The sequence below is a fragment of the Mycobacterium sp. NGS51 genome (genome assembly GCF_059812525.1).
This window is the reverse complement of record NZ_JCALCV010000009.1, coordinates 115344-170837: the sequence shown is the minus strand read 5'-3', so window position 1 is coordinate 170837 and position 55494 is coordinate 115344. Positions and strand designations below refer to the sequence as shown.

The following is a 55494-nucleotide window of genomic DNA, read 5'->3' as shown; positions in this document are numbered from 1 at the left end:
GCCGATAACGGCCCGCCACTCTCGCAGTATCGACGTCTGCACCGTTTCGGGATCAGCGTCTCGCGCAGGCAGTGTCAGCAGTTGGGCTACCGTCAGCACGGCGGACAACGCCGCCGCGGAAAGTGCGCTGATCCGGAAATCGATGGCCACCAGTGCGACCCCGACCAGCGGACCGACCAGAATCCCTGCCTGGTAGAAGATGTTGAACATCGCAAATGCTTCCACGCGGCGATCACTAGCGTCGACGGCGAGGTAGGCGCGGATCGCGGGGTTGAACAATGCAGCCGTCAAACCGATTGTCGCTGAAGCGATCAGCACAGCGCTAAAAGATTGTGCAATAGCCAGCGTGGCAAATCCGCCGGTGCGCAACAGGCAGCCGGCAACGATTAACGCTTTGTACCCGACTCGGTCGGCGAGCGTGCCGCCGATGATGAACATGCCTTGCTCGGAAAAGTTCCGGACACCCATAATCAGCCCGATAGCCCACGCCGCGAGCCCGAGCGGGCCGGCGAGGTACCCCGCGAAGTACGGCATCAGCATGTAGAAGCCGACGTCAATGACCAACTGGTTGACCATCAGTATCCGGCTAGCTCTGGGGAAACTGCGGAACCGCGCGATGAACGCCATTACCGCATCACCTCAGTGGAGTTGACGATGGTGGTGCCCTGCCTGTTGACGTGTCTGGCCACGGCGATCAAGCCGGGTGACCTACCCACCGATACCATAGGCTCCTGCGTGTTCGCGGTTGTGGAGCGCTCGAGTCGGTCATCATGGACCGGGTCTGGAACCGCAGCGCAATGACCACGGTGCGCGAGGTCTTCGACGATCTAGCGCACGATCGGCAGATCGCTTACGCCACCGTGATGTCGACGATGGACAACCTGCACCGCAAGGGCTGGTTGCAGCGCGACCGGGTCGGGGCAAGGCCTTCCGCTACTAGCCGACCATGACGCGTCAACATTCGGCTGCCATCATGCGCGATGCCTTCGATGCCGGTCGCGATTCTGACCTCGTGCTGGCCTCCTTCCTCAACCAGATGGATAAGCAATCTGTCCCGGCCGAACATCCTCCTCCGCCTCCATGACCTCCAGCGCTGCCTTCAGCAGGCCCGACAGTCGTGCAGCGTCATCGAAAGTCGCCGGCCGCCGACGACAACGTCTCGGGCTGCACATTGTCACGAATAACGTTTGCCTCCATGACCAGCATCGGAGATGGCCGCATCGGTGGAGCCTTCGACTAATGCGACCCCGCCGAGGGCGGCCACCTCGTCATGGTCGAGTAACGCCAGCAGAGCGGGTATACCACTGAGTTCGGTGACGGCCGCCCGGCAGGAAGGGCAACCTTCCAGGTGCGTTTCGAATTCGCGTCGGTCCTTCGCCGACAGTGAACCGAGCACGTACGCGGCGTCCCAGGTCGCGTACTCGTGGCGGTTGGGTTCCCGCGGCTCACCATCAGGGACCGTCTCGCGGCCCGGAAAGGGCGTGACCGCATTACGCCCGTTTCGCTGGTCGGCGCCGTGTCGAGCAGGTGGTGTTGGATCCTCGGCGGAAAAGCCGAAGACGAGAGACCGGAGATTGTTCATTATGATCGTCGCTTCTATATCGGTGCCGCGCATAAGGGCGGCAGTGGATGTGGTTCAGCAGTCACCGGCCGTCGTCGCAGCGCACAACGACCTGACGCTGACCAATCAGCGACGAGACCGACAGAACCGCGCCAAGAGCTCTTGACCGGTCTGAACAGTGGCCAGCCCACGAGGCGGACTCCGCCCGGCCGACAGCACCACAAGGCCGGCGAGCACGCCGGTGACGGCGATCACTGCCGCCACTAACGCAGTCAACGCGGCGGCCGACCGCGGCAACACCGCGGAGGCGAACTGCTCAGGATGATGCGACGGCCCCGACCCGTCCACAACATGCGTGTGATCGACATCGACCGCGAACTCGGCACCCACCGACGTCAACAACGGATGCGCCACGTGGGCCGCGCGATGATGCTCCGCCGACAACAACCCACCATGAGCGGCCACAGCCGTAAGCCCCCACACCACAGCCGCCACCACAAACACCGTCCACAACCATGGCCGCCGTGCATTGGTGGCCGGTCCCCTGGCGGGGCCAGTCATGCCGCCCGCTGCAGGTATGGGCCCGACCCGAGGAACAGCTTCGCTGTCGGTCACGCCGGCGAGCGTCCGGCCAACCAGCGCCAACCCGCTCACCCCGTGCGCTGGCGGTGGCACCACATGCCGGACATCCACCCCATCGATCCTATACCCCCCAATGGTATAGTGTAAAGAACACCTCCGCTGTTCACCGACCTGCGCCGAAGTCGACGAAACTCGGGACCTCCTCTGGCCACCACACAGTGGGCTTTCGGCAAGACTATTGGATACCCTCCCCGGGGGTTCTTGCGGGCGGAACCGTGCCGAGGGTGCTCCTTTGCCGGGAAATCCTTAGCCGGCGATCACGAGGAAGGCAATAATGACGACCATGCCAACCAAATCGGTAGCAGCGGGCTTGAACTCAGAGCCGCACGGCTACATCTCCAGCAAGGACCGCTACCTGGACCGGCTCAGGCGCATCGAGGGGCAGGTCCGCGGAGTCCAGCGGATGGTGGAGAATGATCAGTACTGCATCGACATTCTGACGCAGGTCAGCGCACTCACTCGCGCTGCGCAGGCCGTGGCCCTGGGCTTGCTCAACGATCACCTCAAGCACTGCGTCCTCGACGCCGCCCAGCTCGGCGATGAAGAAGCAGACCTCAGAATCAAAGAAGCCACCGACGCCATCGCGCGGCTCGTACGGTCGTGATCATTGACCGACCGCCCTCGCCGCGCCGGGGACCTGGCTGGATCGCGATCCGTTAATCCACGACCATTTCTGCGGGCTTTGACGTCGGTGGCGGCGAGGGTGAGTCGCCTGTTGGGAGGTGGTTACCGCCCGCTCTACCGATAACGGTTATCGTTTCCGTTATGGCCGCGTCTCGGGTCGGCAAACTGGGCCTTGCCGTCGCTCTGACGTTCGGGGTCGGGCTGGCGCTCGCCGGCTGCTCATCGGGCTCGGAAAATAGACCATCGACCAGGACCGGGGCGTCGGCCGCGGGACCATGCCCGACCGCTCCAGTCGATGTAGTGGTTAGCGTGGCCCAGTGGGGTGATATCGTCTCCACGCTTGCCGGAGGCTGCGGGACGGTGACCACCGTCCTGACCAGTTCCTCGGTGAACCCGCACGACTACGAGCCCGGTCCCGCGGAGGCCGCGTCCTTTGCGGCTGCACGCCTCGTCGTCTTCAACGGCGCCGGTTACGATCCGTGGGCGTCCAAGCTAGCGGCTACTTCTGCCCCGACAGCCGCAGCGGTCAGCGCGGCCCAGGTGACCAACACCCCAGACGGCGCCAACCCGCATCTGTGGTATAGCCCGTCAGCTGTCACCACACTCGCCGACGCGGTGATGGGCGAGCTGACCAAGTTGTCTCCCTCGGCTAGCGACTACTTCGCCAAACAGCGCTCGGCATTTACCGACGATTTCAAGCCCTACAGCGACGCCATCGCCACGATCAAAGCCGGCGCGCCCGGCAAGTCGTATGCCGCCACCGAGCCCATCTTCGACCGCATGGCACAGGCACTGGGCCTGGTCAACAAGACACCGGAGGGCTATCGGCGGGCCGCGGCAAACCAGAGCGATCCGTCGCCCGCTGATATCCAGGCATTCCGCACCGCGCTCGCCGAGCGTCAGATCGATGTGCTGATCTATAACACCCAAACCTAAGGGTCGATGCCCGAGCAGATCCGTACGGCCGCCGACCAGACCGGTGTGCCGGTCGTCAACGTCACCGAGACGGTTGAACCCGGGGCGAGAACGTTCCAGAGCTGGCAGACCGACCAGCTCAACTGGCTGGCTAAGGCGTTGCGTGTCCCCGCCTGACGTCGATTCAGGTGGCATCGCATTGATGTTCGACGACGTCAGCGTGGTGCGTGCGGGCCGGCTGATCTGGTCAGAGAGCACGTTTAAGGTGCCGGCCGGTGGCATCGTGGCCGTCATCGGATCCAGCGGAGCAGGAAAGACCACACTTCTACAGGTCATCCTGGGATTGATTCTAGTCGCCTCAGGTCAGGTACGGGAATTCGGCAAACGCCCGGGCGAGGACAATGACTCCATCGGCTACGTCCCGCAGAATTGCGCTTCGGGCGCAGACGAGGCGATCCGCGTCGCCGACGCGGTGATGCTCGGGTTGACGGGTGGCAAATGGGCCTTCGGACGCGCCACTGCCACCCAACGGCGTCGCGTCCAGGAGGCGCTGCAGACAGTACACGCAAGCGAATTCGCCCGCACGCGTCTCTCCCGGCTTATCCGGCGGCCAACGCCAACGGGTGGCGATCGCCGAAGCGTTGGTCGCGCGACCGAGGCTGCTCATTTCGGACGAGCCGCTGGCATCACTGGATCTGCGTAGCCAGCGCGACATCGTCAGACTGCTCAAAGACTTGCACCACGACCTGGCCGTCACGATTCTCGTTGTGGCACATGACCTTAACCCCCTACTGAACGCGCTGGACGGCGCGATCTATCTCCTCGGCGGGCACGCGCACTATGCCGCCGTGGACGGGGTGGTCGATGAAGCACTGCTTACTCACCTCTACGGAACACCGATCGAAGTTGCTCACACGCCCCAAGGCGAGCTCTATATGAGGCGCATTGTATGACAACACAATTGGCTGCCTTGGGCTACCAGGCCGACTGGTGGCCACTCTTGACCTCACACTTTATGCGTCATGCCCTGCCGAGCGGGTCGATCGTCGCGCTCGCCGCGGGCCTCATCGGCTATTTCATCGTTGTCCGCAACACCGCGTTCGCGGCGCACGCCCTGGCGCACGTCGGGCTGCCCGGCGCGACGGGTGCGGTGTTAAGTCGGTGCGCCCGTCGCTTTGGGCCTCGAGGTCTTCTGTGTCGGCGGTGCGCTCGTCATCGGCGCGCTGGGCAAGCGGGCCGCCGACCGCGAGGTCGCCACCGGCACGGTCTTGGCGATGGCCATCGGCCTGCGACTGTTCTTCAACTCACTGGCGACCAAGAGCTCGAGCACTATGACCAGCATCTTGTTCGGAAACCTGCTGGCCGCTTCGCATCAACAGCTGATCACCTTCGCGGCCCTGCTGACACTTCTGGCTGCAAGCATCGGCATCATCTACCGTCCACTGTTGTTCGCCTCGATCAACGCCCAGGTCGCCGAGGCCAAGGGCGTGCCGGTGCGGGCATTGTCGATCATCTTCATGGCACTGCTCGGAGTCGCGGTGACCTTGGCCGTTCAAGCCGTCGGGACCTTGCTGCTCTTTGCCCTTGTCGTAACGCCTGCTGCGACAGCGATCATGTTGACGGCGCGGCCGGGTACCGCAATGCTCATCTCGACAGTCATCAGTGTGGTGTCGGTCTGGGTTGGGCTCGCGGTGTCCGCCATGTTCAATGTGCCACCGAGCTTTGTCATCGTGTCGGTCGCTTGCATCACGTGGTTCGTCGTGCGGGTGGCACATCACCGCGTTCGGCCGCGCGCCAAAAAATTATCATTTTTGGGCCGGCACGCAGCAGACGCGCTGTGGGAGGAGGGCAATCCGCCGTCGGAGTTGGCCCCACCTATGTCAGCGCAACCAACCGGCGGCAAATCCGCCAGCGACGTGTGACCCCAAAACCGCACTGTCGCGATGCCCTATCCGAGTCACCCGGCGAGGCGCGCCCGACCGTGTGCTTATACGGTTACCCGGTGACGGTAGGTGGCTACATGGCGCGCGCGCGGTTACCGCGCAGTATGATGGCCCCACCGTTAACTCCTGTGTGACTACAGGATATCGGCCTGATCACGGCCGCACGCCCACCGCTTTAACGCCGGATTTTTGGTATACCCCCGGGGTGCATGCTGCTACGATCGAGGCATTATGCGATTGAGCGACGCACGCACACGGCCACGGTGGCGATCGGTCGTCGCCCTGGCGGCTGTGGCGTTGCTGCTCACCCTCGTCAGCCACCACTGCGCCCTGCAGCCAATCCAGCAGGTGCTTCATCCTTCGCAGCCGTCGCTTTCATCGCTGGGCGGTCAGCTCGTTGTCAACGCCAAAAAAGCAACCATTGGAGGCCGCTCATCGTCCGCGTGCCACCATGTGTTTGCGATTGCATCGCCGCCGCTGCCTACCACTGACTTGGTTGCGCTTGGCGCCGCAGCGGCAGTAATAGCTATCACCGGTTTGCTTGCTTTGTTTGTGGTGCCAGCCGGGCGGGGCCCACCTCGTCGGCTGGCCACCGTATTGACCGGTCAAGACCTCTTGACGCGGTTCTGTCTGTCTCGTCGCTGATCGGTCAGCGCCAGGCCGTTGGCTCTGCGGCGGCGGCCGGTGACTGTTGAACCACGTCCTCTGCGGCCAACACGGTCTGCTCGACAGCGTCCGGCGGGCGAGCCTGGCCGTCGTCAATCACCCGGCCCAACATGCCTATACGGCAGCATTGACCGGCACAGCCGCTCGTCCGCACTAAAAGCCCTATCCGCAGCCGCAGCCCACCCGAACGAACCACCGGGGTCACATGGAAAAGAGCCCGGCAAATAGGCACAAGTAAAGACCGCGTGAAACACCGTCATCTGTACTCGGTGACGCTATAGCTAAAGGAGACAACATATGTCATTCGTCACCGCACAGCCGGAAATGCTCGCATCCGCGGCCGGCACGTTGCAGGCCGTCGGCTCAGCAATCAGCTCCGGCAATGCTGCCGCGACAGCCCCGACCACTGAAGTGGTTCCGGCGGCCATCGACGAGGTGTCGGCGCTGACCGCTACCCAGTTCGCCGCGCACGCTCAGATGTATCAGACAGTGGCCGCCCAGGCCACAGCTATTCATGACCAGTTTGTGGCCACCTTGACGGGCGGCGCTGGTTCGTACGCGGTCACCGAGGCCGCCAACGCGACCGCGACCGGATAGGCGAAACGGAGGAAAAGAAATGGAGTTCGGGGCGCTGCCACCGGAGATCAACTCCGCGAGAATATATTTCGGTCCTGGCTCAGGACCCATGATGGCCGCCGCCGCCGGCTGGGACGGGTTGGCCGCCGAATTAAACTCGGCGGCAGCCGATTACGGATCGGTGATCTCGGGGTTGACGACCGGCCCTTGGCGAGGCCCAGCGTCGGCCTCGATGGCGGCTGCGGTCGCCCCCTATGTGGCCTGGATGAACACCACCGCTGCTCAGGCCGAGCAGGTGGCCAACCAGGCCCGGGCCGCGGCGGCCGCCTACGAGACGGCGTTTGCGGCAACGGTGCCGCCGCCGGTGATCGCCGCCAATCGGGCCCTGCTGATGTCGTTGATCGCGACGAACATCTTGGGGCAGAACACTCCGGCGATCGCGGCCACCGAAGCCCACTACGGCGAAATGTGGGCCCAGGATGCCGCGGCGATGTATGGCTACGCCGGCTCGTCGGCGGCCGCGGCCGCGTTGACGCCGTTTGCCCCGGCCCCTCAGACCGCCAGCCCGACCGCACTGGCGGCGCAGGGAGGTGCGGTCGCGCAGGCCACTGGCACCTCCGCTGCGACGAACACCCAGGCGGCACTGTCGCAGGTGACTTCGACGCTACCCGCGGCGCTGCAGGGGCTTGCCTCGCCGCTGTCGTCCACATCGTCCACGTCGTCTCTGTCCTCTTTGAGCTCGCTGTTGAGCCCCCTGACTACCGGCATGTCGATGACCAGTTCGGTCGGGTGGATATCGAGTTCGCTGCTGTCGAACGCGAACCAGCTGAAAAACCTGATGCCGGCCGTCAGCGCCGCCAGCACGGCACACGCGTTGGCGCCGGGCCTGGCCGGGGGGCTCAGTACCGGAGTGGGTGCGTTGGGATCGGCGGGCCCAGGGGGTTTAGCGGGCCTGGGCGCCACGGGTGCCGGTGGGGTGGTTTCCGCGGGAATGGGCCGGGCAGCGCCGATCGGCGCGTTGTCTGTGCCACAGAGCTGGGGCGCGGCAGTCCCAGCCGTCAGCCCTGCCGCAACAACTTTCCCGGGTACCGCCCTCGGAACTGCTCCGGACGTCCTGGCAAGCAATCCAGGAGGAATGTTGGGCGGGTTGCCATTGGCCGGCGCGGCTACCCGCGGCATACCTGGCGGCGTACCTGATGCCCGCTTCCTCGAACGTCCGCCCATGGTGCCGAGCTGGTCGAGCCTGGGATAATCGAGGGCCACCACTCAGTTTCAGCGCGGTCGCGCAGTACCGCACACCATAGTCAGCCGCTGACGTGGTCGGGTTTCAATCAAGAATGCTGCCACCGCCGCGGATTCGTTATAATAGCGAACATTGTTGCAGCAGTTGCTGATTGGTGAATCGCTACAACAATGATTGCAGGCATTTAACACTTGGGATGCGTTCGTCGAGCGGAGATTAGGAACGCATGCTGAACGCCACCAGGCAAGCAAGTTAGCCCTGCCCACTTTTTGCGGGAACCCATGTGGGTGAACGGCCGAGCTCGACAAACCTGAAGGCCGTTTGCGAACGTACCCCGCCGGGGTATAGGTTTGTGTCCGTGGGAACGGTTCGCTGGTGAAGGACAGGTGCTATGCCGGGCGGTCTCACACGTGGTCGTCATGGAGTGGGCGGCGGTCCTGCGTGATCGTCGGGCCCGGCCTGCTGACCGCCGGACCACGGCATGGGTGCGTGAACCGTTTCGGGGAAAGTCTTTGCAGCAACTGCCGCATTCGGCTCGCTGAGTTCTGGACAGGAAGAAAATCCGTGATACATACTCTGGGCCACAATCACTTCGCCCGTCTGCCAGGCGGGCGCCAACTGCACTACATGACGGCCGGCGCCGGCGGGCCCACCGTGGTGTTCGAATCCGGTTTAGGCGCCTCACGATCCGAGTGGGGACTCGTGCAGCCAATTGTGGCACAACGATTCCGGACCGTGGTCTACGATCGGGCCAATCTGGGGCGCAGTGATGATGACCCCGAACCGCGCACGCTGGAACGCATCAGCGGTGACCTCAATCAACTGCTGTCAGCGCTGGATGCGGGCCCCTACATCCTGGCCGGACACAGTTACGGCGGAACGATCGCCCTGACAGCTGCCGCCGCGAATCCGTCCAACATCGCAGGGCTGGTGCTCATCGATCACGCCGACGAACACGTCAACATTTGCTGCGGGTCGCCGCTCAAACGCCTGCGGCAGATCGTGCTGGCCGGCCGATCGGTGATCGGCGTCCTGAGGAGCCTGCGCCTGATACCGCTGGCGGTCCGGCGGGCCATGCCGGGCATGCCTGCCGACGTGGTGCACGATCTGATCACCGAGGATCTCACTCCACGCGCCGCTCAGGCGGCCGACGAGGAAGAACAATTCTTCATCGAGGGCCTGCGTAATCTGCGGCGTCATCCGCCTGTTCTCGGCGACATCCCGGTCACCGTCATCTCGGGGATGAAGTCGACGATCTTCGACAGGCCCGTCCGTGAGGCGTTCGTGGCGGCGCACCGCCAGACTGCAGCGCGTCTAAATGCGCGTCACGTCCCAGCGGCGCGGTCGAATCATCAAGTGGTCCTTACCGAACCGCAACTGGTCGCTGACGAGATCGTCCGGATTGCCGACCACCGGCGCGAGGTGGCGCCCCACGACCAGCGCGGTAGAACGTAACGAGGGGCACCAGCTGGCGTACCTCTTAGAGCTGTGACACCACCGTTAACTATGGAAGAAGGGACTCGGGTGACTAAACCAGCGTGGAATGACCTGCAACTGAATCGACGGGCGTTCGTCGCCGCGTCGGTGGCCGGCGGGGTCGGTGTGGCGTTGGCCGCCTGCGGTCGGTCGACGGATTCTGCGCCCAGCCTTGAACAGGCCATCGCTGCTGCCGAGGCGGCCCGCCCGCACACCGGCCGCACGGTCAGCGCCACGCTCACTCCGCAACCGGCGACGGTCGACCTCGGCGGTCCGCTCGCACGAACCTCCGCCTACGGCGACGCCCTGCCCGGTCCGCTGCTTCGCGCCAATGTCGGCGACGAACTCGCCGTTACCGTCAAGAACCGGCTCAACGCCCCGACCTCGGTGCACTGGCACGGCATCGCGTTGCGCAACGACATGGATGGCGTGTTCCCGGCCACCCCGAACATCGCCGCCAACAGCGACTTCACCTACCGATTCACCTCCCCGCATCCCGGCACCTACTGGGCTCATCCCCACGTCGGCCTGCAAGCCGACTACGGGCTTTACTTGCCGGTGATCATCGACGACCCCGCCGAGCCGGGCGACTACGACGCCGAATGGGTCGTCGTCCTGGATGACTGGAGCGACGGGATCGGCAAGAGTCCCCAGCAGATCTACGACGAGCTGAAGACCATGCACATGCCGGCCGAGATGCCCGGCATGACTGCGATGCCCGGGATGACCGGCGTCGGTACCAGCAGCCTGCTCGGCGGAGACTCCGGCGACGTCGACTACCCCTACTATCTGGTCAACGGTCGCGTCCCCACCGCACCAACCACCTTCAACGCCAAACCAGGGCAGCGGATCCGCATCCGGTTCATCAACGTCGGTGCCGACACCGCCTTCCGCGTTGCTCTGGCCGGGCACGCCATGACCGTCACCCACACCGACGGTTTTCCGGTCGTACCCACCGACGTGGACGCCTTATTGCTCGGGATGGCCGAACGCTACGACGTCATCGTCACCGCCGGCGACGGGGTCTTTCCCTTGGTCGCCGTGCCCGAAGGCAAGAAGGCACAGCCAGGGCGGGCCCTGCTGTCCACCGGAGCCGGCGCCACACCCGACGCGAACTTCCAGCCGCCCGAACTCAACCGCCGGGTGGGCACCGTCGACATGTTCACCGCCACACCGGCGGCCAGCCTCGGATCAACGAAATCGGACGTCGACCTGGCTCTCGAGCTGACCGGTTCGATGAACAACTACGACTGGGGCATCAACGGTAAACGCTACCCCGATAGCCCGCCGCTTTCCATCAAGCAGGGCCAGCAGGCCACCCTGACCTTCACCAACCCCACGATGATGTACCACCCCATGCATCTGCACGGCCACACCTTCCAGGTGATCAAACCCGACGGCAGCCCGGGCGCACGCAAAGACACCGTCAACGTCCTGCCCAAGCAAAAAGTCAAGACTATGCTGGTCGCCGACAACCCGGGCATCTGGATGATCCACTGCCACAACGCGTACCACCAGGAGTCCGGCATGATGACCACCCTCAACTACACCGCCTACACCAGCTGACCGTCCCACGGACATCGCTGGCGGCCACACGAAACGCCTGAGTAGGTGTGCAGCACCAAGGCTTTCCGATTCTCACGAATTCCGTTCCGACGCAGAGGCTTTCCCGCTGAGCCGGGTTTCGGGTCAGCGAGACCTCCGCTCTTAGCCGTGGAGCCGCCCGCGAGGCTCGGCGCATCGGAGGATGGCTGGTGCCCATCGACCTCGCCGACATGCCTCGCCGCCTCACCGTGCGGGTGATACTCGAGGCGCTGCGCAGTAGCTTTGCGCTGCGCTGTGCGCGGTCGTCGGTGCGTCGGGCTTCGGCGGGCGCGGCCTCGATCCGCGCCGTACCGTGTGAGCGGGACGGGGCACTAGCCGGGGACTTCGACGACAGGTTGACCAGAGTTGACTGACAAACCCGGGCCCGCCGCCGAAGGCCGACAGATCGCCGGCTTGACGCTGCCAACATTGGGGGTGCTGGCCGCAGAGCCGCTCTATGTGCTGTTCGACACCGCCGTGGTCGGGCACCTCGGAGCGCTGCCGCTGGCGGGTCTGGCCATTGGCGGGCTGGTACTTAGCGAGTCACAGTTGACGTTCCTTTCGTACGGAACCACGGTGCGCGCAGCGCGGTTCTTCGGATCCGGCGCGCGTGCCGCGGCCGTCAGGGAAGGAATCCACGCGACGTGGCTGGCGCTGGCCATCGGCGCGGTGATCACTATCGGGGTGGAAGCTGCTGCCGTGCCGCTGTTGGCGGTGATCGCGTCCCGCGGTGACATCGCGGGGGCGGCGTTGCCCTGGTTACGGATCGCGATTTTGGGCACACCGGCGATTCTGGTCTCGCTGGCCGGGAACGGGTGGATGCGCGGCGTGCAGGACACCGCGCGCCCGCTGCGCTATGTCGCCGCCGGCTTCGGGCTATCGGCACTGCTATGCCCACTCCTCGTTTACGGCTGGCTGGGATTGCCCCATTGGGGTCTGCCCGGATCGGCGGTGGCCAACCTGGCCGGTCAGTGGCTGGCGGCGTTGCTGTTCGGCAAGGCGCTGCTAGCCGAGCGGATCTCACTAAGTATCGATCGTGCGGTGCTGCGGGCGCAGTTGACGCTGGGCCGTGACCTACTTGTCCGCGTTATCGCTTTCCAAGTTTGTTTCGTCTCGGCCGCCGCGGTGGCTGCTAGGTTCGGCGCAGCAGCGATCGCCGCGCATCAGGTTGTAGTGCAGTTGTGGAATCTCCTTGCGCTGCTTTTTGATTCGCTGGCCATCGCTGCACAGGCGCTGGTCGGTGCCGCGCTGGGCGCGGGCAATGCCGTGCACGCCAAGTCGGTGGCGTGGCGCATCACGGCGATCTCGCTGCTGGCGGCGACGGCGCTGGCGCTGCTGCTCGGTGCCGGGGCAGCGGTGGTGCCCGAGCTGTTCACTCACGACCAATCGGTGCTGACAGCGATCCATGTGCCGTGGTGGTTCCTGGCCGCACAACTTCCCATCGCCGGGATTGTCTGGGGTCTCGACGGGGTGCTGCTCGGCGCCGGGGACGCGAAGTTCCTGCGCAACGCAACCGTGATCAGCGCATTAATCGGGTTCTTGCCGCTGATCTGGTTGTCGCTCATTATTGGCTGGGGACTTGTGGGCATCTGGTGCGGCCTGACCACGTTCACGGTACTGCGACTGGTCTTCGTCGGCGCTCGCACCCTCTCCGGTCGCTGGCTGTCACCGGAACCGCGCGAGCGGTCGCCTCGGCGGTGTGAGCGTTAGCGTGGTTCCCGCCCTATCTCTCAAGCTGGTGAGAGGATTTTTCGCCTACGGTGCGAGGATCCTGGCCAGACTGCGGGGCGCGCAGCTGGTGGCGCGGCCGGCGCAACTCGACTTGTGCGCGTGTTCAGCTACAGCACGGCGAGACCCCGACGCTTCGCTGGTGCACCCACAGGCCGGTTATGTGCCGCTGTGGCCGCCGAACTGAATGTGCGGGTGCACCGCGCCGACCGCCCTCTACATCGCAACTCGCTTATTGGCCCGAAACGAAGCCGCGCTACCGCTGGAAGCGGCAGCTGATCGATTCCCATTGTGGTGAACCGCGTTATGTGTTGACGGCCTTCGGCGGACGGGCGGGGTCATATGCAGGCCCGGGTGTGGGCGCCGCGCAAGCCGCACGCGTGCGACGCCTGCGGTCATGCAGCACACTGGCGCCCGCAACAGCTGCGCACGCGACGGCCGCAGGGATCAGCGCATGGTCGCCGATGCGGCCGCCGATTATCACCCCAGCAGCAGCACCGCCGACGAACAGCACCACTGTCGTCGTCAGAACCGCGGCTTTCGCCTTGTCGACTCCGTGGCGGTAGGCGCGGCCTACGAGCAGCCCGAGGTCGGTGACGGTTCCAGTGAAGTGCGTGGTACGAATCGCCATCCCTGGAAAACTAGAAGTCGTTCCGTTCTGCAACCCGCAGGCGGCGGCGGCCAGCGGCGCCCTGACCAAAGGATGTTCGAAACCGGCGGCTGCCACCAACAGCGCTGCCTCAGCGAGCAGGACCGCAGCGTGGCGCGGGCCAGTATGGCTCCGCGCGGCAGCCAGCACCATACCGGCAACGATGGCGCCGGCCAGGAATCCGATCACGATCCCGGCGATCATTCGGCCCGAATACAGCAGCGGATTGGTGCTGTGCATGCCGATTTGCGTGGTCAACGCAGTGAGGTTGCCGACCGGGAACACCCAAACCAGCAAGGCCACCGAGTTGACATAACCAGCGACCGCAGCGAGTAGCCCACTGTAGCCCAGCACGAGCTTTCGCGGATTTCGAGGGTGTGGATTGATAATCTGCGGGATGGCCCGTTCCGTCCGGTGATGGTTGCGGGCGCAAGGATAACACGGCGTTTAGCAGCTCATCGTTATCCCGTTCCGCCCGCGGGCCAATGCGGGACTCCGCCATCGCTGACGGTAGGCACGCGAGCCATCATTTGCGAAGTTGCACTCATCAGGAAATCAGAATGAATGAGCTTCGGCCCGAACCGCCGGCGCCTGTCGCGGCAAGGGTGGGCTCCGATCAGGATGCGGGCACCCCTGCGAAGTTTACCGGCGTGAGGCCTTCCGGGGCGCGCGGGTGACACTCAGTAAGTCGGCACTACAATCCCAACCGTGGCGCGCTACGAACCGCCGCACTACAGCGGTGACGATGAGACCGTGCATCTCAACCCCGGGGAGGCTGGAGACAAAGCTCCGCACCCCCTGGTATCGCAGGCCCGTGGTGCTGTTGAGCGTCGGCATCGCGATTCTGCCCTTACTGATTATTTCGGGCATCGTCGCGCTGTTCACCGGCAACCAGGGCGGGCACGCCTGCCCTACGACGCCGGCGACCACCGCGACAACAGCGCCGACGGCCACCACTACGTCGGGCGGGTTTGACCTTCCCTCCTTGCCATCAAAGATCACGCTGCCGTCACTGCGGTCAATAATCACGCTGCCGTCGCTGCCGAAACCGGGCCGCGCGCCTTTCAGTCTCCTTCGGAAAGGTTCTGCTGCTGTCGGCCAACGGACTGCCGTAACTTCCTTTAGGTGCTGCGATGGCTGCATGAGGATATCGTCGACCACGGCCAACTGGCTTTATTGTTCTGTCTGGTCGCATTCATCCTGACGTTCTTTGTGACGCGCATCATCGTGCGTTACGTCCGCCGTCACGCTGACAGCGGCCTGCCGCTCCAGTGGTGGCAACCACGAAATATCCAGATCGGCGGGGTGCACATCCACCACGCCGGATACGGCGTGATCCTGGTGATGGCATCCGGGGTAATGATGGTCAGCTGAGCCATCAAGGGCAGACGCCCGAATTCATCGCGGTAGCAACCGTTTTCGGTATCGGGGCTAGTTCTCGATGAATCCGCGTTAATCCTGCACTTGTCCGACGTGTACTGGGCGGAGGGCGGTCGGTCGTCAGTCGATGCGGTTTTCGCCTCGGTCGCGGTAGCGGGACTGCTGTTGCTGGGCTTTCACCCGCTGACGTTCGTCCTAGCTTGGTGGCGCGACTACCACTCGCTGGTGGTGCGGACTACCGTAATCGGTGGGGCGGCGGTAACGCTGGCGTTGGCCGTGGTGGTGTTGCTCAAAGGCAAGGTGTGGAGCGGCCTGCTCGGCATGTTCTTCATACCGCTGTTAGTGATGTGCGCGATCAGGTTGTCGCGCCCGCACGCCCCCTGGTCCCGCTGGCGGTACAGCAACCAACCGGAGAAGATGCGCCGTGCCCTGCAGCGGGAACGCAAGCTGCGACGGCCGGTCGTGCGAGCCAAGCTGTGGCTGCAAGACGCGATCGCCGGTAACCCGCGCCTTCCCGGCGCACGGTCGACGCCCAGTTGAACCGCCAGGTGCACGCCGCGTCGCCGCCTGAAGGCGCTCCGCGCCCCTGCCGGCCCGCCACGCCAGCTTGACCTGATTGCCCGGCGCCTCCGCTCCGTCCCAACATCAACCACTGACTGGTGCCGCCGAGGCCGACGCTCAGCGCGGGCATCGCCGTTGCGACCGGCGCTGCCCGCGCTGAGTTGGTCGGCCGTTACCTACGGCCGTGCGGGCCGAGGTTGATACCACCGCGGCTGTCGGCGCCGCCACTGACACTGTGCGGGCCGAAGTTGACACCACCGCGGGTGTCGGTGCCGGCGCCTCCACTGACGCCGTGCGGACCGAGATTGGCCCTGCCGCCGGTGTCGCTGCCAACGCCGCCGCCGATCGGACCGAGGCTGATACCGCCGCCCATGTCGTTGTCGCCGTTGACGCCGATGCCGCTGTCGTTCGGAACAGCGCTAGCGACGCCGGCGCCTATACCAAAAGTGCCGAACGCCAGTGCCGTGGCCGCGGCAATTGTCCATCTGCGAAGGTTTCGCTGTGTCTTCATCGGATTCCTCTCTAGAACAAGGCTCACCTTAACCGAAAGCGTTGACACATCCCGACTTTGGATCTATACCCCTAGGGGGTTAGGGTGTATCAGCCCTCAACAATACGTGGCTTGTCGAGTCTTCGCAACCATTAACCGTCTCGATGCCAAGCTGCGTAAGGTAATCGTCTCGAAGTGTATGGCCGGGAGGTGTGGTGACAGAACTGGCGTTGCACGGGGGTTCGCCGGTGTGGTCGGGCGGGTGGCCGGAATGGCCGCAACAGGACCAGACCACAATCGAACAGGTCACCGCGGCATTGACCAGCGGACGCTGGACGCTGACCGGCGGCTGGACCGGGGTCGAGCCCTACGAGCGCCGGTTCGCCCAGCGGTTCGCCGAGTTCCTCGGGGTGCCGTACTGCGTGAGCACCGACCACGGTTCCAGCAGCCTTGCCATCGCATTGGAGGCGGTCGGTGTGGGCGCCGGCGACGAGGTGGTGATACCCGTGTTCACCTGGGTGGCCACCGCCACCGCGGTGCTGAACGTCAACGCGGTGCCGGTCTTCGCCGACGCCGATCCGGACACCGGCTGCGTGAGCCCGGCGGCGATGGCGGCGGCGATCACCGAGCGCACCAAGGCGCTGATCGTGGTGCACCTGCATTCCCGGATGGCCGACATGGACGCCGTCGGGGCGCTCGCCGAGCGGCACGGCCTGGCCGTGGTCGAGGACTGCGCGCAAGCCCACGCCGCCCGGTGGAACGGTCGCGCGGCGGGTTCATTGGGCACCGTCGGCGCCTTCAGCATGCAGCAGGGCAAGGTGCTGACCTGTGGGGAAGGCGGCGCCGTGTGCACGTCGGACGCACGGCTTTATGATCGGTTGCAGCAGCTGCGGGCAGACTCGCGTCGCTACCCGCAGGTCGACCCGGCTATCGGCTACCCGTATCTCACCGAGGCATGCGATGTGATGGGCACCAACCACTGCCTGCCCGAGCTATCGGCGGCGCTGTTGCTCGACCAACTGGAGCGGCTGCCGGCGCAGCTGCACCAGCGCGCCCAATCCGGTGAGCTGCTCGACGCCGAACTCGCCCGGGTGCCGGGCTTGCGGTCGCTGGCGCGGCCGGCGCAACTCGACCTACCGAGTGTGTTCGCCTACGGCGTGCGGCGAGATCCCGACGCTTTCGCCGGTGCGCCCACCGACCGGGTGTGCGCCGCCGTGGCCGCCGAACTCGGTGTGCGGGTGCACCGCGCTGACCGTCCCTTACATCACAACCCCTTGTATTGCCCCGAGACCAAGCCGCGTTACCGCTGGCTGCATGAGCGGCTGCGGCCCCCGGCCGGCACCAGCTTTCCGCACGCCGAACAGCTTTACGACACCCTGATGCTGCTGCCGCACCGGGTGCTGTTGAGCACCCCGGCGGGACCGGAGGCCGTCGTGGCCGCGTTCGACAAGGTTGCCCGGCACGCAGCCACGCTGTGACGCTTCAGCCCATTAGCAGGCTGGCCGCCGTCCAGTGGGCCAGGGCCAGGGTGGTCAGCGACGGGTTGGCCGCACCCGAGCGCGGAAACGTCGCGGGCCCGACAACGTACCCGCCGGCTGCGGCCGTGAGTTCACCGGCTTCGCCGACGTCGGCCCCGCCCAGCGGCAGCGTGCCGGATTCGTGCTCGACCGTGCCCAACGGCCAGCAATACCCGACCGGAGCCCCCCGCGGTTCACTCATCACCTGAGCCAATGCCCGATCGAAGGCGAACGGTGCGCCCATGAAGTCCGGAAAGCCCAAGCGAGTCCCCGCCGATCCGCGCAGGCGTGCCCACAGCTCGCTCAGCTCACGTCGCTGCGCGGCCACCAGCTCGCGGTCGGATTCCGTCAGGCCCGGCGTCACCAGGCCGCGCCAGGGGACCCGTTCGGTGTCGGGAAACGAGACAACATTGTGTTTCGAACGCAGCTGCTCGCCCATCGCCCACACGTCGAGGAGCACCTCGTCGGGGCGTTCGGGCACCGCCCGGGTGCGGGCGAACACGTTGAACCGGCTCCCGGCGACGGGCATGTACTCGAACGCCTGCACCGGCTGCGGCCAGCCCAGTGCAGCGGCCGGCAACCGAACCACAAAGCCCTGCACCAGGTGGTCGTTGAGGCCGGTGAAGGCCGGCGGCCGGCCAGTCCCCGACAGTTGCGCCACCAGCCTGGTGTTGTCCAAAGTTCCCGCAGCAAGCACCACAGTGCGAGTGGCGATGGTCTCGGTGTCACCCGTGCGGGTATCCCGCACCCGAACCCCGGCAACCCGGCCCGCCCGGCTCACCACGCTCAGCACCTGGCACCCCGTACGCATTCGGGGCCGCCCCGCCCGCTCGCCGCGCGCCATCCAGCCACCGCACCGGTCCAGCGGCGTGTAGGCGCGCCAGCCCCCATTGCCGTCGGGCCGCACGGCCTGCGGCACCGCCCGACCGGACGGCAGCACCCCGCCCTGGTCAGCACCCTCGCGAATCAGCGCGCCCCCCGCCCAGTCCGCCAGCTCATGCTCGACCCGTTCGTAGAGACCCCCGGCACCCGCCGGCTCGCCGCACAGCGCCGAGCGGGGCGGTTCCGGCCAGGCCGGGTCGGCCAGCGCCCACTCCTCCAGTCTCAGGACCACCCCGTGCCAGTGCAGCGATCGCCCGCCAACCACTGGCTTGCGGCGCGTGTATACATAGTGCGGCGGCACCATACTGCGCCATCCGAGCGGGGCCGCAGCCGCCGTGCCGGCCGTTTCCGCGACCAGAACGTCGTCAACCCCTGCCGCTACGATCGCGCTCGCGCATTCCAGGCCGCTAAGCCCGGCTCCCACCACGACCACATCGACGGTGTCATCCATTCCCCGTTCCTCCGTCTCGGCGGCGGGTTTGGCGATTTCGGTTTAAACGTATACCCCGGCCGGGTATCTTGTCATATCTGAGGTAGGAGAGCGGTTCGGCGTCGTGATTTCGGGCAGCACGCATGATCCTTTAGTCGTCAACTGCAGGACGGCCAGGGTTGGCGGGGGAGGATACGCGGTGACGAGAAGTTCCCGCGGCGGGTCGCCAGACCCACCAGTGGTACGCGGCGGGTGGGCGGCCGAGGTCGCTGCGTGGGTGTACCCCCACGAGCCGACGGTCGGCGCCGGTGGGCGGCTGGTGCTGCATGTCTCGACCACCGAATCTCACTACCGGGCGGCGTTCTTCCGGGTCGGATTGCAGACCGTCCACCTGGGCACCAGTTCACCGCGCCGCGGGTACGACGTGCCGCCGGGACTACCGGACCAGGATTGGGGCTGGCCGCCGGAGGAATTCGACATCCCCGACAGCTGGCCGGACGGCGTGTACCTGGCGGTGATCACCGCCGCCGATGCCGCGCAGGGCCCACCCAGCCCGGATGAAGCACCCGCGATCGACGCGCGGTCGGGTCAGGCACTGTTCGTGATCCGCCGCACCGCCGGCGATACGCCACTGATTCTGTACAAGCTGTCCTGGGCCACCTACCACGCCTACAACGCGTCGGGCGGCGGCAGCATGTACCACACCGCGTCATTCGTCCCCGCGGTGACGACCACGAAGCTGACCACCCGGCGCCCCGGCGGCGGCACCGGTGGTCAGCCGTCGTTTCCCGAGGCGGTCGACGTCTACGACCCGAGCACTCCGCGCGAAGGATTCGCGCACTGGGATCTGCCGATGATCCGGTGGCTGGAACGCGAGGGCGTCGCGGTGGATTTCTGCACCGACCTCGACCTGCACCGCGACCCCGCTCTGCTGGCCGGTTACCGGCTTTTGCTCAGCGTCGGCCACGACGAGTACTGGAGCGCGCCGATGCGTCAGGCCGTGCAGGAGTTCGTCGCGAAGGGTGGCAACGTCGCCTTCTTCAGCGGCAACACCAGCTGGTGGCGTATCGATCTGGCCGACAACGGCGATATGACCTGTGTGCACCCGCCGGTCAGCCATCCACAGGGCGGGCAATGGTGGCGCCGTGCGCCGGAGAACGCCATGACCGGCGTCAGCTACCGCCAGGGCGGCGGCTGGTGGGACGGCCCCCGCGACCCGGTCGGCTACACCGTCCAGCACGCCGGGCACTGGGTGTACGAGGGCTTGGGTCTGCGCACCGGGGACACGTTCGGCGCCGAGCAGCGGTTGGTCGGCTACGAGTGCGATGGGGCGCTACTCGACCGGGGGCCAGACGGGCAGCTGCGGGCCGCCGGAACCGACGGAACACCGGCGCACCTGGCGGTACTGGGCGTCGCGCATCTGGGCGAGGGCTGGCAGGACCGCCCGGCGAGGGCGGATGCCAATGCCGTGCTGGGCGCTTACAGCGCTACCGGGACGGTGTTCACCTGTGGGACCACCGACTGGCCCAGGGTCCTCGAGCAAGGCAATGACGTGGTCGCCGGGGTGACGCGTAACGTGCTGCGCCGACTGGCCTGCCGCGGGATCCGGGTGCTTGGGCCTTTCCCCGCCCGGCATGGACACTGGCTGGCCGTGGCCGGGCAGCCCGCCGGCTTCTACGTCGCATTCGACCGGCCGGTCGACGACCGCACCCGGTTCAGGTGGACGTTATCGGTGGGCAATCGGCCCGCCGAGCCGATCAACGGCGGATTGCGTTGCGACACAACGATCCCGGACGAGCCTGGGCTGCTCACCGTCACCGTGCACATCGAAGACGACGAGGAACAGGTATTCGGCTGGACAAGCATCCCCGTGCTGTCCCGGCAGCAGGCCGCGCAGGTCGACGTGCTGTGTGGGCTGCGCGACCTGGTGCTCGCCGCGGTGCCCGCCCTGGTCCCGACCACTGAAGTGGGGATCGGTAACCGCCCATTCGGTGACCCGCGCTGGGACCCGATTCGTGATGGGCTTCGCAAGCCGATGACTGTCGATACTTTCCGGGAGGTGCTGATCGGGGCGGATCAGTTGGCTCGTATCGCCGCGGCGTTCTTGGGTGAGGGGAAGGAGGATTCCTGATGACAGTGCGACGGGAGCGCTTGGAGGCCGGGGGTGGGCTCGACCGCGTGCGGTTGGTGGATCACGTCGTTGAGCAGTTGGCGGGTCAACTGCCGGCGGGTCCGGCGGTGCCGGTGCTGATTCCCACGGTGGGGTTCGGTGGACAGAACCGGGCGGTGCTCGGCAACACCATCGCCGAGTTGGCCCGGCAACGGTGTTCGGTGCCGATCTCGGTGGTGTTGTTGGTCAACCGGCCGGCGAGCAGGCCCGCGGATGACACGCTGGCGCGAGCCCGCGCGGCAATCGCGCGGGCGGGTTCGGCGGCGGTGCGCTTCGGGGTCGCCGAGGTGGTGTTGTCGACCCGGATGGGGGTTGGCGAACTTCGACAGCTCCTGCTGGACGCGGTGGTCCAGGTGCAGCGGCTGGATCCGGCGCGTACCGGCTTCGTCGCCGCCGACGACGATCTGGTGGCGATCCCGGCGGGGCTGCTCGAGCAGCTGCACCAGGCGGTCACCGGACCAGCGCGGGCCGACCTCGCGGCCGGCCCCGTACTGTTCGACAGCCCCGAGGCGCCCGCTCCGGCCATACCGGTGTTCTTCGCTGCCGACGCGCTGCGCGCACTGCTTGCCGCCAAGTTCGTTCGCCGCCAGACGACCACCCCCGCAGACCCCGAGCAGGCCGAGCAGTTTCGGCACTACGCGGAGTCGATCGCGCTCAGCAGCAACCTCATCGTGCGCGCCTCGGCGCTTGGCGAGGCCGGCGGGTTCGTGCCCTATAACGAGATCACCGGGCTGCTGCGCGGGGTGCACAATCTGCCTTACGCGCGGCTCGTCGGCAGTTGGGATTTTCGGCCCGACGACGATGACGTCCTGACCGATCTGTATGGCAGCGCGATGCGGATCAGCGCGCGACGAGCCTTAGCCGCCTACCTATCCGCAGGTGTCCCTTCTGTCGCGCAATGGCGGGTGTGTCGCTTCCGGTCCTCGCGGGTCGACCCGGTGCGGGTGACCGACCCGGCGATACTCGGCGGCGCCGGGTCGATCTCGCGGCTAAGACCGCATGAGATCAGGACGTTGTCCGAAGAGCTGAACGGGGCGCTGTCCATTACGCTGCGTTGCTTCCCGCAGGACGGTGACGTGGTCACCGAGTGCCTGGCAGCACTCGGCCTGCCGCCCGGATCGGTGTCGATGAGGTTGGGCAGCAACGCCACCGATACGACCATTCACATCAAGCACGTTTGGGGTTTGCTCCAACGGCTACGGGCGGTGCAAGAACTATCCCCCCAGACTGACCGTCGCAGTGTGATCAGCTGAACCGCCGTTTCCGCACCGCAGGTTTCAGCCAAGGGATTCGATCAGGTCACGGCATGCGCGCTCGCAACGACGGCATACTTCCGCGCAAACACGGCAGTGATCATGGGCTTGGTGACGCTCGCACTCCTCTGCGCAAGCCTTACAGGTGTCAGCGCAGGCTTGCAACACGGCCCTGGTCACGTTGGCGTCATAGCCGGTGTGCCGGGACAGGACACGACCGGTGGCCTCGCAGACGTCTGAGCAGTCGAGGTTTGTGCGGATACATTTTGTCAACTGGTCGACCGATTCCTCACTGAGGCAGGCGTCGGCACATGCCGTACAAGCCTGCGCGCATTCGACGCAGGCGTCGATACATGTGGTCAGCTTGGCTCGGTCAACGTCACCGAGATCTTGCGGGTAGGTCTTCAGCATGCTGCTGGCGGTGCTCATAAGTGCTCCTTCAGGCGTGGGCGATCGTTCCTCCGTACCGGTACCCCTTAGGCAGGCGTCCAAACCGTATGCAGTGTCGCTGTTTTCGTACCACGGACACCCGTCGCCTTGGGTTACGGGTGCGGCTTGAATCTGCGCAGCCGCAAGCTGTTGCTGACCACGAACACCGACGAGAAGGCCATAGCGGCACCGGCCAGCATCGGGTTCAGCAGCCCGGCGGCGGCCAGCGGCAGCGCGGCAATGTTGTAGGCGAAGGCCCAAAACAGGTTGCCTTTGATGGTGGCCAGCGTCTTGCGTGAGAGTTGGATAGCCTCGGGCACCGCGCGCAGGTCACCGCGTACCAGCGTAAGGTCGCTGGCCTCGATTGCGACATCGGTGCCGGTGCCCATCGCCAGCCCGAGATCGGCCTGCGCCAGGGCGGCGGCGTCGTTGACGCCGTCGCCGACCATGGCCACCATCTTGCCCGCGGTCTGGAGCCGCTTGACGGTTTCCACCTTGTCTTTCGGCAGAACTTCGGCGATGACCTGCTCGATGCCGACCTGGCCGGCGATGGTGTGGGCCGCGGCTTCGTTGTCACCGGTGAGCATGATCGGCGTTAAGCCCAGCGCTCGCAGCCGCGCGACGGCATCGGCTGAGGTCGGCTTGACCGCATCCGCCACGACCAGCACCCCGCGGGGCTCGCCGTCCCAGCTGACTGCGACCGCTGTCTTGCCCTCCGATTCCGCCCGGCGCATCGGCTCTGTGAGATCCTCCGGCAGCTGCTGCGACCAGTCGGCCACTAGTTGGCGGCGGCCCACCACGACCGCGTGGCCCTCGACCATGCCCTGCACGCCGCGCCCCACCAGGTTGGTGAAACCCTCGACCGCCGGCAGATCGCCGACTTTGTCGCGGGCTCCCTTGGCGATCGCCTTGGCGATCGGGTGTTCGGACGAGTCCTCGAGCGCGCCCGCCAACCGCAACACCTCGGCGGGCTGTTCACCGTCGGCGGTGATCACGTCGAGCAGTGTCATTACACCGGTGGTGACGGTGCCGGTCTTGTCGAGCACGATCGTGTCGATGCGCCGGGTCGACTCCAGCACCTCGGGCCCTTTGATGAGGATCCCAAGCTGTGCGCCGCGGCCGGTGCCGACCATCAACGCGGTCGGTGTCGCCAAACCGAGGGCGCATGGGCAGGCGATGATGAGCACCGCCACTGCGGCGGTGAGCGCCGCCGAGATCGATCCGCCGAAGGCGATCCAGAACCCGAGCGTCGCCACCGACAGGGTGATCACGATCGGCACAAAGATTCCGGAGATCTTGTCGGCCAACCGCTGCGCGGACGCCTTGCCGGATTGCGCCTCCTCGACCAGCTTGGCCATTTGCGCCAATTGGGTATCCGAACCGACCCGATTAGCACGCACCACGATCCGCCCACCCACGTTGACCGTGGCACCAACCACTTGGTCACCCAGGCCAACCTCGACCGGCACTGATTCCCCGGTGAGCATGGAGGCGTCCGCCGCTGAGGAGCCCTCGATCACCACGCCGTCGGTGGCGATCTTCTCCCCCGGCCGCACCACGAACTCGTCGCCGACGGCGAGCTGCTCGATCGAGATCCGTTGCTCTGCACCGTTTCTGCGCACCGCGACATCCCTGGCGCCCAGCTCCAACAGCGCGCGCAGCGCAGCACCGGCACGCCGTTTGGCGCGGGTCTCAAAGTACCGGCCGGCAAGAACGAACGTGGTGACACCGGCGGCAGCCTCCAGATAGATGTTGTCGGTGCCGTCGGTGCGCGAGATGGTCAGCTCGAACGCGTGCCGCATGCCGACCATACCGGCGGAGCCCCAGAACAGGGCATAGACCGACCAGCCCAGAGCGGCGATCGTGCCCATCGAAATGAGCGTGTCCATGGTGGCGGTGCGATGCCGCAAGTTGGCCCACGCGGCCCTGTGGAACGGCAGCCCACCCCATACCACCACCGGCGCGGCCAGCGTGAGCGACAGCCACTGCCAGTTGGTGAACTGCAGCGGCGGCACCATGGCCATCGCGATCACCGGCACTGTGAGTGCCAGTGAGACCAACAGCCGCTGTCGCAGCAGCGCGGCCGAATCCGACTCGGCCAGTATCGCCGCGTCGCTATCAGCGACCGGCCGGCTCGGCTGGGGCAACTGCGCGGTGTATCCGGCCTGCTCAACCGTCGCTACCAGCTGATCCGGTGAAAAGCCACCGACATATTCGACGCTGGCCTTCTCGGTGGCGAAGTTGACCGAGGCGCTGACTCCGTCGAGCTTGTTGAGCTTCTTTTCGATTCGGGCCGCACACGAAGCACACGTCATTCCGCCGATCTGCAGCTCGATCTGCTGAGCAGCTTCGGCGACGGGGTCCATCTGCCGTACTCCTCTCACTAACAGCCGCGTGATACAGGGCTCCTAGCTGGCGAGTTGGTAGCCAGCCTCTTCGACCGCGCCCTCGATCGCATCGGTGTCGATTGGGCGGTCACTGTCAATGCTCACCGTGCCGCTGGCCAGGTCCACGCTCACCGCGTTGACACCGGCGATATGGCCGACCTCCTCGCGCACCGAGGATGCGCAGTGACCGCACGTCATCCCGGCAACTGTGAATGTCATCGTGCTCATGTCGTTCTCCGATCGATAGGCAACCTGGCTGACAAAGCCAGTTCTACTGTACCCCAGTGGGGTATGCAAGCCGGACTTGGTGAGCCGCGCCTCGTTCGACGCGTTGTGCCGCACCGGATGGTGGACGTCTCAGGCGGTAGGTCGCAGGCGCCGTCTCGCGGGCATAATCGCAACCGAGCGCTGCGCTGGCCGCCAGAGAAGCACACGACACGAAGTGTCGATCAAACCCGGTGATGGTTCCGTATGCCCGGCCACAGTCCAGTCGACCGGGGGAACAGGCGGTCGTCGCCGAGCGGTGAATCCTCAATGACGATGTTTCGCAATTCAGTTCACATGGCCGATATCGAACCGCGGATCATCGGGTACAGCAGTACATATAGTCCGCCCTCACGGTCCGAACCGAACCGGCGTTTCGTCGTGGGAGACAGTCGGATACCATTCCGTGACGGCCTACAGGTAGCGGCGGGCAGTGCTGGACGGCCCGGCTATAGTTCGAGGCGGTAGCCGAGGCTTTGCTCACGGCCGCGGCTGAGGTGCCGATCGAGCGAGCGCTGCCACTCGATTCGACGGTCGAGGTTTCATCGTGCCGCTGCTGGTAGGTGGTGCGGCGGCGTTGGGCGGCGTTGGAGCGCCGGGCCAGTAGGCTCCGCTCGCGCTCAGGAGCTGCTCGCGGTCGTCGGTTTGGGCGGCGATATCGTGCGCGGTGCGAGCTCGCTCGTCGTGGTTAGCGACGATGAAGCGCACCACTTGGGCGGCGCCGCGGCAGCCACATGCACACCCGGCTGTTCGTCGGCGTGATGTTCGCGTTTGGTTTCGCCGGCGCGCCGTTCGTAGAGGTGCGCGCAATTTCAATCGCGGCCGCGGGTCAACGCGACGTAGAGCAGGTTGCGGCTGGTGGGCTCCGAGCACGGTGGGTGGTTCGGCGCGCAGTCATACAAGGACAACGGCAGCAGTCCGGGGCGCCACCACCTTCGACAGGATCGCCTACGAGTTCTTCGCCTGGACCCGCTGTAGCGAGCTACCGGCCCCGGATCCTGCCGATTTCTTAATGTTCCGCTGTTGGACAATGCCTATACCGTTTCGTAACCTGTCTGAGACCTAAAGCAAATTCGACGTTTTGTCGACGGGTTTGAAGGATACGAAATTTTGGGGTCGGGGCATGACGGTAGACGCTGGGCTGGGCGCACTCACAAGCGATTTGCCGTCGCCGCGATAGCGGGCTTTATCACCATTTTCTCCGGCGCGGTTACCGGCAATGTGCTGGCCGATCCGGCCGATGACGCCATGGCAAAGCTCAATGAGCTATCTCGTCAGGCCGAACAGACGACTGAGGCGATGCACAGCGCCCAGCTCGATCTCAACGACAAACTGGTTGCGCAGCGGGCCGCGGACAAGCGGCACGCGGATGATCAAGCCGCCGCGCAAGCCACCAAAGCTCGGTTGGCAACCTTCCAGGCCGGTGTCAACAAGTTTGCTGCCGCGATGTACATGGGCGGTCGAACTGACGGCATGGACGCGATCCTGACCGCCGAGTCGCCCCAGCAGTTGATCGGCAAGCTGGCGGTGCAGCGGGTGATCGCCACCGAGATGTCTGCGCAGATGGCCAGTTACCGGACAGCCGGGGATCAGGCCGCCAAAGCCGAGCAGGCGTCGGCGAAATCGGCGGCGGACGCCAAGACCGCCGCCGAGCAGGCCGCCGCTGTGCGGGCGAGTCTGCAGTCCAAGCAGAGTCAGCTGCAGGTGCAGATCGCCGTCGTCAAGTCGCAGTACCTCTCTTTGTCGCCGGGGCAGCGCACCGCGCTGGCCGAACCAGGGCCGGCCCCGCAGCCGGCCGCGCTGGTAGCGGCGCCCGCACCTGAAGCGTTGCCGCCCAATGGTGGTGGGCCCGGCGTAGACGCGCCTGAGGCGTTTCCCGGCGGCGCGCCGGGTAGCGGCCAGGGAGCGACGGCCGTGCAGGCCGCGTTGACCCAGGTCGGTGCGCCGTATTCGTGGGGTGGCGCCGCGCCCGGGGGCTTTGATTGCTCTGGCTTGGTGATGTGGGCGTTCCAGCAGGCCGGCATCGCGCTGCCGCACTCCAGCCAGGCGTTGGCCCACGGCGGGCAGCCTGTTGCGCTGTCGGACCTGCAACCCGGTGACGTGCTCACCTTTTACTCTGACGCGTCACACGCCGGCATCTACGTCGGTGACGGTCTGATGGTCCATTCCTCCACCTACGGTCAGCCGGTCAAAGTAGTGTCGATGGCCTCGTCCGGCCCGATTCACAACGCCCGCCGGTACTAACTTTGGTCGGCGACGCCAGTGGCTGGCGGCGCTCTTGCCGTGCGCCTCCGCCACCGCACTCATGCTCGCCTTAGCCGTAGTGATGGGGTGGTGGCGCTTTAGGTCAGCCGAATCCACGACGGCGCCGGCGCTAGCCATGAGCCATCCGCATCGGATCCCGCCGTCGGTCGTATACCAAGCGTCGTCAACTCAGCCGCCTGTTGCTCGTACGAGCGGGATTGCAGCTGCTTTGGCAAGACAGTCAACTGAACAAAACTCGAGCACAACAGCGGTCCGACATGCGCAACTTCATTGTGTCCGACAAATGCCTCAAGCGAGCGAATCGTCGATTCACCGAACACGGGCGGCGGGTACACGTCCTCCACCGTCACTTGATAATGAAAATCACGTTCAGTAAGCTCTGCAGGTTGATGGAACCCGTCGACGCAGGAGTGTCTGTCATGGTGTCGTGCGCCCGTGATGTTGCGTCGTCGTATCTGGTTGTCGGCGGCTGACGATGACCGCGCCGGTGTGGATGGCCTCGCCACCGGAGGTGCATTCGGCGTTGCTGAGTGCCGGTCCGGGACCTGGACCGTTGTTGGCGGCGGCTGGGGTGTGGTCGTCGCTGAGTTCCGAATACGCTTCAGTAGCAGAGGAACTCAGCGCGTTGTTGGCGGCGGTTCAGGCTGGCGTGTGGGAGGGGCAGAGCGCAGAGTCGTATGTCGCCGCCAATGTGCCCTATGTGGCGTGGTTGATGCACGCCAGCGCAGACAGCGCGGCAGCGGCCGTCCAGCATGAGGCGGTGGCCGCCGGTTACACCGCCGCACTGGCAACGATTCCGACGCTGCCCGAGCTAGCCGCCAACCATGCTATTCACGCGACCTTGGTGGCTACGAATTTTTTTGGGATCAATACGATTCCGATTGCGCTCAACGAGGCCGATTACGTCCGGATGTGGATCCAGGCCGCCACCACGATGAGCACCTATCAGGCAGTCTCCAGCATGGCGGTGGCCTCGAGGCCGCAAACCGCAGCGGCACCGCAGATCCAGAAATCCGACAACAACGGCGACAGCAGCGGCTGCGGCACCAGAATAGATCCATGGACCGGAGAAACCGAGAACGTCCTTTGCCCCTCCGACCCAGGCTTCTATAAAGAGTGGGGCTCCGAACTTGCCGAGCAATTTCAAACGCTTGCGAACGCCCTGCTGACAGATCCGTCGCAGGTGTCGAGCATCCTTGCCCTGATGGAAGCCGATTTCATGTTCCATCTTCAGCTGGTGGCGTCCAGTGTGGCGCAATCATCCCCGCAGTTGCTATCTGTCGGCCTCGGTCTGGCGATCGCTGGCTTGGGAGCCATCACCGGCGTGGGAGCGGCGATCGGCTTGTCTGGGCTGGCCGGCCTGACCGTGGCGCCGGTGCCCTCAGGTGCCGAAACGATCCCGGTCGAGGCTTCGCCCAGGGTGGGCGTCGGGCTTGCACCGGCTGCATCGTCTGCCGTAAGCCCTGGCTCGGTTTCTGCCGCCACTCCGGCGCCCGCGGCAACCAGCGCCGCGGGCGCACCGCCGACGCCGCCCACACCGCCGGCCGCCAGCGTCACAGGCTTGTCCTTCCCTTACCTGGTGGGTGGGCCCCGCATTGGCCTCAGCTCGGGAATGAGCAGCAGCGCCAGCTCGAGCGCCAAACGCAAAGCGCCGGACCCCGATACCACCGCAGCGGCGGCAGCAGTGGCCGCCCGAGAAAAGAGGCGGGCACGGCGGCGCCGAAGGGCGGCGCTGCACGGGGGCGCCGACGAATTCATGGATATGAATGTCGAAGTCGACCCCGAGTGGGGCGCGCCCCCGGCTGAAGAGCCCGTCGCCTCGACGGCGGCCTCGGATACCGGTGCGGGGCCGTTGGGTTTTGCCGGGACCGTGCGCAAAGGCAATGCCACTCAGGTCGCGGGCTTGACCACGGTGGCGGGCGATGAGTTTGGTGGCGGTCCGACGGTGCCGATGGTGCCAGGCAGCTGGGAGCTTGATCGGTTTGCCGACAGCGACGGCGAGAGCTGACGCGCAACCTCGTTCATGCAGCAAGATCTCGCGCCAGCGCCGGGTCATCACGCTGTTGCTGAACCACTGGCGGGCCAACTCATGCACGATCAGCCGCTCGGAGCCGCGCTGGCCGTCGCAGCGATTCGCCCCGCAGCGTGAATACCCAGCGCTTCAACGTATCTCAAGGTCGTCGTCGGTGGCCGCCGCGGTGTAGCCCTGACGTATTCAACGCTGCGATCCTCCGGTTCGTGGCCAGCTTGCCCACCGACTGACGATTACTGTCGCAACAGAGTAGCCATGTCAGGTAGCCTTTTACTCTCCGTGTCTCGTAATCTATACCATGGCGGGGTACGGTACGACCGACGAGTAGCATGTATCAACCGGAGTGGAAATGACCTCAGTGGCGTTCAGAACCGTCAAACATCCTGCGGTGCGCGCTATTGCACATTGTGCGTTGATGTGCGCCCTCGGCGCGACCCAACGCCACGATCGGCGCTCGGGAGGATGCGGCCGGGAATCGCGCGGTCGAGCTGCGCGACGGTTGGGAACTCTGAGGTAGCGATGACGCAGATAGTTGGCGAGAGCGGACCAACCGATCGCGACGGGTTGCCGACGCCCCGGTATCGCTGGAACCTCACCAGCGACGAGTGGTCGTTCGGGAGCCGGCACCACTAGGCGTTGACATCGTCTTGACTGCCGACCACTGAACGGAAGTAGGAGTCGCGATGTATGCAGGCGTGGCGTGGATGCTGGTGGGCACCGTGGCTGCGGTCGTGAGCGTTTATGGCTTGCACCGGATTTCGGCCGTGAGCCAGAGTGCGCTGACTATACTGCCGTTCGAGTCTGGGTGGCCACCGGAGCAGCACGCATTGTCGCGCTATCACGTGCGGTGGTATCTGGCGACTCTCGTCTTTCTCGCCTTTGACGTCGAGATGCTGTTCATGTACCCGTGGGCGCTGGTGGTCGCGAAAATGGGTGCCACCGCGATCACCGAAATGTTCCTGTTTTTGGCGGCGCTGCTCGTGGCCGTGGTATGGGCATGGCGCGAGGGCGCACTGCGATGGGTGTGACGCGGCTGTTGGCACGATGCGGAGCGCGGCGCGCACACGTTCTCACCGTGGAGACGCCCGGGTACTGGGTGGTGCGCGCAGAGGCCGACCGCGGACTTCGTGCCCGCGGGTGGTGTGCGGCTACATCACCGGCCGACGCCGACGTGTTGGCAGTCTGCGGCGCGCCCGGGCCCGAATTGAGCGAGGCGATCGACCGACTCTGGGATCAGCTACCCGGGCCCCGTGTCCGTATCGACGCGCCCGATTCGGAACTGGTGGAGTCGGCCCTGGATCGGGCCGCCGTTCAGTTGCTCGATATCGATATGCAACGCACCGATGCTTGTGAACGCGCTCAGTCTCCAAACTTGAGCGCTGATCACGACAGCACCGATCACAGCGGCCACCACCAGGTGAGCCACGGCGGCATGGAGCATGCTGAGCACGAGCATATGGACCACAACGTCACCACCCACGGCGAGCACAGCCAACACCAACACATGAACCACGGCGACATGGACATGGCGCCTGCTGGGATCGCTCTGGCCGAAGGCGGCGACGACCGCGACGGCTTGGAAATGGATGTGTTGCATGTGCGACTCGGTCCGGTGCTCTGCTACTGGCCAGCAGGATTGGTGCTGCGGTGCTCGCTGCAGGGAGACATGCTCGCGGAGGTCGAGGCCTGGGTCATGGATAGCAAATCTCCTGATGAGAATAGGCACCCAAAAGACCACAATGACGCGGCGGTGGTCGCGGCGCGACAGTGCGATCACGTCACTGATCTGCTGGTGCTGGCTGGTTGGCCGCGTGCGGCGGCGATTGCCCGGACGGCGCGCGATTCGCTGCTGACCGAACACGACCTCGACCGCGGACGGTCACTTCTCGACAACCTGCATGGCACGCTTCGACGGAGGCGGGTGCTGCGCTGGTCGTTGCGCCACCTAGCCTCGTTGACCGTCGAGGACTGCGAGCGCTTGCGGCTGCCGGCCGCATTGGCCGGCGATTGTTACGACCGTCTGCTCACTCGGGTCGACATGGCGCGGCAGGCGCTTTCGAATCCTCTTGAAGTCAACCACTCTCACGCGATTTCAACCAGGGTTGTCGGCGCAGTGCCTCATCTGGTGGGTGGCCTCGACCTTGCGACGGCTCGACTGGTGATTGCCAGCCTTGGTATCGACACGACACCCGCGGGCGGTCGCCATGGTTGACGTTTCGATCACGACGGTGCCCGGGGTGTGGGGGCTGGCCGGGGCGGCGTTGGTGATGGGTCTCGGCCTTTATGCGGCAACTCTCGACGGTGTGCTCACTGCCCGCGGTACCGGGGTGCGTGCGGGCGGTGCGAGGACAGCGGTTGTTGAGGTCGCTCGGTTGATGCGCCAGCGTCGCCGCACCACCGTGGCCGCGGACACGTTGCTATGGCGGATCGGTGGTGCCGGACTGATCGTTGTCGCATCGCTGATGGTGACGGTGGTACCGCTGGGGCGCTGGACGCTGTTCGACTTCGATGTCGGCGTGGTGTGGTTCAACGCGATGGATGTGATGGTGTGGGCGCTGGTGTGGCTTGCCGGTTGGGGCCCCAACTCCGCACATTCGCTTGTCGGCGGTTATCGCTTCCTGGCCCACGGACTGGGCTACGAGCTGCCGCTGATGTTCGCGCTCGTCGCACCGGCCATCGCCGCCGAGAGCCTTCGGGTGGCCGATGTAGTCATCGCTCAGCACGGGTTGTGGTTCGTCGTGTGGATGCCGATCGCCTTCTTTGTGTATTGCCTTGGCGTGGTGGCGTTTGCGGTGTGGGGGCCGTTCAGTCCGGCGCTGGGCGCAGATATCGTCGGCGGCGTCACCGCCGAATTGTCCGGCGTGGACCGACTGGTGTTCCAGGCCGGCCGCTACGCCCTGCTGGCCGCCGGAGCCGCCTTCGCGGTGCCGATGTTCCTCGGCGGCGGCGCCGGACCGCTGTTACCGGGTTGGGTGTGGGTCTTGCTCAAGACCGTTGCGCTGCTATCGGTGTTCGTGTGGTTACGCGGGCGGGTTCCGGTTTTGCGGCCCGACAAATTCATGGAGATCGGCTGGCTGGTGTTGTTGCCGCTCACCCTCGTCCAAGACCTCGTCGTAGCTGTTATCGCAGTGAGGAACTGACACATGATCGTTGACATCGTGTTCTGGGTCGCCGCCGTGATGGCAGTGGTGGCCGGAGCCGCGGTCTTCATCGTCAATTCGATGGCCCGGGCCACCTACGCGCTGGCCCTCTCATTCGTTGCTGTCGGTGTCGCGGTTTTGCTGTTGCAGCAGAACTACATCGGCGTGGTGACCATCTTGATGATGGTCATGGAGATGGCGGTGATGGCCGTCTACATGGTGATGTTCATGGGTATGAACCCGGCGCTGATGCCGATGAACATGGTTCACGACAACCGACGGGCACTGGCCGCGGCGGTGGGAACCTTTATTGTGCTGGCCGCGGGGACTCTGCTGACTGACTGGCCGTCGCGTCTCGGCATACCGCCGCCGGATGTCACTGTCGCGGTCGGGGAGGAAGTGATGGGCCCAAAGATGCTGGCCATGGCGGTGATCAGCCCGGTGATGGTGGCCACCATCGTCGCCGGAATCGTTCTGGCGGCCCACCGGAGCCGCTATGACCGGTTCGGTGATGACCTCAAGCACCGACCCGCCGCCGATGCACAGCCGGGGGGTCTGGGCCGATGACGCTGCAAACGGTGCTGCTGGTGGCGGCGGCGCTCTTCAGCGTGGGGCTCTACGGGGCGCTGTCGCAGCAGGTCGTGGTCATGGTGATGATGGGCCTTGAGCTGATGATCAACGCGGTCATCCTTGCCGCGGGCGGGTTTTGGTGGTTTCTCGAGCCCGCGCCGGCCGGGCAGGTGCTGCTGCTGGTGATCATCGCGGCCATGACGGTGGAGATGGCGATGGGGTTCGCGGTGGCCACCCTGCTGCATCGTGAGCGCCGGGCCGACATGACCGACATGGCCGCCGACCTGGCCGGATGAGCGGGGTGATTGCACCGGCGCAGCTGGCCCTGTGGCTGCTCATCCTCGTTCCCGCCGTGGGCGGTGCGGCGTTATTGCTTGCCCGCCGCGCGGATCGGTGGGCGGGCGGGTTGTCAGTGGCGACGGCGGCGGTCGTCGTGGCGCTGTCGATCGCGGTGGCGGTTACCCGTCCGGCGGTCAGCGTGTCGTTTCTCGCCGGTGCGCAATTCGCGCTGACCGTGGACACCCTGGCGGCGGTGGTGGTTCCCGCCGTCGCGGTGGTGACCTTTCTGGTACTGGTATTCGCCGTCGGGGACATTCGCGAAGCCGCGAGCCGATTCCACGGGTTGATGCTGGTGTTCGCCTCCGCCGCGGTGTTGACCGCGACCGCCGCGACGCTGCCGGCACTGCTGCTGGCGTGGGAGGTAATGGGCGCGGCGTCCTATGCCTTGATCGGTTTCTGGTGGCGCGACGAATTCAGGGTGTCGGCGGGGCTTACCGCGTTTGTCACCACCCGCACCGCTGACCTCGGGCTGTATCTGGCCGCCGGCGCCGCGCTGGCCGGAGGCGCGGGACTGGCGCTGGCGGATCTGCCCGACGCAAACACCCCGTGGCGCAACGTGATTGCAGGCGGCGTGCTGGTCGCCGCCCTGGGTAAGGCCGCGCAGCTGCCGTTTTCGTTCTGGCTCTCCCGCGCGATGGAGGGCCCCAGCCCGGTCAGCGCCTTGCTGCACTCGGCGGCGATGGTCGCCATGGGCGCATATCTGCTGCTGCGGGTCGAGCCGCTGCTGGCGGCCACCGGGTGGGCCGCCGAGGCCGCGGCGTGGACCGGTGTCGCGACCGCGGTGCTGCTGGGTGCCGTCGCAGTGGCCCAGCGCGACCTCAAACAATTGCTCGCCGCCTCCACGTCGGCGCAGCTCGGGTTCGTGGTGCTGGCAGCCGGTGTGGGCACGGTCAGCGGCGGCGCCGCGCAGCTGGTCGCGCACGCGGCCACCAAGGCCGGGCTGTTTTTGGCCGCCGGAGTGTGGCTGTCGCTGCTGGGCACCAAACAGCTCGACAAATTTAGCGGTGTCGCTCGCCGGTGGCCGCTGCTCGGCTGGTCGGCCACCGTCGCAGCCGTCGCCTTGGCGGGAATCCCGCCAATGTCCTTGTGGGCGACCAAGGATGCGGTGCTGACGGTCGCGCTCGACCACTCCCCTGCCCTGTATGCGGCCGGGCTCGTCGGCGTCGCGCTCTCAGCCGCCTACGCCGCGAAGATCCTGGTTGCCATGTGGCGCAAAGCGGCACCTTCTGGAGACTCTGAGCAACGGAAGCACCTCGGGGCCAACGTTTTCCAACAACTGCCTGTCGTGGTGCTTGCGCTCGGCGCCGCGGTGACGGGGGTGCTGGCGTTGCCGCCGATCGCGCCGGCGCTGAGCCGCGTGCTCGACAACGGCCGGACGGCATCGGCGGCGGTGCCCGAACTCGCGGCGTCGGCGCTGGTGGCGCTTGCTGTCGTGGCGGCGGTACTGCGCTGGGGGGTGCCCGAACCGCGGTGGGCCGCTGGCTGGCTCGGCCTGGAACGGGCCGCCCACGTGGCGGTTGTGCGGCCGACGATGCGGCTGGCTGACCGGCTGGCCCGGTTCGACGATCGGGTGGTTGACCGGGCCGTGCACCAGATCGCGGCCGGCTCGCTGCGGGCCGCGAGGCGGGCGGCTGGCATCGATGACCGCGGTGTCGACGCCGCGGTCGAGGCGGTGGCGGCGCGCATGCGCCGGCTCGGGGAGCTGGCGCGCAAACCGCAGACCGGCCTGCTGCACCAGTACTATCTCGCGGCTGTGGTGGTTGTGGCGCTGAGTGTCCTGCTTCTCGTGGCGGTGAGGTGAATTGTGCTGAGTCTGATCGTTTTTCTGCCGCTAGCCGCGGCGCTGGTTGTGCTCGGCTTGCCGCGCAGCGGTGATGCCGCGGCCCGCTGGCTGTGGGTCCTCGTCACCGCCGTCGATCTGGCGCTGACCGTGGTGGCGTGGGCCCGCTATGACACGCCGGCGCCGAACGGTCTGGCGTTCGAGGAACGGGCACGCTGGATCCCGGGCGTCAACAGCAGCTACCACCTCGGCGTGGACGGATTATCGCTGCCGCTGGTGGTGATGACCGCGGTGGTCTTCCTGGCCTGCGCGCTCTACTCCCTGCGTAACCGCGACCGGCCCCGGCCGCAGGCCGCGCTGTTCTTGTTTCTGCAATCCGTGAGCCTGGGTCTGTTCGTCGCTGCGGATTTGATCGTGTTCTTCGTGTTCTTCGACTTGTCGATCGTCGCAATGTATTTCGTGATCGCCGGTTGGGGCCACGGCGACGCGGGCCGCTCGGCGCTGAAGTTTTTCCTGTACACGTTCCTGGGTTCGCTTTCCTTGCTGGTCGGCTTCATCGGTCTGTACATTGCTTCCGAACCGCACACCTTCGACATGGTCGAACTCACGGCCACCACACCGCTGTCCGGTAGCGCGCTGGTCGGTGGGCTGGTTTTGGCGGCGATCCTGCTCGGTCTGGCGGTCAAGACGCCCACGGTTCCGTTCCACACGTGGCTGCCCCCGGCGCACACCGATGCGCCGGCCATCGGCTCGGCGGTGCTGGCCGGGGTGCTGCTAAAGATGGGCACCTACGGATTTGTGCGGATCGCGATGCCGATGTTGCCGCAGGCCTGGCGCGCTTGGGCGTGGGTGATCATCGTCGTCGGCATCGTGTCGGTGCTCTACGGAGCGCTGGTCGCCTTGGCGCAGAACAATGTCAAACGCATGGTGGCCTACACCTCGGTCAACCACATGGGCTACATCGTGCTGGCGGTCGGCGCCGCCGGCCTTGTCTCCGCAAGCACCGCCGACGCGCGAGCGGTCGCCGTCACCGGCGCGGTCACCCAGATGGTCAGCCACGGCCTGATCACCGGCGCGCTGTTCTTGCTGGCCGGCGTGTTCTACGACCGCGCCGAAAGCTACGACATGGACGGCTACGGAGGTCTGGCCACGCCCGCGCCGAAACTGGCCGCGCTGTTCGCGGTCGGCGCGTTCGCCTCCCTTGGGCTGCCGGCATTTTCTGGATTCATCGCCGAATTCCAGATTTTCACCGGCAGCATCGCCGCCGCCCCGGTCACTGCGGTCGCACTGCCGGGCATCCTGATCAGCGCCGCGCTGTTTCTGCGGGCACTACAGCATGTCTTCACCGGCGACACCCGGGGTCACTCGCGAGCCTTCACCGACTTGCGTTCACCCGAAACCATTTCTGCCGGAATCCTTCTGGCGCTGTCGGTCGCGATCGGCGTGTTTCCGCGTCCCTTGCTGGATCTGATCGAGCCGGCCGCCCACGCGGTCATCGGGCTAGTCGGGAGATAGCCGATGGACTCCGAAACCGGGATGCGGCCGCTGCTGATGCTGCCCGAGATGCTGATCTTCGGCGGCGGGCTGGCGGTGTTGATCGGCGGATCGTTTCTGCCCCGACACAAACAGTGGTGGGCCCGCGTCGTCGCCGCCACAGTACTTATCGCCGCCGTCGCCGCCGCGGTGGTCGGCATGACCGCTTCGGATCAGGCCGCATTCGAGGGCACCTTCGCCATCGACACCGCCACCGGCCTGGCCCGGATCGCGGCCGCGATCGGAGTTCTGATGGTTCTCGCGGTGGCCGGCGACGAAATCACCGGAGCGGCCCGCGAAAGCGAAACCTATGCGCTGCTGCTCTTTTCGACCACCGGCATCTTGGTGCTGGCCGGTGCCGACGATCTGCTGGTCCTGATCACCGGATACCTGCTCGCCAGCATCCCGCTCTACGGATTGATCGGGCTGCTGCGCTCGGCGGCGGCGGCCGAGGCGGCGCTGAAGACCTACCTGATCGGCGCCCTGTTCGGCATCACGCTGATGCTCGGTGTCACCGTCCTCTACGGGATCACCGGGATCACTCGCTACGACCAACTCGTCGCCCGACTCGGCGGGGCACCGGCCGCGGTGGTGGCGGCCGGTCTGGTGGCCGTGCTGGCGGGTTTGATGTTCGAAGCCGGCGGCGTGCCCGCACACTTTTGGGTTCCCGACGCGGCCCAAGGGGCCAACGGAACAGCGGCCATCTTCTTGACCACGGTGCCCAAGATCGGTGCGCTCATCGCGCTGTATCGCCTGGCCACCGTGCTGCCCGACACCGTGGCATGGCCACTGCTGATCGCGGTATTCGCCGTGGCGAGTATGACATTGGGCAATCTGGCCGCCTACTGGCAGCATGATCCCCGGCGACTGTTGGGCTGGTCGACCGTGAGCCAAGTGGGCTATCTTCTCGTACCGATCGCCGTTGCCGGCCGCAGCGACCTCGCACTGCCGTCGTTGCTGTTTTATCTGGCCGGCTACACCCTGACCAACAGCGCGGCGTTCGCGGTCAGCACCGCACTGCCTGAATGGCGTGATCTCAACTCCTACCGCGGTTTAGCGCGTGCGCGTCCCTGGTTGGCCGGTGCGCTTGTGGTGGCGCTGCTGGGTCTGGTCGGCACCCCGCCGACCGCCGTGTTCGTCGGAAAACTCACCACCGCCTCCGCCGCCTGGGACGGTGGCCTGGCGTGGCTTGCCCTGGTGGTGTTCGTCAACAGCCTGATCAGCCTGTTCTACTACCTGCGCTGGATCATCCCGTCATTCCAGCGGACCGAAGGCGCAGCTAACGAGTTGGCACCCGAGAAATGGTCTGCACCCACCGCAATACTTGCCGCCGGACTTAGTCTCGCGCTGGGGATCGCAGCCGGCCCCGTCTGGGACGTGCTCTCGGAAGGGCCAATCAGGTAGCCCAAGTGCAACATCGGCGCCGAAGCGCCAATGCGCTGTTCAATGCTGATTGGCTCGAGGTGGCAAGGTCTCGCATCCGGAGGAGTGATCAGAATCCCGCCATGAGAGGGCACCCCAGCGTCATCCCGAAAAGCGCGGCGGTCGGAGCTATGGCGACAAGTGCCATCGCGAGGTGACGTCGGTGGCGTCGCTGCGGTGGATGCAAGAGGTGTTCGAGGCGTTCCGGTGCGCCGGTTAGTGCCGCCCCGATGGCGCTCACCGGAGCAGGGGCCAACGCCATCAGAGCGCGAGCCAGGGTGTGCGGATGATGGTGGCGGGTGGCCACAGCGTCGGCGCAGAGTTCGGTGGCGTCTGTAATGCGCTCGGCGGCGCGCCGAAAGAACGGCAGCCACCACACGACGGCGGCAATCGACTGGACGATGGCCCGCAGATGCGCATGGCGTTGACGTAAGTGCGCTTCCTCGTGGGCGAGCACGGAATCCATCTCGGTGAGTGTAAGCCGGTCGTGGGCGCCGGTGGTGGTGACAATGACGTTTGTGCGCGCGGAAAGGCAGTACACCAACGGAATTGGCGAATCAATTGTGACCACAGCGGTCTGTGCTCGAAGCCCTGGGGCGGAGCGGGCGATAAGTCGCACCGCGAGAGCATGGTCGCGGGCACGGATCATTATGCCGCTGTAACGGCGGTAAATTCGGTACGCCAACACCAACAGGGGCACGGTGACAACCGCGGCAGCGACGAAATGCCCTTTGATAGCTGTGATCAGCGGTACCGCGAACACCGCACCGACAACTGTGATCACTGTCGCTAGCCACGCGGCAAGACGCGTGACTGGACCGGTGCCGAGGGCTAGCCGGTCCAGCAGGGCCGGCACTACCGACACGCTCAGCAATACGACTGCGAGGACACACAACGCCATCAGCATGAGCCTACTTCGGGGATTTCTGGTTGCGCTGCCACACGGCTTGAAGGCTGCGCGCTTCCTCCGCCGTCATCTGAGAGACAAAGTGCGTGAAAACAGCCTCGTGGTCGCTGGCGGCCCCTAGTACGTCGCGCATCAGCCGGGCGGTGTATTCCTCCCGGCTCCACACGGGCCGGTAATGAAACGCCCTGCCCACACGTTCGCGGGTCACCAGTCTTTTCCTGTGGAGGTTCTCCATCACCGTCATGACCGTCGTGTATGCCGCGGGCCGTCCCAGCGCGGTGAGGACATGGCGGACAGTGGCGAGCTGCGCGTTGTCCCACAGAACGGCCATGATGTCGGCCTCAAGCTCGCCAAGGCGATGCGGGCCGCGCACCCCACTGGACGTCGTCATGAGCCGTAGCCTACTTCGCGGCCCGCCATTCCACTAATCTACTAAGTAGGTTAGTATGAGCTTGGTTCGCCCGTGGAAGACCCAGAAAGAAGGCAACAATGACAGAACCGACCCCGACCACTCCGGCACCTACCACACCGGCGTGGACGCGCTGGCTCTACCCGGCCCTCGCCGTCACTGGCATCGCCACCGGCATCTTCATCATCGCCGCCGGCCTGTATCTGATCTTCGCGCACCCGAGTTCTTGTCACTCCATGAAAGAAGACTGTTGCGCCAGCATGAAAGCGGACATGAAGAAAATGATGAGCGAAATGAAAGGCATGAAGATGCCGATGGAGAACATGCCCAACATGCCCAACATGCCATCCATGCCGAACAAGCCGTCCATGTCGCCGATGCCATCGATGCCGAACATGCCTTCCATGCCGAGCATGCCCATGCCCACTCCTCCTCGGTAAATGGTTCGAGGTGATGGATGACCTGACGACAACACGTCACTCTGCCGCGGGGCCACCCAGGGAATTGCCGGTCGCACCGATAAGCGGCCCGCGGCACCGGTCGTTTCTCAGCGTCGTCAAATAGGCCACGGCAGCCGCGTACCTCCATCGTGGCCCGGATCCGGGCTCGCTAAAGCTCGATTTCGTGATGAAGCTGGAGTGGCAACCGTTTTCACGCGATCACGTCCGTATGGTCATCGGCACATGCCTGTCGGCAGCACAGCCTCGAGAGCCGTCAAGGTGGGCTCGAGAACCGGTAGGTGGGGCAGGTGGCCCGCGGACGAGCCGGGATCCTTCAACCCGGTCGACGTCGACAACAGCACCACGCTCTCATCGGGATCGATCCACCTCCGCTCGGCAAGTTGCTGAGCGGCCAGCACCGCCAACACCGACGCGCCTTCTGCGTAAATGCCTTCGGCCGAGGCTAATACGAGTTGCATGCGGGCGATCGCGTCATCGCTTGGTTCGGCCACTGCCGTCCCGTTGGTGGCTCTTATCGCGTCCAATCCCTGATAAGTGGCCCTACGCGTTCCCACTGAGAACGCCATCGAAGGGCGTGTGGGAACCGTTGGCTGCTGTCCTTCTTGGGAATGGAGCCCGCGGGAGTAGGCGCCGAACGGCTCGGCCGCAACCAACCTGGGCATACGGCTGGCAAGACCCAAACCGATAAGGTCGGAAAATCCCCGGCGAATACCGGCTAACCCGTCACCATGGGCGGTTGGCACCACGACAACGTCGGGCACTTCGCCGAGTTGGCGCCACAGCTCGTAGGCGATCGTCTTGTATCCCTCGATGCCAAACGGGTTGGAGCCGATCGGGGGGATCACAAGCCCAGATATCGGTACCCAGCCGAACGCCTCGACCGCTGCCCGCAGTACCGACCACCGGTCCGGGCCTTTGTCGTAGGCGACGATGCAGGCGCCATACGCCTGCATCAGAATGCGCATCTCGCGCGGTACCGACGACACGGTGAGCACCACGCAGCCAAGCCCAGCCGCAGCGGCGTACCCGGCGACCGCCGCGCCGTGGTTTCCGGTTGAGGAAACGATGACGGTTGAAGCCCCGGATGCCTTCGCTTTGGTGACGGCGGCCGCGGCGAGCCTGTCCTTGTAAGACCAGGTCGGATTGCGGGCTTCGTCTTTGAGTATGAGTCTGTGCAAGCCCAATCGAGGCCCCAGCCGGTTCAGCGGAAGCAGGGACGTCGCACCTTCTCCCAGGCTTACCGGGGCGTCGTCGGGCGCCAGCGGCAACAACCGGCGGAAGCCGAAGATGCCCGGCTGGGACGCCTCCCATGGCAAGGAACCCGGCGTCAACGCGTATGCAGCGGTGAGATTGACTCCGATACCGCGGCGGGAGCAGTCCGGACATCCGAACGATGCTTCGCCCTCTGGGGCTTCCAATCCGCAACGGGGACAACGCAGAAATCCGAGATAGCGTGCGTTCATAACGCTACGACCGCGAGTTCGCGGTCGAGCGTGGCGAATAGCTCTAACACATCGTCGGCTATCGCCCTGCCGTCCTCGGCCATCAGTGCATCCCAACTCACTCGTAGTAGGCCTTCCACGGTAGATAACCATGCCCTCTGCAAGGGTGTTGCTCGAATTGGCCGCGAGGATGGGCCTCTGGGTGGAAATGCTGCCCAGCGGGTGAAGGCTCACATCGACCGGCCACTGCCTGCCCAGCACATCCAGCCGCGCGCCCAGCCACCGCGTCAGCTGGAGATATACCCCCGTGCGGTATGTTGGGCTAGGAGTGCCGGAGTGGCTTCTCGCGGCGAGCGGGTGCGGTCTTGACTACAACCGACATGATTGGACGCTCGCGTGGCCGATCAGATGGGAAGGGATGCTGTGTGGGCAGATCACAGTGGAATGACCTTCCGCTGAACCGGCGGACTTTTGTCACCGCTTCGCTGGCCAGCGGACTTGGCTTGGCGCTGGCCGCGTGCGGACGGTCGACGAGCCCTCCGGCGCGAACGATGGACTCCGCCATCGCCGCTGCCGAGCAGGCCCGGCCGCACACCGGACGCACGGTGACCGCAACGCTGACGCCGCAGCCAGCGACTCTGGACCTGGGCGGCCCGACGGCGCGCACCCTCGCTTATCGCGACGCCCTCCCGGGTCCCCTGATACGGGCCAATATCGGCGACGGACTGGCCGTTACCGTCAAGAACCGGCTCAACGATCCCACGTCGGTGCACTGGCACGGCATCGCATTACGCAACGACATGGACGGCGTCTTCCCAGCCACACCAAATGTTGCCGCCAACACCGACTTCACCTACCGCTTCTCGGTGCCCCATCCCGGAACTTACTGGGCTCATCCGCACGTGGGCCTGGAAACCGACTACGGGCTTTACCTGCCAGTGATCGTCGACGACCCGGCCGAACCCGGCACCTACGACGCCGAATGGATCGTGGTCCTCGACGACTGGACCGACGGCATCGGCGAGAATCCCCAACAAATCTACGACGATCTGCGGGGAGCCATGCGCGCCACAGAGCATGCGCCTGGGGTGTCAGCGATGCCGGGAATGGGTGGCGCCGCCAAAAGTGCCCCGCTAGGCGGGGACGCCGGCGATGTCGACTACCCGCACTACCTGATCAAACGGGCGCATCCCGGCGGCTCCGACCACCTTCGACACCAAACCCGGGCAGCGCATCCGCATCCGGTTCATCAATGCCGGCGCCGATACCGCCTTCCGGGTCGCGCTGGCCGGACACACCATGACGGTCACCCACACCGACGGCTACCCGGTCACACCGACCGACGTCGACGCGCTGCTGATCGGGATGGGCGAACGCTACGACGTCATCATCACCGCCGGCGATGGGGCCTTTCCCCTCGTCGCGGTGGCCCAAGGCAAAAATGCGCTGGCGCGCGCGCTGCTGTCCACGGCCGCCTGCGCTGCACCCGGGCCCGACTTCCGTCCACCCGAACTCGAACGCCGAATCGGCACCGTCGACACCTTCACCGCCACGCCGGCCGCCACGTTGGGATCGGTCAGATCAGACATCAACCTGGCACTTGAGCTGACCGGTGAAATGATGAAGTACAACTGGGGCATCAATGGAAAGCCCTACCCCGATAGCCCGCCGCTGACCATCAGCCAGGGGCAGCGGACCACCCTGACCTTCACCAACTCCACGACGATGTACCACCCCATGCATTTGCACGGCCACACTTTCCAGGTGATCAAGCCCGACGGCAGCCTAGGCGCCCGCAAAGACACCGTGATCGTGCTACCGAATCAGAAAGTCAGCACCGTATTGGACGCCGACAACCCCGGAATCTGGATGATCCACTGCCACAACACTTATCACCAAGAAGCCGGGATGATGACCAGCCTCAACTACACCACCTGAACTCATCTCGCGGCAATGCACGGTCACTTCCGTAGCCGATCACCGCAGACCAAGAGGCAGAAGTGATCCTTATGTTGCAGTCGAGAAACGCTCATGCTTTGTCTCCTCGCAGCGATTGCTGTGCTCATCCAGCGAAGCTCTCTAACCGGGCCACATACGAGCGCGGAAAACCATATGACCTGGCCGGCGTGACGATTCGCTCCACGTACCCGCGCTCGGGCGGCCGAGGCTTCATATCCGGACAGATGTAGCACAGCTCGGGGCGCCACTCCCCGTCGAGAGTTTGAGCCAAAACGGCTTCCGGTAGGTATGACTCGCCAAGAACTTCCTGAGCATGGGCATACAGACGTGTCAGCTCGTCATGGGTCGCGGTCGCCACGATGCCGTAGACCGTGTCAGCATCGGAGCGGACCAGGTTCGCGCGCGGCTCGATACAAATATCGAAGCCTTCCGCGACGGCCACGACCTGGCCGGCCTGCCCCTGCACCGCTGCCCGCAGTTGTCATCGACGCCGGCCCCGGGCCTATCGGCGAGCAGGTGGTCACCGACCGCCACACCAATGGGGCCGCGGTGCTGTTGCGCACCGGCTGGGATCGGCATTGGGGAACCGACCGATATGCGGATCACTCACACCCATACCTGACCGAGGCTGCCGCGAGGTGTCTGGTCGCGGCGGGCGCGAGGCTCGTTGGCATCGATTCGGTCAACATCGACGACACCGCTAGCGGGCACCGCCCCGCCCACACCGTGTTGCTCGCCGCCGGTATCCCGGTCGTCGAACACCTGACTAATCTCGACGACCTGCCGGCCTCCGGAGCGACATTCAGCGCGGTACCGCCCGCTGTCCGCGGCATGGCGACCTTTCCAGTGCGCAGCTTCGCCGCCATCCCATAACCATCGTTCACCAATCCGTATGGGCCCCAGATGCTTCTCGTTGTAACCCAACTTCTCGGCGCGATGGGCAATATGGGTGTCCATGCCGTCACTCCTGTGGGACCAGCACACCTGTCTGCCGTTACGCATTGACACCGGCGTCGACTTACTGACCCGTTACCGGCGCGACGGCGGCGCATTGGTATCGGTTAACGCAGGATATGCGCCGCACAGTTTTAACGACACGATGGAGTTGCTGCGACACTATCGTGCCGCCGTTGAGGCCGACCCTGAGCTAGAGTTGGCGGCCAGCATCACTGATGTTCAAGCGATTAGCTATGCCGGTGGCATAGCGGTGGTGTTTGACCTGGAAGATTGCGCTCCCCTCGATGGCGATCTGAATAACGTGGCTACTTTGGTCAACCTTGGGGTGCGCACGCTGCTGCCCACCTACAGCCATCGCAACCGCGCTGGCAGCGGATGCCTCGACGCCGCCGACGGCGGACTTACCGCCTGGGGCCGTTCACTCGTCTCAGAGATGAACAGCGTCGGAATCGTCCCGGACGGATCGCACTGCAGCATCCGCACCGGAATCGAGATATGTGAGGTATCAACGGGTCCGGTCGTTTACAGCCATTCTTGCATGCGAGCGGTGTGGGATCACCCCCGCAATATCACCGACGACCAAGTCCGGGCTTGCGCGGAAACGGGTGGCGTTATCGGTATCACCGGTGTCGGCATCTTCCTCGGGCCCAACACGCCCACTCTCGAAGCGATGACGCGACACCTCGAGTACGCCATCGACCTGGTCGGCGTCGACCACGTCGGTGTCAGCACGGACTTCTCCTTCGACTGCGCCGATGCCGTCGACGAATTCACGAGCAATGCGCACCTATTCGACGACAGCTACAGCCGTTGGGGGCCGATCCAGTGGATGCCGCCCGAAACCTTCTTGCAGCTCGACGAACACCTTCGGCGACGCGGCTGGAGCACCGCAGACATTCAAGCCGTCCTTGGCGGCAACTTCTATCGGGTGGCCCAACGCGCCTGGCGCGGCTAAATAAGCACGCGATCACGCGGTAGTCTTCGTTGCTGCCTCTTCCAATCCCCGCGCCGCTGCGCTGGCACACTTACCCCGTCGAGATCCGACGCGCACGGGCTACCGACGCGCCAACGATCGCGGCGCTGTTCGCCGAACTCCGACGAGCGCCGCCGAGGCCGAGGATCGCCTCGGTCGCCTTGACGACTCAGATTGCGTCCTTGTCACCGTCGGCGGCCTAATCGTTCTTCACCGCGTCCCGCGGCTGGCCGAGGGTAGCCCGTTGGCACGCATCACAGCGTTAGTCGTAGCGGCCGACCGGCGCGGCCAGGGCGTCGGCCGCGCTCTGCTTCGCGCCGCCGAGAACGTAGCGCGGGACTGGGATTGCCGACTGATCGAGGTCTCAAGCGCGCGCCGGCCCGAGCGAGACGCGGCCCACTCGTTCTATTCGGCGGCCGGCTTCGAGGACACGGGACATCGCTCGGTCCGGTACTGGAAGTCGCTCGGGCATCGATCGCATGCACGACGCCGCTTACGCCGCTGCCGTCGCGCATCCCAAGGTTTTTCTGCAAGTCCCGACACGAAAGAATAAGGCGACACCGATTGCGGCAGAATCCCGCGCTGAGCCAGGCGACACATGCATCGCCGCTGACGGCTATTCTGCAGCGAACTTTTCGGCCCTATGTCCACGCCGGCCTCCAGTAGGACCTCCAAGTAGCGGACCATCATCGGCGTCGATACCGACCTCGGCGGCTGATCAGGCCGGCCGCGCAGAACACCCTGGTGTCAGCTCGGAGACACTCGAAAGCCCTACCGGTCAACATCTTTCGACAGGAGACGGCGAAAAGTGTCGAAATTCGATGATGTTGGGCCTTATGGTAGACGGATACTTCGCGGCGGCCTTACCTTCGGACCATGGACGTCCCCACACCACCGCTGGTCTTTCACGACAAATCAGCGTGTGGCTCTATTGGAGGACGATTTCTCGGTGTGACAGACGGATATTGGGTAGGAAATCCATCGCGAGACCGTGCGTAACGGATCACTACATCTGATGATCGGACTAAGCAGGCATCGCGAGACAAGGAGAAACGATGGCGGGCGGAAGTGATACGAACTGGGAGATGTTGAGTACCAGTTCAACAGCCGAAAGCTTATCGGCTGCAGCCGGTCTGCTCTTGACGATTCCGGAAGCGGCCGCGGCGTTGAGCATCAGTCGGTCGTCGATTTATCGACTGTTCGACTCGGGCGAACTGTCCTGGGTGCGGATTTGTGGCAAACGTCGAGTCAGCACTTCTGAGATTAATCGGTTCATCGCCGCCCATACAGAAGTGGCGTAGTGATCGTCTATACAGTTCTCTCCTGACTGCGCGGTTGTGACCGATGGTTGAACGCCGCCGCCAACTGCCGCCGCAGATAAAGCGCGTCGAACTCGCCCGGCGCGCCGGCGGCCGGCCGGTGGTGCGTTACCAGCTGACCGTCGACGTGGGCACCGTCGACGGAAAGCGCAGGCAGTCGCGGAAGCGCTACACCACCGAAAGCGATGCGCGGGAGGCGCTCGACAAAATCCGCGGCGAGGTGTCCAAGGGCACCTACGTGCATCCTTCTGTCCTGTCGGTGGAGTCTGTATGCGCGAACTGGCTGATGTCACGGCATGGCATCAAGCCCAAAAGCAAGTCCGGGTATGAAGGTGTGCTTGCACCCGTACGCACCGAACTAGGAGACCTGCCAGTGCAAAAGCTCACACGCCACCACGTCGACGAGCTCATAACGCGGCTGCGCAACGGGGGGCAGGTGGCCCGCGCCAATGGCACAAAGCGACGGCCTTGGAGCGCTCGTTCCTGCAACTACCTGCTCGGCGCGCTGTCACAGGTGCTCGACCAGCTTGTACACGACGGCACTTTGGTCCGCAATGTCGTGGCTCACGTCGACCGAGTGGCCGGCAAGCCGAAGAAGTTTGCCACCTACACACCCATGCAGGTGGAGCGCCTGCTGCGCGCGATCCGTGAAGACCGCAACCGCCACGCCTGGCATCTGGCACTATCCGGGCTGCGTCGCGGCGAGATCGGCGGGCTGCGGTGGAGCAACATCGATCTCGAGGCAAAGACGTTGACCATCGGACCGACCCGTATCAGCGTCGACGGCAAGGCCGTTGAGCAGGATGACGCCAAATCGGAAGACTCAGAGCGCACGCTGCCGATCCCCGCCCCGCTGTTGGTCGAGTTAAAAGCGGCGAAAGCGCGGCAGGCCTCCGAAAAACTGACAGCTGGCGCCACCTACACCGACCTCGGTTACGTGGTGTGCAACCAAGCCGGAGAGCCTTATCACCCCGACACGCTGTCCAAGATGTGGGCCAAGGCCGTCGCCGCGGCCGGTGTGCCCCGGATCAGGCTGCACGACGCACGGCATACGTGTGGCACCACCATGCACCTGCAGGGCGTCCCGGCCGCAGTGATCGCGGCCTGGCTCGGCCACGCCGATATCTCGTTCACGATGCGCACATACGTGCACTCGCAACCGGGCGCGCTGGCACACGGCGCGCAGAGTTTGGCGCGAGTTGTGACAATTCGTGACAACTTTCCCGGCGCCTGAATAGCTAGAAGCGCATATGTGCTGGTAGAGAGCGCGCCCGAAGAGATTCGAACTCCCAACCTTCTGATCCGTAGTCAGATGCTCTATCCGTTGAGCTACGGGCGCTTGTTTTCAATTGTTGTCGTACCTTTGCGGCGACCCGCTTCGCCCGGCTTACGCCGCGCTCGCGATCGCCTCGTTGGCGGAGGCGAGAGGATTTGAACCTCCGGTCCCCGGTAAGAGGACAACTCATTAGCAGTGAGTCCCATTCGGCCGCTCTGGCACGCCTCCTTGGATTCCTGAGGGTACCGGACCCTGGTCGCGGCCCCGGAACCGCCGCGGAGCACAGCGTACACAGCCGTTGCATAAGCTGTCGAAATGCCTGCCCGCCTGCGTCCTGACCTGGCCGAGCTGACGGCCTACGTCGAGGGCAAGACGGTCCCCGGCACCATCAAGCTGGCCAGCAACGAGACGGTACATGGGCCGCTGCCCAGTGTGCGGGCGGTCATCGCCCAGGCGGTCGACGACATCAACCGCTATCCGGACAACCACAACGTCGAGCTGAGGGCGCGGCTGGCGCAGCATCTGGACTGCGGCTTCAGCCCGGAGCACATCGCCGTCGGCTGCGGTTCGGTGGCTCTTTGTCAGCGACTCGTCCAGGCCACTGCGTCGGTCGGCGACGAGGTGCTCTACGGCTGGCGTAGTTTCGGGATGTATCCGCTGCAGGTGCGGGTGGCCGGCGCGGTTCCCGCCGAAGTTCCGCTGCGTGACGAGACATTCGACCTGTACGCAATGCTCGCGGCGATCACCGACCGCACCAGGCTGATCTTCGTCTGCAACCCGAACAACCCGACGTCCACGGTCGTCGACCCGGATGCGCTGGCCCGGTTCGTCGAGGCGGTGCCCTCGGACATCCTGATCGCCATCGACGAGGCCTACGTCGAATACATCCGCGACGGGATGCTGCCCGACAGTCTCGGCCTGGTCCGCGACTACAGCAATGTCGTTGTGCTGCGGACGTTTTCGAAGGCCTATGGGCTGGCCGGGCTGCGGGTGGGTTACGCGGTAGGCGACCCGGAGGTGATCACCGCCCTGGACAAGGTGGTGGTGCCGTTCACGTTGACCAATGTGTCGCAAGCGGCGGCGATCGCCTCGCTGGACGCCGCCGACGAGTTACTGGACCGCACCGACGCGGTAGTGGCCGAACGGGAGCGTGTTTCTGGCGCACTGCGCGATGCCGGCTTCACCCTGCCGCCGTCGCAGGCCAACTTCATCTGGCTGCCCCTGGCCGAGCGCACGCCGGATTTCGAGGCGCAGGCCGCCGACGCCAAGATCGTGGTGCGGCCGTTCGGCAATGACGGGGTGCGGATCACGATCGGTGCGCCAGAGGAGAATGACGCCCTGCTGAAGTTCGCGAAAGGATGGATCTGATGAGCGACGAGTTGGCGCGCAAGCAGTTCACCGAGTTCAAGGAGCGCACCGGGGCTATCGAGGACGCCGAGCTTGACGACTACTGGGCGAGCCTGCCGCCGGCGACCATCGACGGCATGCTGGGCGAGTGGAAGGGCGGTGAGTTCGTCACCGGCCATCGGATGAATGGTCAACTGGAGAAGGCCCGTTGGTTCGGCAAGTCCTTCAACTCGGCCACCGACGTGCAGCCGCTGGTGTGTCTCGACGACGACGGCAACAAGTTCTCCAACGTCAAGATGGGCAAGGGCGAGGCCAGCCTGTGGCTGGAGGAATTCCGCGGCGAGGTCACCGCCAGCATGGTCTACGACGGCCAACCCGTGCACGACCACTTCAAGAGGATCGACGACGACGCGGTGATGGGCATCATGAACGGCAAGGGCGTCGTCGATAACGGCCGCTACTTCTATTTCTACTTAGAGCGGGTGTGACGGTTTCCGCGCGAGGGTGCGTGTTCCCGGTTGATTCACGGCGTGTCGCACCGGGGACACGCACGCTCGCGCCAAGGGGCGCGCGGCTAACGGGGGTGCCGGCCGGTGAAAGCGACCAGACGGTCCAGCGCCGGCGCGTTGTCGGCGACGTCGACGGGATCGTCGAACCCAACCGCCGAGCGGGCCTGCGGCGTAATGTTGCGGCGCGCCATCCCGAGGACATATTCGGCCACCGACTCCGCGACGTCCACGTCGTGTCCAGTCGCCGTCGCGTAATCCCAAGCGTGCACCAGGAATTCGAGCGACAGGATGCCGGCGGCGGCCGCGGCCGGTAGCTCGTTCGGGCCGATGGTCACCGTGCCGTCCAAACCGCGGCGGTGCCAGGCGTCCAGCGCGGGCCGCGCCGCGCCGACGATCTGCCGCTCCACCGAGTCGTCGGCGCCGCGGTCGGGAAACTGCGCGCCCACCGCACCGCCGATCACGGTGATGGAGTTCAGCAGATGGTCGGTCAGTTGCGACACGTCGTACTCCGAGCACGGCGTGCGCTTGGACAGGTCGTCACGCGCGATTGGATGCAGCACGCGTTGAAGCACACCCAACGTGGCTTCTGCGCTGGCCAGTTCGTCGGTGGGCGGTGAGTCGGGGCCGGGCCGCAGGTCGGAAGGCATGACCTCCACGGTACGGTCTGGCCATGGGTGAGCCGTACGAATCCGTCACTGTCGAGACCAAAGACCACGTCGCGCAGGTCACGCTGATCGGCCCGGGCAAAGGCAACGCGATGGGGCCGGCGTTCTGGTCGGAGTTGCCCCAGGTATTCGCCGCGCTGGACGCCGACCGCGAGGTACGCGCCATTGTCCTGACCGGGTCGGGCGCCAACTTCAGCTACGGCCTGGATGTCAAGGCAATGGGCGGGACGTTGGCCTCGGTGCTGTCCGAGGGCGCATCGGCGCGCCCGCGGGCCGACTTTCATGCCGAGGTGTTGCGCATGCAGCAGACGATCAGCGCCGTCGCTGACTGCCGAACCCCCACCATCGCATCCGTGCACGGGTGGTGCATCGGTGGCGGCGTCGACCTGATCTCGGCGGTGGATATCCGTTATGCCAGCGCAGATGCCAAGTTCTCCGTCCGCGAGGTGAAGCTTGCGATGGTCGCCGACGTCGGCAGCCTCGCCCGGCTGCCGCTCATCTTGAACGACGGTCACTTAAGGGAACTGGCGCTGACGGGCAAGGACATCGACGCCGCTCGCGCCGAGAAGATCGGATTGGTCAACGATGTGTTCGCCGACGCCGACGCCGCGCTGGCGGCCGCACACACCACCGCCGCCGAGATCGCTGGCAATCCACCGCTGACAATGCACGGCATCAAGGATGTCCTTGACCAGCAACGTATTTCGACGGTGTCGGCGAACCTGCGCTATGTGGCGGCATGGAACGCGGCGTTCTTGCCGTCCAAGGACTTGTCCGAGGGAATCTCGGCAACGTTCGCCAAACGCGCGCCACAGTTCACCGGAGAGTAGGACGGTTCGGCGCGGCCGGAGGTGGGAACCCTCCCGCTATGTCTACCTATCGAGTGCTCAACCCGAAGGGCGACGTCGTCGCGACCAAGGACATCGTCAGCGCCGACGACGCGCATGCGTGGTTTGTCGACGCCAAGGCCGACAACACCGAACTCGGCTGGCGGATGGAAGTCAACATCGACGGCGACTGGCGGTTTTTCGACGACACCGAAGGCGACCGCGGCTGAGGTGGCGTTTGTCCGCCCAGTCGGCGGGCAACCCAACTGGGCATGGATTCCGAACGCTTCCGCCAGCTGCTGACCACCCGCGGCCCGTTCGCATCGGTGTATTTCGAGGACTCGCACGACACCGAGGATGCCGCCACCCAGCTTGATCTCAAGTGGCGAGGATTGCGGGACCAGCTCGTCGAGCAGGGCTTCGACGAATCGCTGACCGCAGAGATCGAACGCGCCGTGATGGATTTGCGCGCACCGGTCGGGCGTAGCGGCCGCGCGGTGGTCGCCGGCGCCGACGGCGTCGTGCTCAACGAGCACCTACTGCGCCCGACCGCCGCCCAGGTCGTTCGAGTTTCCGAGCTGCCCTACATCGTGCCAATCGTCGAGCAGGGCTTCGAGGACGCCAACTATTTGCTCGTCGCGGTGGACCACACCGGCGCCGACATCACCGTGCACGTTGACGGCACGCTGAGCTCGGAGACCGTCGACGGCGGCGGCCATCCGGTTCACAAGGCGTCGGGGGCTGAAACCGCCGGCTACGGCGATCCCCAACTGCGCAGCGACGAAGCCGGCCGCAAGAACGTCCGGGCGGTCGCCGACCGTATCGCCGAGCTGGTCGACGACGCGTCGGCTGACGCCGTGTTCGTGGTCGGCGAGGTCCGGTCCCGCTCGGACCTGTTGGCGACGTTGGCCGCGAGGGTGAGCGCCCTCGCGGTGCCGCTGCAGGTCGGTGCCCGGCACAGCGGGCATGACTTCGACGAGGTGCAACAGGCCATCGAGGAGGAACTGCTCAAGCGCCGGTTGGCCGTGCTCGACGAAGCCGCGCAGCGATTCACCGCCGAGATCGGCCGGCAATCCGGGTTGGCCGCCGAGGGGCTCGGCCCGGTTTGTTCGGCCCTGCGTCAGGGTGCGGTGGAAACGTTGATCATCGGTGACATCGGCGACGCGACGGTGGTCGCCGACCAGGAGCTCACAGCCGTGGCGCCGAACGCCGACGTGCTCTCCGAGCAGGGCGCTGCGCCGGCCCGGACGTTGCGGGCCGACGAAGCGCTCCCGTTGCTCGCGGTTTCGATCGGGGCGTCGCTGGTCCGCACCGACGAACGCATCGACCCCGCCGACGGCGCGGGCGCGGTGCTGCGATACGCGCCGACGCTGCACTGAGCCACGCCACGTACCCTCGCGGGATGGGCAATGCTGACGGCAGCATCCGGGTGCCGGCCGACCTCGACGCGGTCACCGCGGTGGGGGAGGAAGACCATTCCGGGATCGACCCGAAAGCCGTCGAACGGATTTGGGCGGCGGCCCGGTACTGGTATCAGGCGGGCATGCACCCGGCTATCCAGCTATGCCTGCGCCATAACGGCCGCGTCGTGCTCAACCGGGCGATTGGGCACGGCTGGGGCAATGCGCCGACCGACCCGCCGGACGCCGACAAGGTCCCGGTCCGAACGGACACCCCGTTCTGCGTGTACTCGTCGGCCAAGGCGATCACCGCGACCGTGGTGCACATGCTGGCCGAGCGCGGGCAGTTCTCGCTCGACGACCGAGTGTGTGAATACATTCCCAGCTACACCAGCCATGGCAAGGACCGGACCACGATCCGGCATGTGTTGACGCACAGCGCGGGCGTTCCCTTTCCGACCGGACCGCGGCCAGACCTCAAACGGGCGGATGACCACGAGTACGCGCAGGAACAGCTCGGCAAGCTACGGCCGCTCTACCGACCGGGCCGGATGCACATCTACCACGCGCTGACGTGGGGTCCGCTGATGCGCGAAATCGTCTATGCCGCAACGGGCAAGGACATCCGTGAAATTCTGGCCACCGAGATCCTCGACCCATTGGACTTCCGCTGGACCAACTTCGGTGTGGCAGAACAAGATCTCCCGCTGATTGCGCCCAGCCACGCGACCGGCAGGCAACTACCCGCGCCGATCGCGGTGGCCTTCCGTAAGGCGATCGGCGGGACGGTTCACCAGATCATCCCGCTCACCAACACGCCGCTGTTCTTGACAACGGTCGTCCCGTCGTCGAACACCGTGTCCAATGCTGACGAGCTGTCGCGGTTCGCCGAAATCTGGCGCCGTGGCGGTGAACTCGACGGGGTGCGGATACTGCAGCCCGACACGATGCGCGGTGCGGTACGCGAATGCCGCCGCCTGCGACCGGATTTCGCGACCGGGCTGGCGCCGCTGCGCTGGGGCACCGGATTCATGTTGGGCTCCAACAGGTTCGGGCCGTTCGGCCGCCACGCACCGCAGGCGTTCGGTCACTTGGGATTGGTCAACGTCGCGATCTGGGCCGACCCCGAGCGGGGGCTGTCAGCCGGGCTGGTCAGCAGCGGCAAACCCGGCAGGGATTCCGCGCCCAAGCGCTACACCGCGCTGATGGATCGGATCGCTGCTGAAATCCCGCGGGGCCGCTAATCAGACCACGAGCGTGCACAGAATGCCGTGGATTTGAGCGTTTTGACGTACAAGTGCGCACGTTCGCGCCGAGAAAGAGAGCGGTGGCGGAGGGATTTGAACCCCCGGACGGTGTTAGCCGTCTCTCGCTTTCAAGGCGAGTGCATTAGGCCGCTCTGCCACGCCACCGCCGATAAGGGTAGCGGGAGCTCAGGTCCGATCGACCGACAGCTTCAACGCGGCAGCGATCCGGCGGCAGTTCTCCCCCGTCGCGGCGATTTGAGACCGCGACAATGGGCTGAGGAAATAGGTGCGTACATCTTGGGCATAGGTCACCAGGGCCTGCGCCGCCACCGCCCGGCCGTTGTCGGTAATGGTGGCCACCACGCCACGCCGATCGTCGCGGCTGGCTTCGCGCCGCACCAGCCCCTGCAACTCGAGGCGACCGATCTGCCGGGTCAGGCGGCTCGGCAAGGCCGGCAGCGCCTCGGCCAGATCACCCATCCGCACTGAGCCGCCGGGTGCATTGCAGAGCATGTCCAATACCCGGACATCGATCAGGGATAGCTGATGAAGGTCGACCAGTCGCCGGTTGAGCGTCGCATACAAGCGCAGCGCAGAATCCAAGAAGTTCTGCCACGACTTCTGTTCGGCGATATCCAGCCCGGGCATCTCACTGGCAGTCCGGCCGGCGATGAGGCCGCCCATTACGTCATGTTATGCGACACATCGTCTTTGGAACAGCAGGAATTCCCAGGTAGTAGCGTGTCGGGAATGCACGCCATCGTCGCTGAATCGGCCGATCAACTCCTGTGGCAGCAAGTGCCCGACGCAAAGCCTGGCCGCGGCGAGGTGCTGATCAAGGTCGGCGCGGCCGGCGTCAACCGCGCCGATGTGCTGCAGGCCGCCGGTCGCTACCCGCCGCCGCCGGGCGCCAGCGAACTGCTCGGCATGGAGGTGTCCGGTGTCGTCGCCGAGGTGGGTGGCGAGGTCACCGAATGGTCGGCGGGGCAAGAAGTCTGCGCGTTGCTGGCCGGCGGCGGGTATGCCGAGTATGTCGCTGTTCCCGCTGGTCAGGTGCTGCCGATTCCTGAGGGTATCGACCTGCACGACGCCGCCGGGCTGCCCGAAGTCGCATGCACGGTGTGGTCGAACCTGGTGCTCACGGCCGGGTTGACCGATGGCCAGCTAATCCTGATCCACGGCGGCGCCAGCGGTGTGGGCAGCCACGGGATCCAAATCGCCCGCGCGCTGGGCGCCCGGGTAGCGATCACAGCCGGGTCTCCGGCCAAGCTGAAACTCTGTCGCGACCTGGGCGCCGAGATCACCATCGCCTACCACGACGAGGACTTCGTCGCGCGAGTGAAAG

The 55494-nt window shown here is 65.5% G+C and carries 51 protein-coding genes, 3 tRNA genes and 8 pseudogenes (2 of these 62 running past the window's edge); 40 read left to right on the top strand and 22 right to left on the bottom strand.

Translation table 11 applies throughout. The features are described 5' to 3' along the window. Positions 1-627: the 5' portion of an MFS transporter gene (locus AC5Y5W_RS13530; RefSeq protein WP_500013745.1), read on the bottom strand. Its footprint begins 621 nt before the window's first position; only the first 627 of its 1248 coding nucleotides appear in the window; its start codon is at positions 625-627; its stop codon lies beyond the left edge, outside the window. A 104-nt stretch (positions 628-731) separates the two neighbouring features. On the opposite strand from AC5Y5W_RS13530, the pseudogene AC5Y5W_RS13525 reads away from it, so the two are divergent. Then, positions 732-1084, top strand: a pseudogene (locus AC5Y5W_RS13525) (BlaI/MecI/CopY family transcriptional regulator). Positions 1085-1252: 168 nt separating this feature from the next. Here the strand turns inward: AC5Y5W_RS13525 and AC5Y5W_RS13520 are convergent. Next, positions 1253-1396 (bottom strand): annotated as a pseudogene (locus tag AC5Y5W_RS13520) (anti-sigma factor family protein); the annotation flags it as partial. A gap of 291 nt (positions 1397-1687) precedes the next feature. Further along, positions 1688-2254: a putative copper homeostasis (lipo)protein LpqS gene (gene lpqS, locus AC5Y5W_RS13515; protein ID WP_500013747.1), complete on the bottom strand. Its 567-nt coding sequence runs from the start codon at positions 2252-2254 to the stop codon at positions 1688-1690. Positions 2255-2477: 223 nt separating this feature from the next. On the opposite strand from lpqS (AC5Y5W_RS13515), the gene AC5Y5W_RS13510 reads away from it, so the two are divergent. The 5 genes and pseudogenes from AC5Y5W_RS13510 (at position 2478) to lpqS (AC5Y5W_RS13490) (ending at position 6330) form a co-directional block, all read left to right on the top strand. Then, complete coding sequence (locus AC5Y5W_RS13510; protein ID WP_500013749.1) at positions 2478-2807, top strand: metal-sensitive transcriptional regulator; 330 nt, start codon at positions 2478-2480, stop codon at positions 2805-2807. Between the two features lie 320 nt (positions 2808-3127). After that, a pseudogene (locus AC5Y5W_RS13505) lies at positions 3128-3919 on the top strand (metal ABC transporter solute-binding protein, Zn/Mn family). Then, positions 3906-4695: pseudogene (locus AC5Y5W_RS13500) on the top strand (metal ABC transporter ATP-binding protein). The pseudogenes AC5Y5W_RS13505 and AC5Y5W_RS13500 overlap by 14 nt, the downstream one beginning before the upstream one ends. Then, positions 4692-5664 (top strand): annotated as a pseudogene (locus AC5Y5W_RS13495) (metal ABC transporter permease). The pseudogenes AC5Y5W_RS13500 and AC5Y5W_RS13495 overlap by 4 nt, the downstream one beginning before the upstream one ends. A 252-nt stretch (positions 5665-5916) precedes the next feature. Beyond that, positions 5917-6330, top strand: a complete 414-nt coding sequence (gene lpqS, locus AC5Y5W_RS13490; RefSeq protein ID WP_500013192.1) for a putative copper homeostasis (lipo)protein LpqS — start codon at positions 5917-5919, stop codon at positions 6328-6330. A 4-nt stretch (positions 6331-6334) separates the two neighbouring features. Here lpqS (AC5Y5W_RS13490) and AC5Y5W_RS13485 read toward each other — a convergent pair whose 3' ends face one another. Further along, a complete protein-coding gene (locus tag AC5Y5W_RS13485; RefSeq protein WP_500013194.1) occupies positions 6335-6463 on the bottom strand; it encodes a hypothetical protein in 129 nt (42 codons plus the stop codon). A gap of 185 nt (positions 6464-6648) precedes the next feature. Between AC5Y5W_RS13485 and AC5Y5W_RS13480 the strand changes: the two genes are divergently transcribed. The 6 genes from AC5Y5W_RS13480 to AC5Y5W_RS13455 all read left to right on the top strand — a co-directional run bounded on the left by AC5Y5W_RS13480 (position 6649) and on the right by AC5Y5W_RS13455 (position 12940). Continuing rightward, complete coding sequence (locus AC5Y5W_RS13480) at positions 6649-6948, top strand: PE family protein (protein ID WP_500013196.1); 300 nt, start codon at positions 6649-6651, stop codon at positions 6946-6948. Positions 6949-6967: 19 nt separating this feature from the next. After that, positions 6968-8179 (top strand): PPE family protein, encoded by a 1212-nt coding sequence (locus tag AC5Y5W_RS13475; protein WP_500013198.1) that lies wholly within the window; start codon positions 6968-6970, stop codon positions 8177-8179. 555 nt (positions 8180-8734) lie between these two features. Beyond that, positions 8735-9625 (top strand): alpha/beta fold hydrolase, encoded by an 891-nt coding sequence (locus tag AC5Y5W_RS13470; RefSeq protein WP_500013199.1) that lies wholly within the window; start codon positions 8735-8737, stop codon positions 9623-9625. A gap of 69 nt (positions 9626-9694) precedes the next feature. Further along, complete coding sequence (locus tag AC5Y5W_RS13465; RefSeq protein WP_500013201.1) at positions 9695-11212, top strand: multicopper oxidase family protein; 1518 nt, start codon at positions 9695-9697, stop codon at positions 11210-11212. A 188-nt stretch (positions 11213-11400) separates the two neighbouring features. Further along, positions 11401-11604 carry a hypothetical protein gene (locus tag AC5Y5W_RS13460; RefSeq protein WP_500013203.1) on the top strand — a complete coding sequence of 68 codons (204 nt, stop codon included), beginning with the start codon at positions 11401-11403 and terminating at the stop codon, positions 11602-11604. Then, positions 11597-12940 (top strand): MATE family efflux transporter, encoded by a 1344-nt coding sequence (locus tag AC5Y5W_RS13455; RefSeq protein WP_500013205.1) that lies wholly within the window; start codon positions 11597-11599, stop codon positions 12938-12940. Before AC5Y5W_RS13460 ends, AC5Y5W_RS13455 begins: the two co-directional genes overlap by 8 nt. A gap of 322 nt (positions 12941-13262) precedes the next feature. Here AC5Y5W_RS13455 and AC5Y5W_RS13450 read toward each other — a convergent pair whose 3' ends face one another. After that, complete coding sequence (locus AC5Y5W_RS13450) at positions 13263-13958, bottom strand: YoaK family protein (RefSeq protein ID WP_500013302.1); 696 nt, start codon at positions 13956-13958, stop codon at positions 13263-13265. A 357-nt stretch (positions 13959-14315) separates the two neighbouring features. On the opposite strand from AC5Y5W_RS13450, the gene AC5Y5W_RS13445 reads away from it, so the two are divergent. Both AC5Y5W_RS13445 and AC5Y5W_RS13440 read left to right on the top strand, forming a co-directional pair. After that, positions 14316-14582, top strand: a complete 267-nt coding sequence (locus tag AC5Y5W_RS13445) for a hypothetical protein (RefSeq protein ID WP_500013206.1) — start codon at positions 14316-14318, stop codon at positions 14580-14582. 150 nt (positions 14583-14732) lie between these two features. Then, positions 14733-15598: pseudogene (locus AC5Y5W_RS13440) on the top strand (hypothetical protein). Between the two features lie 122 nt (positions 15599-15720). On the opposite strand, the gene AC5Y5W_RS13435 reads toward AC5Y5W_RS13440, so the two are convergent. Then, positions 15721-16059 carry a hypothetical protein gene (locus tag AC5Y5W_RS13435; RefSeq protein ID WP_500013208.1) on the bottom strand — a complete coding sequence of 113 codons (339 nt, stop codon included), beginning with the start codon at positions 16057-16059 and terminating at the stop codon, positions 15721-15723. A gap of 194 nt (positions 16060-16253) precedes the next feature. Here AC5Y5W_RS13435 and AC5Y5W_RS13430 point away from each other — a divergent pair, with 194 nt between their 5' ends. Then, on the top strand, positions 16254-17516 hold the full coding sequence (locus AC5Y5W_RS13430) for a DegT/DnrJ/EryC1/StrS aminotransferase family protein (RefSeq protein ID WP_500013210.1): 1263 nt from the start codon (positions 16254-16256) through the stop codon (positions 17514-17516). A gap of 4 nt (positions 17517-17520) precedes the next feature. Here AC5Y5W_RS13430 and AC5Y5W_RS13425 read toward each other — a convergent pair whose 3' ends face one another. Continuing rightward, entirely contained in the window at positions 17521-18888 is a 1368-nt protein-coding gene (locus AC5Y5W_RS13425; RefSeq protein WP_500013212.1) for a GMC oxidoreductase, read from the bottom strand. Between the two features lie 178 nt (positions 18889-19066). On the opposite strand from AC5Y5W_RS13425, the gene AC5Y5W_RS13420 reads away from it, so the two are divergent. Both AC5Y5W_RS13420 and AC5Y5W_RS13415 read left to right on the top strand, forming a co-directional pair. After that, positions 19067-20998: a N,N-dimethylformamidase beta subunit family domain-containing protein gene (locus AC5Y5W_RS13420; protein ID WP_500013214.1), complete on the top strand. Its 1932-nt coding sequence runs from the start codon at positions 19067-19069 to the stop codon at positions 20996-20998. Beyond that, positions 20998-22290, top strand: a complete 1293-nt coding sequence (locus AC5Y5W_RS13415; protein ID WP_500013215.1) for a hypothetical protein — start codon at positions 20998-21000, stop codon at positions 22288-22290. The genes AC5Y5W_RS13420 and AC5Y5W_RS13415 overlap by 1 nt, the downstream gene beginning before the upstream one ends. A 24-nt stretch (positions 22291-22314) precedes the next feature. On the opposite strand, the gene AC5Y5W_RS13410 is transcribed toward AC5Y5W_RS13415, so the two are convergent. From AC5Y5W_RS13410 to AC5Y5W_RS13400, 3 genes are all read right to left on the bottom strand, one after another. Continuing rightward, positions 22315-22719 (bottom strand): four-helix bundle copper-binding protein, encoded by a 405-nt coding sequence (locus AC5Y5W_RS13410; protein ID WP_500013216.1) that lies wholly within the window; start codon positions 22717-22719, stop codon positions 22315-22317. Positions 22720-22832: 113 nt separating this feature from the next. After that, positions 22833-25085, bottom strand: a complete 2253-nt coding sequence (locus AC5Y5W_RS13405) for a heavy metal translocating P-type ATPase (protein WP_500013217.1) — start codon at positions 25083-25085, stop codon at positions 22833-22835. A 42-nt stretch (positions 25086-25127) separates the two neighbouring features. After that, positions 25128-25334, bottom strand: a complete 207-nt coding sequence (locus AC5Y5W_RS13400) for a heavy-metal-associated domain-containing protein (protein ID WP_500013218.1) — start codon at positions 25332-25334, stop codon at positions 25128-25130. Positions 25335-26480: 1146 nt separating this feature from the next. Here AC5Y5W_RS13400 and ripC point away from each other — a divergent pair. Both ripC and AC5Y5W_RS13390 read left to right on the top strand, forming a co-directional pair. Then, positions 26481-27614 carry a peptidoglycan hydrolase RipC gene (gene ripC / locus AC5Y5W_RS13395; RefSeq protein WP_500013219.1) on the top strand — a complete coding sequence of 378 codons (1134 nt, stop codon included), beginning with the start codon at positions 26481-26483 and terminating at the stop codon, positions 27612-27614. A 496-nt stretch (positions 27615-28110) separates the two neighbouring features. After that, positions 28111-29643, top strand: coding sequence for a PPE family protein (locus AC5Y5W_RS13390; RefSeq protein ID WP_500013220.1), 1533 nt, complete (start codon positions 28111-28113; stop codon positions 29641-29643). Between the two features lie 12 nt (positions 29644-29655). On the opposite strand, the pseudogene AC5Y5W_RS13385 reads toward AC5Y5W_RS13390, so the two are convergent. Continuing rightward, a pseudogene (locus AC5Y5W_RS13385) lies at positions 29656-29841 on the bottom strand (M1 family peptidase); the annotation flags it as partial. A gap of 509 nt (positions 29842-30350) precedes the next feature. Between AC5Y5W_RS13385 and AC5Y5W_RS13380 the strand changes: the two are divergent. The 8 genes from AC5Y5W_RS13380 to AC5Y5W_RS13345 are packed head-to-tail and all read left to right on the top strand — an operon-like array spanning position 30351 to position 38433. Next, entirely contained in the window at positions 30351-30695 is a 345-nt protein-coding gene (locus tag AC5Y5W_RS13380; RefSeq protein ID WP_500013222.1) for an NADH-quinone oxidoreductase subunit A, read from the top strand. A 47-nt stretch (positions 30696-30742) separates the two neighbouring features. Next, positions 30743-31879 (top strand): hypothetical protein, encoded by a 1137-nt coding sequence (locus AC5Y5W_RS13375; RefSeq protein ID WP_500013223.1) that lies wholly within the window; start codon positions 30743-30745, stop codon positions 31877-31879. Next, positions 31872-32807 carry an NADH-quinone oxidoreductase subunit H gene (locus AC5Y5W_RS13370; protein ID WP_500013225.1) on the top strand — a complete coding sequence of 312 codons (936 nt, stop codon included), beginning with the start codon at positions 31872-31874 and terminating at the stop codon, positions 32805-32807. Before AC5Y5W_RS13375 ends, AC5Y5W_RS13370 begins: the two co-directional genes overlap by 8 nt. Before the next feature lie 3 nt (positions 32808-32810). Further along, positions 32811-33374 (top strand): NADH-quinone oxidoreductase subunit J, encoded by a 564-nt coding sequence (locus AC5Y5W_RS13365; protein WP_500013227.1) that lies wholly within the window; start codon positions 32811-32813, stop codon positions 33372-33374. Beyond that, a complete protein-coding gene (locus AC5Y5W_RS13360) occupies positions 33371-33673 on the top strand; it encodes an NADH-quinone oxidoreductase subunit NuoK (protein ID WP_500013228.1) in 303 nt (100 codons plus the stop codon). Before AC5Y5W_RS13365 ends, AC5Y5W_RS13360 begins: the two co-directional genes overlap by 4 nt. Continuing rightward, positions 33670-35517, top strand: coding sequence for a proton-conducting transporter transmembrane domain-containing protein (locus tag AC5Y5W_RS13355; RefSeq protein ID WP_500013230.1), 1848 nt, complete (start codon positions 33670-33672; stop codon positions 35515-35517). The genes AC5Y5W_RS13360 and AC5Y5W_RS13355 overlap by 4 nt, the downstream gene beginning before the upstream one ends. A 3-nt stretch (positions 35518-35520) precedes the next feature. Beyond that, entirely contained in the window at positions 35521-37011 is a 1491-nt protein-coding gene (locus AC5Y5W_RS13350) for a complex I subunit 4 family protein (protein WP_500013232.1), read from the top strand. 3 nt (positions 37012-37014) lie between these two features. Further along, complete coding sequence (locus AC5Y5W_RS13345; RefSeq protein ID WP_500013234.1) at positions 37015-38433, top strand: NADH-quinone oxidoreductase subunit N; 1419 nt, start codon at positions 37015-37017, stop codon at positions 38431-38433. A gap of 88 nt (positions 38434-38521) precedes the next feature. Here AC5Y5W_RS13345 and AC5Y5W_RS13340 read toward each other — a convergent pair whose 3' ends face one another. The 5 genes from AC5Y5W_RS13340 to AC5Y5W_RS13320 all read right to left on the bottom strand — a co-directional run bounded on the left by AC5Y5W_RS13340 (position 38522) and on the right by AC5Y5W_RS13320 (position 41810). Next, positions 38522-39352: a M56 family metallopeptidase gene (locus tag AC5Y5W_RS13340; RefSeq protein ID WP_500013236.1), complete on the bottom strand. Its 831-nt coding sequence runs from the start codon at positions 39350-39352 to the stop codon at positions 38522-38524. A gap of 10 nt (positions 39353-39362) precedes the next feature. Beyond that, entirely contained in the window at positions 39363-39749 is a 387-nt protein-coding gene (locus AC5Y5W_RS13335) for a BlaI/MecI/CopY family transcriptional regulator (protein ID WP_500013238.1), read from the bottom strand. A gap of 247 nt (positions 39750-39996) precedes the next feature. Then, positions 39997-40188, bottom strand: coding sequence for a hypothetical protein (locus AC5Y5W_RS13330; protein WP_500013240.1), 192 nt, complete (start codon positions 40186-40188; stop codon positions 39997-39999). Between the two features lie 252 nt (positions 40189-40440). Next, positions 40441-41646: a threonine synthase gene (locus tag AC5Y5W_RS13325; protein WP_500013242.1), complete on the bottom strand. Its 1206-nt coding sequence runs from the start codon at positions 41644-41646 to the stop codon at positions 40441-40443. Positions 41647-41687: 41 nt separating this feature from the next. Further along, complete coding sequence (locus AC5Y5W_RS13320; RefSeq protein WP_500013244.1) at positions 41688-41810, bottom strand: hypothetical protein; 123 nt, start codon at positions 41808-41810, stop codon at positions 41688-41690. Positions 41811-42050: 240 nt separating this feature from the next. On the opposite strand from AC5Y5W_RS13320, the pseudogene AC5Y5W_RS13315 reads away from it, so the two are divergent. After that, positions 42051-43608 (top strand): annotated as a pseudogene (locus AC5Y5W_RS13315) (multicopper oxidase family protein). Positions 43609-43732: 124 nt separating this feature from the next. Here the strand turns inward: AC5Y5W_RS13315 and AC5Y5W_RS13310 are convergent. Continuing rightward, complete coding sequence (locus AC5Y5W_RS13310; protein ID WP_500013246.1) at positions 43733-44071, bottom strand: hypothetical protein; 339 nt, start codon at positions 44069-44071, stop codon at positions 43733-43735. A 74-nt stretch (positions 44072-44145) separates the two neighbouring features. Here AC5Y5W_RS13310 and AC5Y5W_RS13305 point away from each other — a divergent pair, with 74 nt between their 5' ends. From AC5Y5W_RS13305 to AC5Y5W_RS13285, 5 genes are all read left to right on the top strand, one after another. Beyond that, positions 44146-44502, top strand: a complete 357-nt coding sequence (locus AC5Y5W_RS13305) for a cyclase family protein (protein WP_500013248.1) — start codon at positions 44146-44148, stop codon at positions 44500-44502. A gap of 82 nt (positions 44503-44584) precedes the next feature. Continuing rightward, the gene (locus tag AC5Y5W_RS13300; RefSeq protein ID WP_500013250.1) at positions 44585-45541 is read left to right on the top strand and encodes a dipeptidase; all 957 of its coding nucleotides are present in this window, start codon (positions 44585-44587) and stop codon (positions 45539-45541) included. Positions 45542-45602: 61 nt separating this feature from the next. Next, positions 45603-46112, top strand: a complete 510-nt coding sequence (locus AC5Y5W_RS13295) for a GNAT family N-acetyltransferase (protein WP_500022377.1) — start codon at positions 45603-45605, stop codon at positions 46110-46112. Positions 46113-46614: 502 nt separating this feature from the next. Continuing rightward, complete coding sequence (locus AC5Y5W_RS13290; RefSeq protein ID WP_500013252.1) at positions 46615-46860, top strand: helix-turn-helix domain-containing protein; 246 nt, start codon at positions 46615-46617, stop codon at positions 46858-46860. A gap of 43 nt (positions 46861-46903) precedes the next feature. Continuing rightward, positions 46904-48112 (top strand): site-specific integrase, encoded by a 1209-nt coding sequence (locus tag AC5Y5W_RS13285; protein WP_500013254.1) that lies wholly within the window; start codon positions 46904-46906, stop codon positions 48110-48112. 32 nt (positions 48113-48144) lie between these two features. Here the strand turns inward: AC5Y5W_RS13285 and AC5Y5W_RS13280 are convergent. Beyond that, positions 48145-48217: transfer RNA gene (locus AC5Y5W_RS13280), tRNA-Arg, on the bottom strand. A gap of 74 nt (positions 48218-48291) precedes the next feature. Then, positions 48292-48382: transfer RNA gene (locus AC5Y5W_RS13275), tRNA-Ser, on the bottom strand. Positions 48383-48469: 87 nt separating this feature from the next. On the opposite strand from AC5Y5W_RS13275, the gene hisC reads away from it, so the two are divergent. Together hisC and AC5Y5W_RS13265 are read left to right on the top strand one after the other, a co-directional pair. After that, positions 48470-49522, top strand: coding sequence for a histidinol-phosphate transaminase (gene hisC / locus AC5Y5W_RS13270; RefSeq protein ID WP_500013256.1), 1053 nt, complete (start codon positions 48470-48472; stop codon positions 49520-49522). Further along, positions 49522-49989: a DUF4334 domain-containing protein gene (locus tag AC5Y5W_RS13265; protein WP_500013258.1), complete on the top strand. Its 468-nt coding sequence runs from the start codon at positions 49522-49524 to the stop codon at positions 49987-49989. Before hisC ends, AC5Y5W_RS13265 begins: the two co-directional genes overlap by 1 nt. An 86-nt stretch (positions 49990-50075) precedes the next feature. Here AC5Y5W_RS13265 and AC5Y5W_RS13260 read toward each other — a convergent pair whose 3' ends face one another. Beyond that, on the bottom strand, positions 50076-50657 hold the full coding sequence (locus tag AC5Y5W_RS13260; protein ID WP_500013260.1) for a TIGR03086 family metal-binding protein: 582 nt from the start codon (positions 50655-50657) through the stop codon (positions 50076-50078). A gap of 23 nt (positions 50658-50680) precedes the next feature. On the opposite strand from AC5Y5W_RS13260, the gene AC5Y5W_RS13255 reads away from it, so the two are divergent. The 4 genes from AC5Y5W_RS13255 to lipE are packed head-to-tail and all read left to right on the top strand — an operon-like array spanning position 50681 to position 54146. Next, the gene (locus tag AC5Y5W_RS13255) at positions 50681-51505 is read left to right on the top strand and encodes a crotonase/enoyl-CoA hydratase family protein (RefSeq protein WP_500013262.1); all 825 of its coding nucleotides are present in this window, start codon (positions 50681-50683) and stop codon (positions 51503-51505) included. 38 nt (positions 51506-51543) lie between these two features. Continuing rightward, positions 51544-51732 (top strand): hypothetical protein, encoded by a 189-nt coding sequence (locus AC5Y5W_RS13250; protein WP_500013264.1) that lies wholly within the window; start codon positions 51544-51546, stop codon positions 51730-51732. A gap of 42 nt (positions 51733-51774) precedes the next feature. Continuing rightward, complete coding sequence (locus AC5Y5W_RS13245; protein WP_500013265.1) at positions 51775-52881, top strand: Rv2629 family ribosome hibernation factor; 1107 nt, start codon at positions 51775-51777, stop codon at positions 52879-52881. Between the two features lie 23 nt (positions 52882-52904). Continuing rightward, entirely contained in the window at positions 52905-54146 is a 1242-nt protein-coding gene (lipE, locus tag AC5Y5W_RS13240) for a lipase LipE (RefSeq protein WP_500013266.1), read from the top strand. 81 nt (positions 54147-54227) lie between these two features. Here the strand turns inward: lipE and AC5Y5W_RS13235 are convergent. Both AC5Y5W_RS13235 and AC5Y5W_RS13230 read right to left on the bottom strand, forming a co-directional pair. Then, positions 54228-54314: transfer RNA gene (locus tag AC5Y5W_RS13235), tRNA-Ser, on the bottom strand. Between the two features lie 21 nt (positions 54315-54335). Next, entirely contained in the window at positions 54336-54833 is a 498-nt protein-coding gene (locus tag AC5Y5W_RS13230; protein ID WP_500013268.1) for a MarR family winged helix-turn-helix transcriptional regulator, read from the bottom strand. A gap of 66 nt (positions 54834-54899) precedes the next feature. Here AC5Y5W_RS13230 and AC5Y5W_RS13225 point away from each other — a divergent pair, with 66 nt between their 5' ends. Further along, positions 54900-55494: the 5' portion of an NAD(P)H-quinone oxidoreductase gene (locus AC5Y5W_RS13225; protein ID WP_500013270.1), read on the top strand. It continues 386 nt past the right edge of the window; only the first 595 of its 981 coding nucleotides appear in the window; it begins with the start codon at positions 54900-54902; its stop codon lies off the right edge, out of view.

What these genes read in the sequence shown, in the direction of transcription:
- AC5Y5W_RS13510 (WP_500013749.1), top strand. Translation starts at nt 2,478, where the DNA reads ATGACGACCATGCCAACCAAATCGGTAGCAGCGGGCTTGAACTCAGAG.
- lpqS (WP_500013192.1), top strand. Translation starts at nt 5,917, where the DNA reads ATGCGATTGAGCGACGCACGCACACGGCCACGGTGGCGATCGGTCGTC.
- AC5Y5W_RS13485 (WP_500013194.1), bottom strand. Translation starts at nt 6,463, where the DNA reads ATGTTGGGCCGGGTGATTGACGACGGCCAGGCTCGCCCGCCGGACGCT.
- AC5Y5W_RS13480 (WP_500013196.1), top strand. Translation starts at nt 6,649, where the DNA reads ATGTCATTCGTCACCGCACAGCCGGAAATGCTCGCATCCGCGGCCGGC.
- AC5Y5W_RS13475 (WP_500013198.1), top strand. Translation starts at nt 6,968, where the DNA reads ATGGAGTTCGGGGCGCTGCCACCGGAGATCAACTCCGCGAGAATATAT.
- AC5Y5W_RS13435 (WP_500013208.1), bottom strand. Translation starts at nt 16,059, where the DNA reads ATGAAGACACAGCGAAACCTTCGCAGATGGACAATTGCCGCGGCCACG.
- AC5Y5W_RS13425 (WP_500013212.1), bottom strand. Translation starts at nt 18,888, where the DNA reads ATGGATGACACCGTCGATGTGGTCGTGGTGGGAGCCGGGCTTAGCGGC.
- AC5Y5W_RS13415 (WP_500013215.1), top strand. Translation starts at nt 20,998, where the DNA reads ATGACAGTGCGACGGGAGCGCTTGGAGGCCGGGGGTGGGCTCGACCGC.
- AC5Y5W_RS13410 (WP_500013216.1), bottom strand. Translation starts at nt 22,719, where the DNA reads ATGAGCACCGCCAGCAGCATGCTGAAGACCTACCCGCAAGATCTCGGT.
- AC5Y5W_RS13405 (WP_500013217.1), bottom strand. Translation starts at nt 25,085, where the DNA reads ATGGACCCCGTCGCCGAAGCTGCTCAGCAGATCGAGCTGCAGATCGGC.
- AC5Y5W_RS13400 (WP_500013218.1), bottom strand. Translation starts at nt 25,334, where the DNA reads ATGAGCACGATGACATTCACAGTTGCCGGGATGACGTGCGGTCACTGC.
- AC5Y5W_RS13390 (WP_500013220.1), top strand. Translation starts at nt 28,111, where the DNA reads ATGACCGCGCCGGTGTGGATGGCCTCGCCACCGGAGGTGCATTCGGCG.
- AC5Y5W_RS13380 (WP_500013222.1), top strand. Translation starts at nt 30,351, where the DNA reads ATGTATGCAGGCGTGGCGTGGATGCTGGTGGGCACCGTGGCTGCGGTC.
- AC5Y5W_RS13370 (WP_500013225.1), top strand. Translation starts at nt 31,872, where the DNA reads ATGGTTGACGTTTCGATCACGACGGTGCCCGGGGTGTGGGGGCTGGCC.
- AC5Y5W_RS13365 (WP_500013227.1), top strand. Translation starts at nt 32,811, where the DNA reads ATGATCGTTGACATCGTGTTCTGGGTCGCCGCCGTGATGGCAGTGGTG.
- AC5Y5W_RS13360 (WP_500013228.1), top strand. Translation starts at nt 33,371, where the DNA reads ATGACGCTGCAAACGGTGCTGCTGGTGGCGGCGGCGCTCTTCAGCGTG.
- AC5Y5W_RS13355 (WP_500013230.1), top strand. Translation starts at nt 33,670, where the DNA reads ATGAGCGGGGTGATTGCACCGGCGCAGCTGGCCCTGTGGCTGCTCATC.
- AC5Y5W_RS13345 (WP_500013234.1), top strand. Translation starts at nt 37,015, where the DNA reads ATGGACTCCGAAACCGGGATGCGGCCGCTGCTGATGCTGCCCGAGATG.
- AC5Y5W_RS13340 (WP_500013236.1), bottom strand. Translation starts at nt 39,352, where the DNA reads ATGGCGTTGTGTGTCCTCGCAGTCGTATTGCTGAGCGTGTCGGTAGTG.
- AC5Y5W_RS13335 (WP_500013238.1), bottom strand. Translation starts at nt 39,749, where the DNA reads ATGACGACGTCCAGTGGGGTGCGCGGCCCGCATCGCCTTGGCGAGCTT.
- AC5Y5W_RS13330 (WP_500013240.1), bottom strand. Translation starts at nt 40,188, where the DNA reads ATGGGCATGCTCGGCATGGAAGGCATGTTCGGCATCGATGGCATCGGC.
- AC5Y5W_RS13300 (WP_500013250.1), top strand. Translation starts at nt 44,585, where the DNA reads ATGCCGTCACTCCTGTGGGACCAGCACACCTGTCTGCCGTTACGCATT.
- AC5Y5W_RS13290 (WP_500013252.1), top strand. Translation starts at nt 46,615, where the DNA reads ATGGCGGGCGGAAGTGATACGAACTGGGAGATGTTGAGTACCAGTTCA.
- AC5Y5W_RS13285 (WP_500013254.1), top strand. Translation starts at nt 46,904, where the DNA reads ATGGTTGAACGCCGCCGCCAACTGCCGCCGCAGATAAAGCGCGTCGAA.
- hisC (WP_500013256.1), top strand. Translation starts at nt 48,470, where the DNA reads ATGCCTGCCCGCCTGCGTCCTGACCTGGCCGAGCTGACGGCCTACGTC.
- AC5Y5W_RS13265 (WP_500013258.1), top strand. Translation starts at nt 49,522, where the DNA reads ATGAGCGACGAGTTGGCGCGCAAGCAGTTCACCGAGTTCAAGGAGCGC.
- AC5Y5W_RS13260 (WP_500013260.1), bottom strand. Translation starts at nt 50,657, where the DNA reads ATGCCTTCCGACCTGCGGCCCGGCCCCGACTCACCGCCCACCGACGAA.
- AC5Y5W_RS13255 (WP_500013262.1), top strand. Translation starts at nt 50,681, where the DNA reads ATGGGTGAGCCGTACGAATCCGTCACTGTCGAGACCAAAGACCACGTC.
- AC5Y5W_RS13250 (WP_500013264.1), top strand. Translation starts at nt 51,544, where the DNA reads ATGTCTACCTATCGAGTGCTCAACCCGAAGGGCGACGTCGTCGCGACC.
- AC5Y5W_RS13245 (WP_500013265.1), top strand. Translation starts at nt 51,775, where the DNA reads ATGGATTCCGAACGCTTCCGCCAGCTGCTGACCACCCGCGGCCCGTTC.
- lipE (WP_500013266.1), top strand. Translation starts at nt 52,905, where the DNA reads ATGGGCAATGCTGACGGCAGCATCCGGGTGCCGGCCGACCTCGACGCG.
- AC5Y5W_RS13230 (WP_500013268.1), bottom strand. Translation starts at nt 54,833, where the DNA reads ATGGGCGGCCTCATCGCCGGCCGGACTGCCAGTGAGATGCCCGGGCTG.